The sequence below is a fragment of the Leifsonia aquatica H1aii genome (assembly GCF_000633535.1).
Taxonomy (GTDB): domain Bacteria; phylum Actinomycetota; class Actinomycetes; order Actinomycetales; family Microbacteriaceae; genus Leifsonia; species Leifsonia aquatica_A.
In genome coordinates, this window is sequence record NZ_AYMR01000013.1 from 55718 (window position 1) to 101368 (window position 45651).

Sequence of the window (45651 nt, forward strand, 5' to 3'; positions counted from 1 at the left end):
GGCGTGTCGCGACGGCGCGCAGCGTGATCCGTTCCAGGCCCTGTTCGAGGGCGATGGCGGCCGCCTCCGAGAGGATCTCCTCCCGTCGCTCCTCCGGCGCTTTCCGGGAACGGGGAGCTGGTCTGCTTGACTCCATGCCCTCCATGCTATTGAATGACTGACCAACAGACTATTGGGCAGGTGACCAACAGCGATGGAGCTGAGTCGGGAGAGAAACCAGATGTCCGCAGAACGCATCGGAACCGAGGAGTTCGTCGACGCCTCCACGGCGCCGGAGACACGGGGGATCGAGGTCATCGGCGACGCCGAGCGCCACGGCCGCGCCCGAGACCTCTTCTTCGTCTGGGCGGCGCCGGGGGTGAGCATCCTCAACTTCACCGTCGGCGCGACCCTCATCCTGCTCGGACTCGAGATCTGGCAGGCCATCGCGGTCATCCTCGCGTCGTCGCTGCTCTGGGTCTTCCCCGGGCTGATCGCCGCCAGCGGCCCGGCCGCCGGGACGTCGGGGTCGGTGGTCACCCGGGCGATGTACGGAGTGCTCGGCAACAAGCTCTTCGTCGCCTTCGTCGGCTGGTTCATCGGGGCGGTCTTCCTGTCGCTGACCTGGCTCGCGTCGTCCTTCATGGGCGCCGACCTGCTGCGGCGCATCGGTCTCGACGACCCGATCTGGGTTCCCATCGGGGTGACGCTCGTGGTGTCGGCGGTGACGATCCTGGTGGCGATCTTCGGGCACGGGCTGATCCTGCGCATCTACCCGATCATGGCCGTGGTGCTGTTCGCGATCTTCCTCCTGGTCACCGCGTTCATCCTGCCGACGGTGAACTGGGGCTACACCGCACCGCAGCAGCTCAGCGGCGGCCAGCTCTGGTCGGCGATCTCGATCGGCTTCACCATCCTCGCCTCCACCCCGCTGTCGTTCATCAACAGCCCTGATATCGCGCGCTACCTTCCGCGCTCGACCAAGCCGTCGCACATCGCCGCGGCCACCGCGTTCGGCGGCGCCCTGCCCTTCATCGTGTTCACCAGCGTCGGCGTGCTGCTGGCGACCGGGCTGAAGGCCGGGGCCTTCGACGCCGGGATCGACGTCGCGCTGTTCGACCTGCTGCCCGGCTGGGTCGGCCCGGTGCTCGTGATCGGGGTGATCGTGAACACGATCGCGCTGAACGCGATGACCACCTACACCTCGAGCATGGCGCTGCAGGCGATCGGCCTCCGGCTGCGCCGCATCCCCTCGGCCATCATCGTCGGCGCGGTCGGGACCGCCCTCACGATCTACCTCGCGCTGTCGTCCAGCCTGCTCGAGGCCGCCAACATCCTGCTGCAGCTGCTCGTGATCGTGTCGGGGCCGGCGATGGCGATCTTCGTGGTCGACGTGCTGCGCCGCCGCTACGTCTACGACGGCGCCGAGCTCTTCGACGACAGCCGGGGGAGCCGGTTCTGGTACACGGGCGGGTGGAGCATCCCGGGCATCGCGGCGCTGCTGCTCGGCGGCATCGTCACAGCCCTGTGCCTGTCGACCGGCGTCTGGACCGGGGCGATCGCCGCGGCGCTGGGGAACGTGGACCTCTCCGTGCCCACCGGGATGATCGTCGCCGCGCTCGTGTACCTTCTGCTCAGCCGCACTCGACTCGGAAAGGAGGGCCGGCCGTGACCGACCCCATCGAGACCACCGCAGCGGGCGCCGCTGCGTCCACCACCTTGTACCGCGACGGCCGCGTCTTCACGGCCGACGCCGATCCGGCCAGAGCCTGGGCCAACGCGTTCGCCGTCGTCGGCGACCGGATCTCGTGGGTCGGCGCCGAGGGCGACGAACCGCCGGCGGCCGACCGGGTGGTCGACCTCGGCGGACGCCTCGTGCTCCCCGGCTTCACCGACGCGCACACCCATCTGCTGATGATGGGCGCGGCGCTCGGCCAGGTGTACCTCACGGAGGCGCGCACCCTGGAGGACATCCTGCGCCTGCTGAAGGAGGCGCGGGCCGCCGACCCCGAGGCGACGGTGCTGCGCGGTCGCGGCTGGCTGTTCGACGCCGTGCCCGGAGGAGCGCCGACGGCCGCGATGATCGACGCCGCCGTCTCCGACATCCCCGTGTATCTGGACGCGAACGACTACCACTCCTGCTGGGTGAACGCGGCGGCGCTCGCCGAACTCGGCATCACCCGCGACACCCCCGACCCGATCGGCGGGGAGATCGTGCGCGACGCCGACGGGAACCCGACCGGGCTGCTGCTGGAGACGGCGGCGACCGAATACGCGTGGGGACAGCGCGACGCCGCCACCACCGACGCCGACCGCGACGCCCAGGTCGAGCGCGCGATCGACGCCTACCTGACGACCGGGGTCACCGGCGTCGTCGACATGGCGATGGACGAGTTCGCGCTCGCCGCACTGAAGCGGGCCCAGGAGCGGCGCGGGGGCGTGCTGCCCATCCGGGTCGCCGCGCACTGGCTCATCACCAACACCGGCGACGATGCGGCCAACCTCGCTCAGGTGGAGCGTGCCGCGCAGCTGGCCGAAGAACCCTCCACGGCCTGGCTGCGCGTGGTCGGGATCAAGCTCATCCTCGACGGCGTGATCGACGCCTGCACCGCGGCGATGCGCCAGCCCTACGCGGACGGGACGAACGCGGACCCGATCTGGCCGCTGGAGCGCCTGAAGCCGGTCGTCGCCGCAGCCGACGCGGCCGGCCTGCAGATCGCCCAGCACGCGATCGGCGACTACGCCAGCACGATCGCACTCGACGCGATCGAGCACGCCGTCGCCGAGAACGGCGACCGGCCGCGCCGCCACCGCATCGAGCACCTCGAGTACGCGGCGCCCGGCACGGCCGAGCGGATGGCGCGGCTCGGCGTCACGGCATCGATGCAGCCGGTGCACTCCGACCCGGCGATCTTCGACAACTGGGTCGAGATGCTCGGAGACGACCGGGTCGACCGGGCCTTCCCGTGGCCGGAGTACGAGGACGCGGGCACGCTGCTCGCCTTCTCGACGGACGCGCCCACCGCGCCGCACCAGGCGCTCGCCAACATGTACGTGGCCTCCACCCGCGCGTCCGCACTCGACCCGAGCGTGCCCGCGAAGCAGCCGCAGCACGCCGTGCCGCTGGACCGCGCCATCGGGCACGCCACGCGCGACGCCGCCGCCTCCGTGGGCGACGGCGCGTGGCGCGGACGGATCGCACCGGGCTTCGCCGCGGACGTCGCCGTGCTCGACGCGGACGTGTTCGCGGGAGGCGCGACCTCCCTGCTCCACGCCCAGGTCGTCGAGACGATCGTCGCCGGCCGGAGGGTGTACACGGCCTGACGCCGGGTGGTCGACGCCGGCGGCATCCGCTGTCGGGCGTCGACCACCGCGGGGGACGCGGGCGGACGCGTCCCTAGTGCGCCGTGTCGGCGGGGGCCTCCAGCAGCGGTGCCGGGTCGTCCTCGGAGAAGTCCATCACCGGGGGCTTGCGGCGGAAGCCCCCGGTGACGATCGCCAGGATGACGATTCCCACCGCCACCCAGATCGCGCCGGCGACGAAGGTCGTCCCGGACAGGCTCGTCCAGAGCCACACCGTCAGCGCGAACCCGATGAGCGGCGCGACCAGATGGGCGGTCATCGCCCGCGCTCCGCGCTCCTTGCCGTCGATGATGTAGTGCTTGATGACCGCCAGGTTCACGAAGCTGAACGCGACGAGGGCGCCGAACGAGATGACCGAGGCGGCGACGTCGAGCGGGAGCGCGAGCGCCCCGACCAGGCCGACGACGCCGACCACCAGCACGGCGAGCCACGGCGTCTTGAAGCGCGCGTGCACCGCTGCGAAGACCTGCCGCGGCAGCTGCCCGTCGCGTCCCATCGCGAAGAGGATGCGCGCGACGCTCGCCTGCGACGTCATCGCCGAGGCGAAGCTGCCGGCGATGTAGGCGGCGGTGAAGAAGGTGAACAGCGCCCCGCCGCCGATGCGGGTCATCACATCCAGCGGTGCCGAGTCGGTGTCGGTGAAGTACGCGTAGTCCGGGAAGACGAGCCCGGCGATGTAGGCCGTGACGATGAAGAGCAGGCCGCCCGCGAGGGTGCAGAGGATGATCGCGCGCGGGATGCTCTTGCGGGCGTCCTTGGCCTCCTCCGACAGCGTCGAGACCGCGTCGAAGCCGAGGAAGGCGAGGGCCAGGATCGCCGCGCCGGCCGCGATGCCGCTGAGCGGGGTGCCCGCCGAGAAGAACGGGTCGAGCAGGTTCGGCAGCGACGAGGTGCCCGAGAGGTACGACAGCCCGGTCACCACGAACACGACGATGAAGACGATCTGCACGCCGACCAGCGCCAGGTTCGCCGACGTGACGAGCGTGATGCCGATGACATTGAGCACGGTGACCAGCGCGACCGAGGCGACGACGAACACCCACGCCGGGACGGCGGGGAACGCCGCATTCAGGTAGATGCCGATGACGAGGTAGTTCAGCAGCGGGAGGGCGAGGTAGTCGAGCAGCAGCGTCCAGCCGGTGAGGAAGCCCAGGTGCCGGCCGAACGTGCGCTGGGTGTAGGTGTACGCGGAGCCCGCGACGGGATACGCGCGGACCATGCTCGCGTAGCTCCCCGCCGTGAAGAGCATGGCGATGGTGGTCACGAGGTAGGCGCCGGCCAGGTGGCCGCCGGTGGTCTCCGTCACCAGGCCGTAGGTGGTGAAGACGGCCAGCGGGAGCATGTACGCCAGGCCGAACAGCAGGAGGGAGGGGGTGCCGAGGCTGCGCTTGAGGCGCGGACCGGCCGGAGCGGCGGTGCTCGCGGTTCCAGGAGTGGTGGTCACGGGGTGCCTTTCGGATTGGAAAGCGTTTACCCGGGAATGTACAGCTTTGGTCCGCCATTGGTAAACAACTTTTTTCGCGCCCCTCCCGCGATTCGTGCCGAATGTCGCGAATGCCGCGCCCATTCCCTGCATTCGGCACGAATGTGCGGCGCGCCGCCTCCCGTCATCGCGGTGGTGCGGTTCTCGACATTCGTGCCGAATGCGGGGTTTGACGACGCTAAAAGCGACATTCGGCACGAATCCGTCAGGGCTCGATGACGGCCTTGACGAAGCCGGGGGCGCGGTCGGCCATGAGGGAGTAGGCGGTGTCCACGTCGTGGAGGCCGAAGCGGTGGGTGATCAGCGGGGCGGAGGTGAACCGGCGGCTGGCGACGTGGTCGAGGGCGGCGCTCATGGCGCGCATGACGCGCGGGTGGTCCGGGCAGAACCCGTTGACGACGGTGGCGCCCTTGTACCAGAGCTCCATGTCGAACGGTGCGGTGCCGGCGTGGTGGTAGCCCACGACGCAGAGCGTGCCGAAGGGGCGCACGAGCGGGGAGGCGGTGGCGAGGCCGGGTGTGACCCCGGTGGCCTCGAGGACGACGTCTGCGCGCGGGTCCGCGGCCCCCGCGTCACCGGAGGACCCGGAGTCGGAGGTCGGGCCGGCGATGAAGCCCTCGACCTCGTCGGGGTGCAGCGCGACGTGCGCCCCGAGCGCGAGCGCGCGCTCCCGGGCCTCGGCGTTGGGGTCGACGGCGATGATCATGCGCGGTGCCCGGGTGCGGGCGAGCTGGAGCAGCCCGAGCCCCATGAAGCCGAGCCCGACGACGGCGACGCGGGAGCCGGGGAGGATCGGGGTGCGCGAGATCGCCTCCTCCAGGGTGGCGATGGGCTCGCCGATCGCGTGCGCCGGCTCGACACCGGCGGGCACGGGGAGGAGCAGGTCGGCGTCGAGCACGGCGTGGGTGGCGAATCCCGGGCCGCCGAGCCCGGTGACGATCTCGCCCTCGCGCCAGCGGGAGGCGCCGGGTCCGGTGGCGACGACCCGGCCGGCGATCTCGTGGCCGAGCGCGATGGGATCCGCCCCGACGGCCGGCCCCTCCCGCCAGGGCGCGAGGTCGGACGTGCAGACGCCGCTGGCGAGGATCTCGACCAGCACCTGGCCGGCGCCGGGCGAGGGAGTGGGCACCTCTTCCACGCGGGAGGTGCGGGCGGAGACGACGCGACTGATCAGCATGCGGTCAGTGTAGCCCGCGTGGTCGTTCGTGGTTTTAAGTGGATTGCATGCGCACCCGCGCTGACGATCGGACTTCTGGCGGTGTTCGCTGTATTTGTGGGGATCCGGATGTTTCGATCGTGTGAATCCTGCGTTCAGCTCTTGTTACCGTTCACTTTTCGTCTTAGTCTGGCATCGGGTGGTATTGATCTGGGATACCGTTCGGTTCACCCGCCCGGGTGCTTCGAGGCTCCCGGACGGCGCATTTCAAAGGAGAGTGTGTGGTGCAGACGTATACCGCGGCCGTTGTCGCCGCCGGCGGGCAGGGCCGGGTCCACGCCGCCGCCTACCGCGCCGACGAGCGTGTGCGGCTGGCGGGCATCGCCGACCTCGACCGGGCCGCGGCCGACCGCCTCGCGGCCGACCTCGACATCCCCGCCGCGTTCTCCGACGCCGGGGCCATGCTCGCCGAGCTCCGCCCCGATCTGCTCAGCGTCTGCACCCCTCCGCAGCACCGTCGCGCCGTGGTCGAGGCCGCCATCGACGCGGGGGTGCGCGCCATCCACTGCGAGAAGCCGTTCGCGCTGAGCTACGGCGACGCCGTCGCGATGACGGAACGCGCCGCCGACGCGGGCGTGCAGCTCACGGTCAACCTGCAGCGCCGGTTCGAACCGGTGCACCGCTTCGCTCGCGGCCAGCTCGACGAGGGCCTCATCGGCGAGCTCGTCAGCATCGAGGGATACTGCCCCAACCTGTTCGACTGGGGCAGCCACATCGTCGACCTCGCGCTGTTCTACCGGCACGACGCCCCCGTGGAGTGGGTGCTCGGACAGGCGGACGTCAGCACCAACCGCTACGTCTACGGCGTCTTCGTCGAGACGTCGTCGATCACGCAGATCGCCTGGGCCGACGGCGTGCGCGCCACCATCGCCACCGGCCGGGAGCCGGCCACCCCGATCCTGAACCGCGAGAACAACCTGGGCCTCATCCTGCAGGGGACACGCGGGCGCATCATCGTCAACGGCCAGGAGGCCGTCGTGCAGCGCTTCGGGGCGGAAGGGATGCGCTTCCCGTCGCCCTACGCCGGCGATCCGTCGGGCTGGGACCACGGCATCGACCCCGCGATCTTCGCCTGCACCGAGCAGGCCGTCGCCGACCTCGTGGATGCGCTCGAGCACGGGACCGAACCGGTGCTCGCCGCCCGGCACGCGCTCGCCGGTGCGGAGATCGTGTTCGCGAGCTACGAGAGCGCGCGTTCCCGGCGCCGGGTCGTGCTCCCGCTCGACGTCTACGACAACGCCCTGATCTCCGGCGTCGCCGACGGGCTCTGGTCGCCCGTGGGTGAGCTGCGGTCGACCTGGTGAGCGGCGACGACACCGCGACCGCGACGGCGACCGCGACCGCGACGGCGACCGCGACGGCCACGGCGACCGCGACCGTCGTGCTCACCGGCGACGACGTCTACGAGGACCTCTTCGGCGCCGGCGTCGAGCTCCAAGGCCTGCTCGCAGCGGAGGGTCTCGCCACGCGCGTCCGCATCGGCTGCGGCGCCCTCGGCCTCGACGATCCGCGGGAGGACGCCGTCATCGCCCTCTACCGGGCCGCCGGCGACCTCGGGCCGCGGGAGCGCGCGGGACTGCAGGAGGCGGTCGCCGCCGGAGCGGGGCTCCTCGCCGTGCACTCCACCGCCTACTTCGACGACGGGCCCGCCGAGGACGCCGCGCTCGCCGAGCTGATCGGCGCGCACTACCTCGACCACGGTCCGCAGCCGCACGAGAGCCGGTACCGCGTCAACCTCGCCGCGCATCCCGTCACCGCCGGGATCGAGGCGTTCGAGCTCGAGCACGAGCACTACCGGCTCGACGTGCGCCCCGGCGCCGAGGTGCTCGCCTGGCGCGACGCACCCTATGGACGCGAGCCGCTCGTCACCGCGCACCGCTACGGGCGCGGCCGGGTCTGCTACCTGCAGTTCGGCCACGATCTGCGGGCGTGGGCCTCCACCGGCGTGCGCGCACTGGTCGCCGGCGCCGCCCGCTGGCTCGCCGAACCGGGGACGGCCGCCGCAACAGCGCCCGGGTCGGCCCCCGTGCCGGCCACCCGGGCCACCCCTTCCACCCGTCCGACCGAGACCGAGGACCGCATCCTGCCATGAGAGTGCTCCTGAGACGAGCCGTCTTCTATCTGATCACCGCCTGGGCGGCGATCAGCCTGAACTTCCTGCTTCCGCGCATCATGCCCGGCAGCCCCGCCGACGCCCTGATCGCCAAGTTCCACGGCAAGCTGTCGCCGCAGGCGATCGAAGCCCTGCGCGTGCTGTTCGGCCAGAGCGACGCCAGCCTCTGGCAGCAGTACCTCGACTACTGGAAGAACCTGTTCAGCGGCAACTTCGGCATCTCGTACGCCTATTACCCGACGCCGGTCTCCGAGGTGCTGGCCAGCAGCATCGGCTGGACGCTGGTGCTCATCACGGTCTGCACCGTGCTCGGGTTCGTGATCGGCACCGGGCTCGGGATGATCGTCGGCTGGAAGCGGGGGAGCTGGCTGGACGGCCTCATCCCCGTGACGACGCTGCTGTCGAGCATCCCCTACTTCTGGTTCGCCATCTGCGTCGTGCTGATCTTCTCGATCATCCTGCACTGGTTCCCGCTGTCGGGAGGCTATGCGGTCACCGAGACGATCGGCTGGAACCTCGGCTTCATCGGCAGCGCCACCTACTACGCGATCCTTCCCGCCCTCACGATCGTCGTCGCATCCATCGGCGGCTGGCTGATCGGGATGCGCAACATGATGGTCACCACGCTCAGTGAGGACTACGTGCGCCTGGCCGAGGCGAAGGGCCTCTCCAAGCGGAGGGTGATGGTCACCTATGCGGCGCGCAACGCCATCCTGCCGTCGTTCTCGAGCTTCGCGATGTCGCTCGGCTTCGTGGTCGGCGGCTCGATCGTGACCGAGGTGGTCTTCAACTACCCCGGCATCGGGACGGTGCTCTTCAAAGCGGCGCAGGCGCAGGACTACCCGCTGATGCAGGGCATCTTCCTGGTCATCACCATCACCGTGCTGATCGCGAACATGCTCGCCGACCTCATGTACGTCTTCCTCGACCCCCGCACCCGAGAGAGCTGAGAGCGCATCCCATGGCCATCACCACCGCCACCGTCGCCGAGGCCGAGTCCGGCGAGACCGACACCCCCACCTCGCGCTTCGCCTGGATGCTCGCCTTCCGCCGCCCGTGGACGCTCACCGGCGTCATCATCGTCGCCGTGTTCTGCGTGCTCGCGATCATCGGCCCCTGGATCGCCCCGTTCGACCCGTCCGCGGTCAGCAAGCAGACGCTCGCGCCGCCGAGCCCGGAGCACTGGCTGGGCACGACCCAGACCGGCCAGGACGTGTTCTCGCAGATGCTGTACGGCACGCAGATCTCCCTCCTCGTCGGAGTGGGCGCCGCCGTCGTCGCCACCGTGCTGTCGGTCATCGTCGGACTCGCGGCCGGCTACCTCGGCGGCCTCTCGGACGAGCTGCTCTCCCTGCTGGCCAACGTGTTCCTGGTGATCCCGGCCCTGCCGTTGACCGTGATCCTCGCGTCGTACCTGCCGAAGTCCGGCTCGCTCGGCATCATCCTGGTGATCTCGATCACGGGATGGGCGTGGGGCGCCCGCGTGCTGCGGGCCCAGACGCTCTCGCTCCGCAAACGCGACTTCGTGGAGGCGGCGCGGGCGACCGGCGAGCGCACCTCGAGCATCATCTTCCGCGACATCTTCCCGAACCAGATCGCGGTGATTGCGGCCAGCTTCCTCGGCACCGTGACCGGAGCCATCCTGACCCAGGCGAGCCTGGCATTCCTCGGGCTCACGAACGTCACCGAGTGGTCGTGGGGCACCATCCTCTACTGGGCGCAGGTGTCGAGCGCGATGCTGACCGGCGCCTGGTGGTGGTTCGTGCCGGCCGGCCTGGCGATCGCCCTGCTGGGCACTGGGCTCTCGCTGGTGAACTTCGGCATCGACGAGTTCATCAACCCGCGGCTGCGGCAGGCGGGGATCGGGACGAAGAAAGCGCAGAAGGCCCAGGCCCGGGCGCAGCGGGCCAAGGTGGTCCGGCGCCCCGGGGCGCGTGCCCGTGGCGAGCGCCCGCCGCACCGCCCGTTCGACCCGGCCACCAGCGACGTCATCCTGCGGGTCGAGAACCTCCACGTCGACTACATCGGGGAGTCGTCGGTCACCCCGGCCGTCAACGACGTGTCGCTCGCCCTGCGCCGCGGCGAGGTGCTCGGCATCGCGGGAGAGTCCGGCTCCGGCAAATCGACCCTCGCCTACGCGATCACCCGGCTGCACAAGCCGCCGGCGCAGATCACCAGCGGCCGGATGCTCTACACGAACCCCGACGGCTCCGTGATCGACATCCTCGACATGAGCGACGCCGACCTGCGCGACTTCCGCTGGGAGGAGCTGTCGATCGTCTTCCAGTCCGCGATGCACGCGCTGAACCCCGTGCTCACCGTCGGCGCGCAGATCGACGACGTGCTGCGGGCGCACCGGCCCGGGATGTCGCCGGCCGAGCGTGCGGCGCGGGTGGTCGAGCTGCTCGGGCTCGTCGGCATCCAGACCGACCGGGTGAACGCCTACCCGCACGAGCTCTCCGGCGGCATGCGCCAGCGCGCGATGATCGCCGTCGGGCTCGCCCTCGACCCCGAGATCATCGTGATGGACGAGCCGACCACCGCCCTCGACGTGGTGATCCAGCGGCAGATCATCGAGAAGATCATCGAGCTGAAGGACCGCCTCGGCTTCGCGGTCGTCTTCATCACCCACGACCTCTCGCTGCTGATCGAGCTGTCGGACACCATCGCCGTGATGTACGCCGGCCGGGTGGTCGAGCTGGCCGACGCCGACGAGTTCTACCGCAACCCCCGGCACCCCTACAGCCAGGGCCTGCTCGGCTCCTTCCCGACGCTCTCCGGCCCCAAGCGCGAGCTCGCGGGCATCCCGGGCTCCCCGCCCGACCTGCGCCGGCTGCCGTCCGGATGCGCCTTCGCGGACCGCTGCCCGCTCGCGTTCGACCGCTGCCACGAGGTCGTCCCCGAGCTGCTGAAGCTGTCGGGACCCGCCGAGTGGCGGCAGGCCGAGGCCGCCTGCCTGCTTTACGAGGGCGACGGCACCGCGCCGGACCGCCCCGCCGCCGACCGCCCGGATGAGGACGGCGCCGACGCCGTCGAGATGGAGGACGCCCGATGACTACGATCGAGACCGCGCCCGCCGCCGCACCCGGACGCTCCGACGTCCCCGTGCTGGAGGCGCTGCACGTCACCAAGCACTTCCCGGCCCGGGGCCGATTGTTCGCCCGCGGCCCCAAGCGCGTCGTGCACGCCGCCGACGACGTCTCGCTCGCGCTGCACGCCGGACGCATCATGGCGCTGGTGGGGGAGTCCGGCTCGGGAAAGTCCACCTTCGCCCGGCTGCTCGCCCAGCTGCACCCGGTCACCAGCGGCGAGATCCGCTACCGCGGGCAGACGGTGCGTGTGAAGGGCGGCCGGTCGCTGCGCGAGCATGTCAGCCGGGTGCAGCTGATCCTGCAGGACCCGTTCGGCTCCTTCAACCCGGTGGCGACGATCGCGCGCACGCTGACCCGCGCGGTGCGCATCCACCACCCGAAGGCGTCCGTGAAGGAGCAGACAGCCATCATCGACGACCTGCTCGGGCAGGTGAGCCTCCGCCCCGCTCGGCAGTTCACCGAGAAGTTCCCGCACGAGCTCTCCGGCGGCCAGCTGCAGCGCATCTCCATCGCCCGGGCCCTCGCGGCGAACCCCGACGTGTTCCTCGCAGACGAGCCGGTGTCGAGCCTCGACGTGTCCATCCGGCTCGGCGTGCTGAACCTGCTGCGCCGGCTCGTGGAGGAGCGCGGAGTCGCCCTGCTGTACGTGACGCACGACATCGCCTCCGCCCGCTACTTCGCCGAGGACACCAGCGTGATGTACGCCGGGCAGCTGGTGGAGGCCGGGCCCAGCGAGACCGTGACGCAGAAGGCCGCCCACCCGTACACGCAGTTGCTCATCGCCTCCGCCCCCGACCCCTCGCGGCCGGACGACGAACGCCCGCGCGACATCGGGCAGCCGCCGAGCCTCATCGACCCGCCGAGCGGCTGCCGGTTCCACCCGCGCTGCCCGTTCGCCATGGACCGCTGCCGCACCGATGCGCCCGCCGCCTTCGCCCTCGACGACGGCCAGTGGGCGAAGTGCTGGCTCTACGCGGACGACGCGGAGGCCGCAGGCAAGCGCGCCGAGAACGCCGCCGCGTACGGGCTCGGCCCCGTGCGCCCCGCCGGGCGCCGCCTCACCACCGGGCCGCACGCGGCCCCCACAGACGCTCCAGCACCAACCGAAACCAAGGGAGACCAGCAATGAATCGCAGAAGGTCCGTGCGCCGCGCCCTCATCGGCGCGACGCTCGCCGCCTCACTCGTCGTACCGCTCGCCGCCTGCTCGTCGAACGGTTCGAATTCGAGCGACGGACTGATCCTCAACGTGGCGAGTCAGTCCGACAGCCTCACCCAGTCCTTCAACCCGTACCTGCCGAACACCGCGCAGGGCGCGACCTACACGAACCAGGGCGCCGGCGGCTTCATCTACGAGCCGCTCGTGCAGATCAACAACGTCGACATCGGCAAGGACATCCCCTGGCTCGCCAAGTCGTGGGAGTGGTCGAACGAGAACAAGACGCTCACCCTGCACCTGCAGACCGGCGTCAAGTGGACCGACGGCCAGAAGTTCTCGGCCGACGACGTCGTCTTCACCTACGACATGCTGAAGAAGTACCCCGCGCTGAACGTCGGCGGGGTCGACTTCGACACCATCACCGCCCCCGACGCCGACACCGTGGTCATGACCTTCACCTCGCCGTCCGAGACGAAGTTCACCTCGCTCGTCGGTGCCGCGATCGTGTCGAAGCACATCTGGTCGAAAGTTGGCGACCCCACCACATACGTCGACAAGAACCCGGTCGGCACCGGCCCGTTCACCCTCGACACCTTCTCGCCGCAGAGCTTCGTGCTCAAGACGAACAAGGACTACTGGCAGGACCCGGCGAAGATCGGCGGCATCCGGTTCATCCCCTACAAGGACAACCAGGGGCAGACCAACGCGCTGGTGCAGGGGCAGGCCGACTGGTCGGGCACCTACATCGCCGACGCCGAGAAGACCTATCTCTCCAAGAGCAAGGACAACCACTACTGGGCGCCCGTCGTGGGCTCGGACGGTCTGATCCCGAACCTGGAGAAGTGGCCGCTCAGCGACATCGCGGTGCGCCGCGCGATCAGCCTCGGGGTGGACCGCGCCCAGGTCGGCGCCGCGACCGACTCCCCGCCGGCCACCAGCCAGACCGGCCTGCCGATGCCGGCCTTCGAGAGCGAGGTCGCCGCGAAGTACAAGGGCCTCGACTTCAAGCAGGACAAGCCGGCCGCCGAGAAGCAGCTGACCGACGCCGGCTACACCAAGGGCTCGGACGGCTACTACGAGAAGGACGGCAAGAAGGTCGAGTTCTCGGTCAGCTTCCCCGCGTCGTACACGGACATCGCGGCCCGCGCCCAGGTGCTCGTCTCGCAGCTGAAGGACATCGGGATCAAGCTCGACATCGACACCACGTCGGTGAACGACATCAACAAGATCACCGCCGACGGCACCTTCCAGTCCACGATCGGCTACCCGGTCGGCCCGGCGCCGCGCGCGTTCAACATCTACGACTCGATGATGAACCCGAACAAGTACTACCCCCTGGGGCAGGCGACGCCGACGTTCGAGAACATCGAGCGCTTCAACGACCCGGTCGCGAAGGAGCTGTTCGCGCAGTACCCGCTCGCGACCACCGACGAGGAGCGCGCGAGCATCCTCGAGAAGCTGCAGGGCATCTGGATCGACCAGCTGCCGATGATCGTGATGTTCTACTGGGGCAACTACGGCGACTGGAGCAGCGCGAAGGTCACCGGCTGGCCCAGTGAGAAGGACCCCTACTTCGCTCCCTACCCCAACCCGGTGGTGGCGCTGAAGCTGAAGCCGGTCTCCTGACCGTCGGGAGCACCAGCTGAGACCGCTCGCGGGCGGGCCGGGACGACCGGCCCGCCCGCGGCACGGACAACGAGAAGACGAGATGAGCCGCAACAGATCCGCACTCGTCGTCGTGAACGGCGACGACATCCACCACGACCTCCTCACCGCCTCGCAGGTGTACCAGCAACTGGGCATCGAGGCCGGCCTCGTGACCCGGCGCGGGATGGGGATGAACCGCTTCGTCGACGCCCGGCCCGAGACGGCCGGGGCCGACACCTACCTGCTCTACACCTCCGGCGGACAGTTCCCGACGGAGCAGCAGGAGGCGCTCGCCGCCGCGGTCGCCGGGGGCAAGGGCCTCGTCGGCGTGCACGGCGCCAACATCCTCGGCTGGTCGGGCGACGGGCTGGATCCGGCGGACCGGCCGATGTTCGACCTGCTCGGCAACCGGTACCTCTCCCACGGGCCGGGCCACCACGAGGGACGGCACACGGTCGAGATCGTCGGGGAGCACCCGATCACCGCGGGGATCGACGACTTCGAGCTCTTCGACGAGTACTACGAGTTCGAGCTCGCCGACGACGACGTGCAGGTGCTGGCCCAGCGCCACCGCGCCGACGGTGTCGTGATCCCCGTGATGTACGCGCGGGAGGTCGGCGCCGGCCGCGTCGTCTACCTGGCGCTCGGCCACGATCTGCGTGCGTGGGGCGAGCCGCCCGTGCGCGAACTGGTGCGGCGCGCGCTGCAGTGGACGGCGGGCGCCCGGTGAGCGCCGCGACGGTGCGCACCGCTGCGCCGATCGCGGTCATGGGCTACACGATCCTGGAGCAGGCACGTGCAGACCTGGAAGGAACGTTCGACCGCGTCGCCGGGATCGGCTACCTCGGGGTCGAGACCTACGGGCTGGTCGAGGAGTACGGCCCGGAGCGCGTGCGTGCCGCCGCCGACGCCGCCGGACTCGCGATCACCAGCGCCCACACGCCGTTCCCCGCCGGGCAGGGCGCGGATCGCCTGCTGGACGCCGCCGAGGCGCTCGGGGCGGACACGCTGGTCTGGTCGATGGAGCGGGAGGAGTTCGACTCTCCCGCCGCCATCGCGGCCGGGGTGCTGCGGGTGAACGAGGCCGCGGAGCGGGCCGCCGCGCGCGGCCTCGCGATCGGCTACCACAACCACTTCGCCGAGTTCGCGAACACGTTCGACGGGCGGCAGGCGTACGACCTCCTGCTCGAGCTGCTCGACCCGCGGGTCGTGATCGAGCTCGACGCCTACTGGGCGCGGATGGGCGGCGCGGATCCCGCCGAGGTGCTGACCCGGCTGGGCGAGCGCGCCCGGCTCGTGCACATCAAGGACGGACCCGCGGTGAGCTACGAGGACGACGTGATGGTGCCGATCGGCGCCGGAGCGATGGACTGGGAGCGCATCCTGACCGCGCCGTCCGGCCTCCGCTGGCACATCGTGGAGCTGGAACGCCTCGCCGTCGACACGTTCGACGCCCTGGAGGAGTCGTACCGTCACCTGGTCGGCTCCGGACTCTCCGAAGGGAGGACCTCATGAGCGGCCGCATCCTGTTGCTCGGCGGCAACGGCATGATCGGCTCGGCGGCCGCGCGCGAGGCCGTCGCCTCCGGCGCCGAACTCACGATCGTCACCCGCTCGGCACCGCGCCGCCCCGTCCCCGAGGGCGCGCGGGTGCTCAACGGCGACGTGCGCGACCCCGCGGCGCTCGCCGCGCTGCTCGGCGACGAGCGCTGGGACGCCGTCGTCAACTGGGTCGCCTTCACTCCGGCCGACCTGGCGGGCCACGTCGAGTACTTCGGGCGACGCACCGGCCAGTACGTGCTCATCTCGACCTGCTCGGTCTTCGGGCGGCCCGTCCCGCTCCTGCCGATCACCGAGTCGAGCCCACGCCGTCAGCCGGTCTTCGGCTACGCGCGCGACAAGATCGCCTGCGAGCTGCTGCTGGAGGAGGCGTACCGCGAGCAGGGCTTCCCGCTCACGATCGTGCGGCCCTTCCACACCTACGACGAGACCACCGTCCCGCTGCTGTCCGGCTGGACGGCCGTGGAGCGGATGCGCTCCGGTGCTCCCGTGCTCGTGCACGGCGACGGCAGCTCGCTGTGGACCCTCATGCATTCCAGCGACTTCGCCCGCGCGTTCGTCCCCCTGCTCGGGGAAGGCCACGCCATCGGCGAGAGCGTGAACGTGGTGAGCGGCGACGTGCTCACCTGGGACCAGATCCACCTGGAGCTGGCCCGCGCCGCCGGGGCACGCGACCCGCTGCTGGTGCACCGGTCGAGCCAGACGATCGCGGAGGAGATCCCGGGCTGGGACGAGGTGCTGGAGCACGACTTCCGGCACACGATGCTGTTCGACACCACGAAGCTGCAGCGACTCGTGCCGGGGTTCGCACCGCAGGTCTCCTTCGCCGAGGGAGCGCGCCGGATCGTACGCCACCACGACGGGCACCCGGAGACCCGCGGCGTCGACGACGAGCTCGCCGCGGCGTTCGACCGTCTCGCTACCCGCTCCGACCGGTCCCGAGTGGTATGAATGAGGCACGCGATCGGCAAGGGGAGGATAGCCACTGTGACGCAGCCGGAGACACTCGGGGGTAACGCGGTCGCCGCCATCCGCCCGGATTATCCCGAGCCCCTGTGGATCCAGGTGATCAACCTGATCACCAACGAGATCGCGACCGGGGTCCTCAAGCCCGGCATGCGGCTGCCGCCGGAGCGCGAGCTCTGCCAGCAGCTCTCGATCTCGCGGGTCACCCTGCGCAAGGCCCTCAGCCAGCTGGTCGAGGACGGCGTGCTCAGCGCCTCCCACGGCCGCGGCTGGTACGTCGCCCAGGCGCCGGCGGTGGGCAAGGACTTCCCGAACAGCCTGGAGTCGTTCACCGAGACGGCGACGCGGATGGGGCTGGAGGCGACCTCGCGCGTGCTGCGCGCCGAGACACGGCCGGCGACCCTCGACGAGGCCGAGGAGCTCGGCGTCGCTCCGGGGACCCCGTTGTTCCACCTGGAGCGGGTGCGGCTGCTCGACGACGTGCCGATCGCCGTCGACGTGACGCGGATCCCCGCGGCGCTGGCACCGTCGCTGGAGACGGTCGACTTCGCGACCGCGTCGTTCTACCAGGCGCTCGCCGACGCCGGGGTCGAGCCGCTGCGCGCGGACGCCACGATCGAGGCGCGCGAGACGACGGCCGTCGTGGCCGAGCACCTCGGGCTGGAGATCGGCAAGCCGGTGCTGGTGATGCGCCAGGTCGCGGTCGACGATCGCGAGCATCCGCTCTTCGTCTCCACCATCACGTACGCCGGCGAGCGCTACCGCCTGCGCACGAACTTCGCCCGCACGCGCTGATTCCCGTCGCGATTTGGACCGAATGACGGCTTTGCGCCGCGCAAACGCGACATTTGGTCCAAATCGTGGGTGAGCCGCTCAGACGGCGCGCGCGAACTCGCGGATGAAGAGGGTCTGCGCGTCGATCATGCGCCGGATCTCCGCGGGGTCGACCGACTCGTCGGAGGCGTGGATGCGCGACTGAGCCGTGTCCTCCGCGCCCCAGAGCACGATCGCGGCACCGGGGGAGACCTTCTTGAGCGATGCCACGAGCGGGATGGACCCTCCGGCGCCGATCGACTCGGCCGGGACGCCGAACGCCTGGCCGAGCGCATCCATCGCCGACGTGATCGCGGGGTGCGACTCGTCGACCCGGAAGGCGTGCCCCACCTTGACCTTCTCGACCTCGACCTCGCAGTTCCAGGGGCGCTGCGAGCGCAGGTGCGCCATCAGGGCCTCCAGCTGCGCGTCGCCGTCGGAGCCGGGCACGATGCGCATCGACAGCTTCGCGGTCACCGAGGGCAACAGGACGTTGGAGGCCTCCGCCGTGTTCGGGAGGTCCATCCCGAGCACCGTGACCGACGGCTTTGCCCAGATGCGGTCGGAGAGCGAGCCGGTGCCGAGGTAGTCGACGCCGGGAAGGATCGCCGATCCGGCGCGATAGGCGGCCTCGTCCATGTCGGCGCCGGGCCAGGAGCCCGCATCCACACCCGGGATCACCGTGTCGCCGTGCTCGTCGTGCAGGGTGTCGAGGATGCGGATCATGGCGGTCATCGCGTCCGGGGCCGCCCCGCCGAATTCGCCCGAGTGGACGGGGTTCGCGAGGGTGCGGACCGTGACGGTGCAGGCGACGTCGCCGCGCAGCGCCGTCGTCAGGGCCGGGCGCCCGGCCTCCTGCGGGCCGAGGTCGGCGATCACGAACGCGTCGGCCGTGAACAGCTCCGGGTTCGCCTCGACGAACTCCTCCAGGTGCGAGATCGTCTCCTCCTCGCCCTCGACGAGGATCTTCACACGGCACGGGCGATCGGGCCCCAGCAGGCGCAGGGTGCCGTAGTGGATCACGAGGCCCGATTTGTCGTCGGCGGCCCCGCGGCCGTAGATCCGGCCGTCGTCCTTGCGGGTCGGCTCGAACGGCTCGGAGCTCCAGCCCTGACTCGCGGGGGCGGGCTGCACGTCGTAGTGCGCGTAGAGAAGCACGGTCGGCGACCCCTCCGGCCCGGGCAGATCGGCGTAGACGCAGGGATAGCCGCCCGGGACGTCGAGCAGACGCACCCCCTCCGCGCCGGCCGACGCGAACAGGTCGACGACGGCCTCACCCATTCGGTGCACCGGCTCGGCGTCGAACCCGGGGAAGGCGATCGAGGGGATGCGCACGAGCGCGTCCAGGCGCTCGAGGACGTCGGGCATGAGGGCGTCGGCTGCGGACTCGGTTTCGGTTTCGGACACGGTGACTCCTTGCGGCTTCGTAGTGCGGGTGGTGCGGGTGACGCGGGTGCTCAGAACGGGACGACGAGCTGGATCAGGAGCCCCGTCACGACGACGGAGACCCACGACACCAGCATGGGGATGGTGAACGAATGCCAGATCGGCACCGGGGTGAGGTGGGTGGTGCCGGTGCGGTCGGTCTCCACCGCCGCGATCTGCGACCCATTGGCCGGGAACAGCCAGACACCGATCAGCGAGGGCCACATCGCGGTCACGACTCCCGGGGCGAGGCCGGCGGCGAGCGCGATCGGGATGAGGGTGTTGGTGGTGGCCGATTGGCTGGTGGTCAGCCCCGCGACGAGGAACAGGGCGACGGCGAGCAGCAGCGGCTGCGCGGTGATGAGCTGGCCGAGCGGCTCGATGATCGTCTTCTGGTTCGCGGAGATGAAGGTGTCCGCCATCCAGGCGATGCCGAACAGGGCGACGGCGGCGACGTATCCGGAGCGCAGCAGCGGCTGCTCGACGACCAGCGACGGCTTCACCTTGCGCACCAGGATGATGACCAGGGCGACCGTGAACATCACCATCTCGATCACCGGGGACATGCCGATCGGCTGGAGGTCGCCGTTCGCGTCCGGGAAGGCGGGGCGCAGCGCCGGGAACAGGCCGAGGGCGACGACCAGGAGGGTGCCCACGATGAAGATCCAGGCGGCCGTCTTGCCGCCTGCGGGCACGGTGTGGTCGACCGGGTCGGTGTCCGCCGCCGCGGCTCGTGCCGCCTTCCCCTTCCCGGTGGCGACGGCGGAGGCGGCGTCGCTCGACGCGGTTCCCGACGACGCCGTCGCCTGCGCATAGCTCGACTCCAGTGCGGCCGGCACCTGGACGGTCCCCGCGTCGACCCGTTTGCGGAACTCGGGGTCGGCGACCAGCTCACGGCCGATCCGCTGCTGCACGAACGACGTCACCACGCAGGCGACGATCGCCGACGGGACCGTGATCAGCAGCACCTGCGGCAGCCCGAACCCCTTGGCCTCGACGAGCACGAGGTAGGCGGCCATCGCCGCGGACACGGGGCTCGCGGTGATCCCGAGCCCGGAGGTCACCGTCGAGGCGGCGAGCGCGCGCTCCGGCCGTTGGCCGTTGCGGTAGGCCGTCTCGTAGATGACCGGTATGAGCGCGAAGAAGATGTTCGAGGTCCCCGACAACACCGTGAACACGAACGCGACCAACGGCGCCACGTACGTCAGCCTCCGCGGGTTGCGCTGGATGATCCGCGACGCGATCGACACCAGGAAGTCGATGCCGCCGGCCGCCTGCATCGCGCTCGACGCCGTGATGACGGCGATGATGATGAAGAACGCGTCCACCGGCGGCGACCCGGGCGGCAGCCGGAACACGAACACCAGGATCGCGGTGCCGACCACGCCCCACAGGCCCAGTCCGATCCCGCCGACGCGCACGCCGAGCACGATCGCGCCGATGACGACGCACGCCTGCAGGATCACGAGAACGACTTCCATGGCGACCTCCCCGGTCTCAGCATGCCGGACGGGGAGGGGCGGGGGAAGGGGTGGCGCGAGCGTTGCCTGCCCCGATGAGCGAGTCGAGCGCACGGCTCTGGGGTGCGATGACAACGGGGAGCGTAGGGAAAGCCTCCGGCAGCGGTGGTAGGTACGTGTACTCCTCACCGCGTGCCGGAGGCCGGTCACTGCGTGTTGACGCTACTTGCCGCGGGTGTCCGACCACCAGAGAGCCACTTTGCCCGGGCTGTTCCCGTAGATCACAGCGTTTCCGTCGGTTTGCATCTCGAACGTGCGGTTGTAGTACGTGCTGCTTCGGGTGTTGGCGTTCCAGAGGGCGGTGTCGCCTCGATAGATCGCGAAGTTGCCGTCACCTTGGAGTACCAGCCGAGTTGCGCCGAGCCCATAGGTGCGCGACTGCCAGAGAGCGGTGCTGCCCCGATAGACGACGAAGTTCCCGTCGCTCTGGAAGATCGCCTGATACTTGTAGTCGGTCGAGTAGACGCACCACGACCCCGGTGCGTAGGAGAAGTTGCCCCCGCCGAGACCCCACGGGGCGACTCCGACGTTGCAGAGTGGAGACGGCGCTGCTTCGGCGCTGGTGGATGTGGCTACTCCGCTCAGGCCGATACCGCCGATTGCGACTGCGACAGCCACCGCTCCGCGCAGGAACTTGTTCCTCATTGTGATTCTCACTTCATCTCCAGGTTTCTGATAACAAGTGACGAAAATGACACTATCCCATGCATGGAATCTATGCCTCTGATATTCCAATCCCGTCAATCGGAGTACCGGCCCGGCGGACGCCGACTACGCCTTTCACGAGATGTCGTCGGCCAGCACCTCGTGGGCGCCTGAGGCGATTATGGCCAGAGCGGACCGGGCACGAGGGTCGAGCTTCGAGTTCGGTAAGGCGCCCATCACCTCCGTGTCGATGATTGCGGCGTGCATCGCGGTCACCTCGGTGTCGCGGGCGGCTGCGTACACCTTCTTCGCCCCGAGCTCCACGAGGGCGTCCACGAACGCCGCACCCAACCCTCGGTTCGCACCCGTGACGAGCACGGTCATGTCGTCGTAGACGTCTCTCATCTCAGCCTCCTCAGCTCTGCGTCGATGACGACGTCGGCCGCTGTCAGGGCGCTTGCGTGGCGCTTACACGGCGCTGTCGCACGAGGAGGCGGCCCCTTCACACCGTCGCCAGCAGTTCCTGCACCGCCGCGTCGTCGGCCCACGCGCGCGCCCAGTGCCGTCCGTCCGCGGGCCCCGGGTCCGCCTCGGTGATCAGGACGTCCGGTGCCTGGCGGTATCGCTCCGGGTCGATCACGAACGGCTCCGAGTGCGGGTCAGGTGCGGCGCGCACCAGCAGCTGGGTGTACGGGTGGATGGGGTCGAGGATGACCGCGCTCGACGGGCCGCGCTCGACCACGCGGCCGTGGCGCATCACGACGATCTGGGTGGAGAAGTGGCGGGCGGTGGCGAGGTCGTGGGTGATGTAGAGCACGGCCAGATTGCGTTCGCGCTTGAGGTCGTCGAGCAGCTGCAGGATCTCCAGGCGGATGGAGACGTCGAGCATCGAGACCGGCTCGTCGGCGATGAGGACCTCAGGTCGCGGGGCGAGGGCGCGCGCGATGGCGATGCGCTGGCGCTGGCCGCCGGAGAGCTCGTGCGGGTACTTGGCGAGGATCTCCTCCGCCGGTCCCAGGTTCACCGAGTCGAGCAGGCGGTGCAGCTCGCGCTCCTCCTCGGCCTTGGTGCGGACGATGCCGTGGATGCGCAGAGGGCGCGCGAGCTGGTGGCGGATCGGCAGCGACGGGTTGAGCGACGAGAACGGGTCCTGGAAGACCATCTGCACGCGTTTGCGGTACGCCTTCGTGGCCCGGCGGCCCTGGGCGATGCGCTCGCCGTCGAGGGTGATGTCGCCGGCGGTCGGCTCGACCAGGCGGATGAGCATCTTGGCGATGGTGGACTTGCCGCTGCCGGACTCGCCGACCAGGGCGACCGACTCGCCGGGCCGCACGAGCAGCGAGACGTCGTCGACGGCGCGGAGGGTCGCGCCGCGCAGGCCGGTGCCGCGGATCTGGTAGTTCTTGCTCAGGTGCAGGGCTTCGAGCGTGGTCACGCGCGCGCCTCCTCTCGTGCGGCGCCGGCGGCGGGCGCGGGAGCGCCCGGACCGCGGTCGACGTAGCGGGTGCCGGTGATCGGGGTGTCGCCTCGGAGGCTGGGAAACGAGCTCAGCAGGTGCCGGGTGTAGTCGTGGCCCGCGCCGGCCAGCAGCGCCTCGGGGGCGTTCTCCTCCACCAGGCGGCCGGAGAGCATGACGCCCACCCGGTCGCTGATCTCCAGCAGCAGTCCGAGGTCGTGGGTGATGAAGAGCACGGCGAAGCCGAACTCGCTGCGCAGCCGGTCGATCTCCTCCAGGATGTTGCGCTGCACCACCACGTCGAGGGCGGTGGTGGGCTCGTCCATGATGATCAGGCGGGGCCGAAGGGCGAGGGCCATGGCGATCATGACCCGCTGCCGCATCCCGCCGCTCAGCTCGTGCGGGTAGCTGCGCAGCCGGTCGACGGGGATCCCGACGGTGCGCAGGAGCTCGGCCGCCCGCTCCCTCCGCTGCGCGCGGTTCAGGCCGGCCCGGTGGTCGACGAAGACGTCCTCGATCTGCGGTCCGATCCGGTGCACCGGGTTGAGCGCGTTCATCGCGCCCTGGAACACCATCGAGATCTCCTGCCAGCGGAAGGCGCGCAGCTCGCGGCCGTCGAGGCCGAGGACGTCGGTCGTCCCGCCGTCCTCGCGGCGCCACTCGATGGAACCGCCGCTGATCTCGGCGGGGGACTGCAGCAGCCGGGTGATCGCGTAGGCGAGGGTGGACTTGCCGCAGCCGGACTCGCCGGCCAGTCCGACGATCTCGCCGGGATGGATGTCGAGGGAGACGCCGTCGACGGCGCGCACCGGTCGATCGGTGGCGTAGTCGACGGTCAGGTCGCGGATGCGCAGCAGCGGCTCGCTCATGCGGCGGCTCCCTTCGGCTGGGACGGGCGGGTCGGCTGGGACGGGCGGGACGACCGCGAGCGCTTCGCGATGGCGGCGGTGCGCAGGCGCGGGTTGATGCGCTCGTCGATGGAGAAGTTGATCAGGCCGAGCGCGGCGCCGAGGATGGCGATGCAGAGGCCCGGCGGGACGAACCACCACCACGCGCCGAGTGTGATCGCCTGCGCGTTCTGGGCGAAGAAGAGGATGCTGCCCCAGCTCTTGCCTCCCGGGGCGCCGAGCCCGAGGAAGGAGAGCCCGGCCTCGGCGAGGATGGCGCCGAGCGCGCCGAACACGAACTGCGACGCGATGATCGGCATGAGGTTCGGCAGGATCTCCCGCAGCATGATGCGCCAATTGGACTCACTGGCGACGCGCGCCGCGTCCACGTAGTCCCGCGAGCGGACCGACAGCGTCTGCGCCCGTAGCACGCGGGCGGCGCCGGCCCAGGAGACGAGGGCGATGACGACCGCGATGACGACGATGTCCCGCGACTCGACGTAGTCCGTGATGATGATCAGCAGCGGCAGGCCCGGGATCACGAGGAAGACGTTGCTGACCAGGGAGGACGCGTTGTCCCAGAAGCCGCCGAGGAAGGCCCCGCCGACGCCGAAGATCATCGAGAGGATGACGGTGATCGCGCCGGCGACGACGCCGATCACGACCGATCCGGTGGTGCCGGCGATGACCTGGCCGAAGACGTCCTGGCCGATGTTGGTCGTCCCGAACCAGTGGTCGGCGCTCGGCGGCTGCAGGCCGACCGGGCTGGACTGGTTCGGGTTCGGGACCAGGAAGGGCGCCACGATCGCGACGATCGCGAAGAAGGCGCACACCGTGATCCCGACCCAGAACTTCCAGCCGCGGTAGGTGCGCCGGCGGTTCGTCGCGCGACCGGTGGCGCGGAAGAAGCCGGTGCGCGGGGGCCCGGCGTCGGGCTCGGAGCCCGAGAGGTCGGGGTCGGCGAGTTCTTGCTGCGTGAAGCTCATGATGCTCTCCTAGTTCGCCAGCCGGGTGCGCGGATCGATGAAGCCGTAGACGAGGTCGACGACGAGGTTCGCGCCCAGCACGGCGAGGGTGATGATGAGGAACAGGGCCTGCATCAGCGGGTAGTCGTTGTTCTGCACCGCGGTCAGCAGGGTGAAGCCGACGCCGGGGTAGCCGAAGACGCTCTCGGTGACCACCGAGCCGTTGACGATGAAGCCGAGCGACATCGCGAACCCGGCCACCGACGGCAGCAGGGCGTTGCGCATCGCGTACGAGCCGAAGACGCGGGTCGGCCGCAGGCCCTTGGCGCGGGCGGTGACCACGTAGTCCTCGGCCATCGTCGACACCATCATGTTGCGGGTGCCGAGCAGCTGGCCGGAGACGGACGCGAGGATGATCGTGATCGCCGGCAGAAGGCCGTAGAGCACCACCGAGCCGATGAACTCGGGCGTGAACCCGGGCATGATGTTCAGGTCGTAGCCGCCGCTCACGGGGAACCAGTGCAGGATCGACCCGAAGACGTAGACGAGCACGAGGGCGAGCCAGAAGTAGGGGATCGCCGAGAAGAAGGTGGAGGCCGGCAGCAGCCCGTCGGTCCAGGTGCCGCGGCGCCAGCCGAGCCAGGAGCCGAAGACGATGCCGATCAGGTAGCTGATGACGGTGGCCAGTCCCACCAGGCCGACGGTCCAGGGCAGCGCCTGCATGACGACGTCGATCGCGGGAGTGGGGTAGTAGCTCACCGAGAGGCCGAAGTTGCCGGTGAAGATGTTGTGCAGGTACTGGCCGTACTGCACGATCAGGGGGTCGTGCGAGACGCCGAACTGCAGCTCGAGCGCATGCCTCGCCTCGGGTGGCATGGGGGCGACGCCCTGGGTCTTGGCCAGGATGACATCCACCGGGCTGCCCTTGACGAGCCGGGGCAGCAGGAAGTTGAGGGTGATCGCGATCCAGCCCGCGATCAGGTAGAAGCCGATCTTGTTGAGGTAGTAGCGCATTGTTCGCGTCCCGGCGGGTCGGGGCGCGCGGCGGCCGGTGGGGCCGCCGCGCGCCGGTGGTTCACTTGACGGGCTTCAGCGACTTGGCGACGTAGCCGATGTTGCCGGACAGCCAGTTGGAGGGCGTGGCCCAGAGGTTGTCCGTGGTCGGCATCCCGGTGAAGTACTGGTCGCGGTACGTGGTGACCGCGCCGTTCTGGCTCAGGATGATGTACGGCTGGTTCTCGGCGAAGTAGGTGCCGAGGGCCTGGTACGCGCTGGTCAGCTTCGCCGGGTCGTTCGTCCCGCCCGCCTCGGCGATCAGGCCGTCGACCGTCGGGTCGTCGAACCGCACGAAGTTGGCGTTCGCGGGCTTGCCGATCGGGGCGCTCTTGGCGGAGTCCAGGCTGTCGCTGAACTGCTGGAACGGGTTGGGGCCGGTCGGGATGCGGTCGTCGAGCAGGTCGAAGGTGCCGTTCTGCCGGGCGGTGGAGTACGCGCCGAGCGAGAGCTCCTCCGGTGTCGCCGTCACGCCGATCTTCGCGAAGTCCTGCACCAGCAGCTGGTTGGCGGTGATCGTGTCGGTGTAGCCCGTGACCGTGCTGATCTTGAAGGCGACCGGCTGGCCGTCCTTCCCGAGCAGCTTGCCGGAGCCGTCGTAGCTGTAGCCGGCGCCGGTCAGGATCTTCTTCGCCTTGTCGACGTCCTGGCCGAGCGTCTTGCCCTTGTAGTCGGCGGGGATGTAGGCCTCGTCGCGGGGCTGGAGGAGGCTGGTCGGGTTGGCCGGGGTGTCCGTGCCGCCGAAGGCCTGCTTGATGATCGCGTCGCGGTCGATGGAGAGGCTGAGCGCCTGACGGAACGCCAGGTCGTTGAACGGCGCCTTGCTGAGGTTGGGCATCAGCACCTTGATGTCCGCCGGGATCGACGTGTACTTGTTGTACTTCGGGTCCTTGTCGACGAACGACTTCTGCACGTCCTGCAGCGCGATGCCGGCCCAGTCGATCTGCCCGGCGTTGAGCGAGTTGAGGGCGGCGGCGTTGCCGGTCGATGTGACCAGGCGGATGCCGGGGATGGCCGGCTGGCCCTCCTGGTAGTAGTCCTTGTTGGCCGTCAGCGTCACCGACTGCGGGGTGAACTGGCCGAAGTCGAACGCACCGGTGCCGATGGGCTTCTGGTTGGTGGTCTTGGTCGGGTCCGGGATGCTCTTCCAGATGTGCTCGGGCACGATGAACGTCAGCCCGAGCAGGCGGTACTCGTTCGGGTAGTCCGGCTGGGTGAGGGTGATGTCGACGTGGGTGTCGTCCACGGCCTTCGCGTCGGCGATCTTGAGGCCGTAGAGGTTGAGCTCCGGCTTCTCCTTCAGCAGCGTGTAGGTGTAGGCGACGTCGGCGGCGGTGAAGGGCTTGCCGTCCTGCCATTTCACTCCGCTGCGCAGGGTGACGGAGTAGGTGAGGCCGTCGGGGGAGACGGTGTACTCGGTGCCGAGCCAGGGCTGCGGCTTCTCGTTCTTGGCGGAGTTGAAGTAGAAGAGGGGCTCGTAGATCGCCCCGAGCACGGCGCCGTTGGCGCCGTAGGCGACATCGGAGACGAACGGGTTGAAGTTGTCGGTCAGGTTGCCGGGGTTGCCGGAGTAGACGTTGAGGTAGCGAGCGCTCGAGCTGCTGCTTCCGCTGCCGGAGCAGCCCGTCACGGCGAGCGTCGTCGCCGCCAGGATCGCGAGAGCCGCAGCCACTCGCATCTTCATCGACTTGCGTGGTCGCACTGCATTTCTCCTCGGTGTTCGGGGAATGGATTGAGCGAGAGCATACATAGCGGTCCATAGAGGTAGCAAGAGGTATTTTGTTACGGAAAGATTTCCGGGATTGATATAGACCAAATGCGTACCACATGGCTACTATGACAAACACCCACCGCCCACAGGAGGAAATGTGATTCGAGTCGGTCTTCTCGGTTCCGGTTTCATCGCCGACACCTACGCGGACGCCATGCAGGACGTCCGCGGCGCCGAGATCGTCGCCACCTACTCCCGCGATCTCGGCCGCGCCGAGGCATTCGCGGAGAAGTGGGGCCCCATCGCCCGCCAGTACGACGACATGGCGGCGCTCTGCGCCGACCCCGAGATCGACCTCGTCGTCATCGCCCTCCCCAACGAGGCGCACGTGGAGGCCGTGCGGATCGCCGCCGCGGCCGGCAAGGGCATCGTCTGCACCAAACCGCTCGCCCGCACGGGCGCCGAAGCGGCCGAGATCGTGCGCATCGTGCGCGAGGCGGGCGTCTGGCACGGCTACGCCGAGAGCTCGGTGTTCTCGCCCAACATCGCCAAGGCCCACCAGATGGTCACCGCCGGCGCGATCGGCGAACCGCTGACCATGCGCGCCCGCGAGGCGCACTCCGGCCCGCACGCGCCGCACTTCTGGGACGCGGAGACCGCCGGAGGCGGCGCCCTGCTCGACATGGGCTGCCACACGGTGGAGTCGGCCCGGCACTTCTTCGGCAAGGACAACCCCGTCACCGAGGTCTTCGCCTGGGGCGCGACGATGGTCCACTCCGACAAGACCACCGGCGAGGACACCGCGATCGCCCTGCTGAAGTTCGCGGGCGGTCAGCTCGCCCAGATCGAGTCGTCGTGGATCGAGAAGGGCGGCATGCAGCTGCGCCACGAGCTCGTCGGCACCGCGGGCCGCCTGGTCACCGACACCTCCCACACCCCGGTCTGGGGTTTCATCGAGAACCCCGCCGGCTACCTGGTCGAGAAGGCGGACGCCGAGACGGGCTGGGTCTACCCGGTGCCCGAAGAGGCCAGGGCCTACGGTTTCAGTCAGGAGATGCGCCACTTCGTCGAGCGGTTCGCCGCCGGCGAGGCCCCGGACGAGACCTTCGACGACGGCTTCGTCGTCAACTGCATCCTCGACGCCTGCTACACCTCGATGCGCACCGGGGTCTGGGAGACCGTGAGCCTCGACCGATGACGCAGACGCCCGAAGCGGCACCGCTCGGCATCGGCCAGGCGAGCGTGCGCACCGACTACCCCGACCCGCTCTGGGTGCAGGCGGCCGACTCGCTCCGCGCGCGGATCGACGGCGGCGAGCTGCGCGCCGGCAGCAGGCTCCCTCCCGAGCGCGAGCTCTGCCGGCTGCTCGGCATCAGCCGGGTCACGCTGCGCAAGGCGCTGCAGTCGCTGGTCGAGGACGGCGCGCTCGCCCCGTCGCACGGACGCGGCTGGTACGTCTCCGGTGCAGGCGACACCCGGAACGAGTGGCCCAACAGCCTCGAGTCCTTCAGCGAGACCGCCGAGCGGATGGGGCTCGACGCCACCTCGCGGGTGCTGCAGGCGAGCATCGCCCCCTCGACGATCGACGACGCCGAACTGCTCGGCATCGCGCCCGGGCTGCCGCTCTTCCGGCTGGGCCGGGTGCGGATGCTCGGCGGCGTGCCGATCGCCCTGGACTGGGCCCTCATCCCCGCGGCCTTGCTCCCCGACGCCGACCGGCACGACTTCGAGATCGACTCCCTCTACGAGGCCCTCACCGCGGCGGGCAACGAGCTCGCCAACGCCGAGACCACGATCGAGGCGCGGGAGGCCGGAACCGACATCGCCGACCAGCTCGGCGTGGAGGCCGGAACGCCCACCCTCGTCATGCACCAGGTGGTGCGCAATCGCGCCGAGCGCGCCGTGCTCGCCTCCACCGTGCAGTACGCGGGCGACCGCTACCGGCTGCGCACCTACTTCGCCCGTCACAACCGATCGGAGACTCCGTGACCGACACCGCCACGACCGCGACCGCCACCGTCGCCGCCGCGCTCGCCTCTCTCCGCCCGGAGGAGGTCGCCGCCTCCCGCGCCGTCCTCAAGCGCGCGGGCCTGCTCGGACCCGACACGCATGTCGCGTACTTCGGCCTGCTCGAGCAGGACAAGCGCACGCTGCTCGCCGCGGGCGCCGTGCCCGAGGCCCGCCGGTTCCGCGCGATGCTGGTCGACCTCGCGTCCGGCGCCTCCCACGACGTCGTGGTCTGCCCGGCCGAGGACCGCGTCGTGTCCGCCGTCGAGCTCGACCCCGCCGACGGTCAGGTGCCCGTCGTGCTCGCCGAGTTCGGCCTGGTCGAGGAGGTCGTGCACCAGGACGAGCGCTGGCTCGCCGCGATGGCCAAGCGCGGCCTCACCGACCTCTCGACGCTGCGCGTGAACCCGCTCTCCGCCGGGGTGCTCGCGCCGGAGGAGGCCGGTCGCCGCATCCAGCGCTGCTTCACCTTCGTGCAGAAGACGCCGGACGACCTCGGCTGGGCGCACCCCGTGGACGGCATCACCGTGATGGTCGACGTCGTCACCCGCGAGGTGCTCGACGTGATCGACTACGTCGAGTTCCCGGTGCCGCAGGAGGACGGCAACTTCCACCTCCCGGAGTGGGTGGGCAAGCCGCCGCGCGCGGGGCTGAAGCCGATCGAGATCACCCAGCCGGAGGGGCCGAGCTTCACCATCGACGACGACGGTGTGCTCTCGTGGGCGGGCTGGCAGCTCCAGGTGTCGTTCGACCAGCGTGAAGGCCTCGTCTTCCACAACGTCTCGATCGACGACGACGGGGTGCAGCGCCCGGTGCTCTACCGCGCCTCCATCGCCGAGATGATGGTGCCGTACGGCGACCCGAGCCCGCAGCGCTGGTTCCAGAACTTCTTCGACTGCGGCGAGTACCTGCTCGGCGGCTTCGCGAACTCGCTGGAGCTGGGCTGCGACTGCGTCGGCGACATCACCTACCTGGATGCGACGCTGGCCGACAACGCCGGCAACGTGCGGGTCATCCCGCAGGCCATCTGCATCCACGAGGAGGACACCGGGATCCTCTGGAAGCACTTCGACAACTGGAACGGCTCCAGCGACTCGCGGCGCAACCGCCGTCTGGTCGTGAGCTTCTTCGTCACGGTGGGCAACTACGACTACGGCTTCTACTGGTACTTCTCGCTCGACGGAGCGATCGAGCTGGAGGTGAAGGCGACCGGTGTCGTGTTCACGTCGGCCTATCCGGGGCCGGGCTACGCCTATGCCTCCGAACTCGCGCCGGGCCTGGGCGCCCCGTACCACCAGCACCTCTTCTCGGCCCGCCTCGACATGATGGTCGACGGCGCGCAAAACAACGTGGACGAGCTGGAGGCGACCCTCGTGCCCCGAGGCCCGGCCAATCCGACCGGCACGGGGATCACCCAGACCGTCACCCGGCTGCGCACCGAGAAGGAGGCGCAACGGATGGCCGACAACGCCCGCGGGCGGGTCTGGCTGGTCTCGAACCCGCACAAGCAGAACCGGCTCGGCCGCGACGTGGGCTACGTGCTCTTCCCCGAAGGGCAGCCCGCGCTGCTGGCGGACGAGGAGTCCGACATCCACGCTCGCGCCACCTACTCGGCCAAGCACCTCTGGGTGACGCCGTACGAGCCCGCCGAGCTGTACCCCGCCGGCGACTTCGTGAACATGCACCCGGGAGGCGCGGGTCTGCCCGCCTGGACCGCCGCCGATCGCTCGGTCGAGGACGCGGACGTGGTGCTCTGGCACACCTTCGGCCTGACCCACTTCCCGCGCATCGAGGACTGGCCGATCATGCCCGTCGACTCGGCCGGCTTCGTGCTGAAGCCGCACGGGTTCTTCGGGGCGAACCCGACGATGGACATCCCGGAGTCGGTGAGCGACCACTGCGCACCGGGCGGCCACGCGGGACACGCGGGCCACCACGACGACCATGCGGGACACCACGACGGGCACGACGGCCACCACGCCGCCGTCGGCCACGAGGACGAAGGGCACGGAGCATGAGCCTCGGCATCCAGCTGTACAGCGTCCGCGACGACATCGGCCCCGAGGCGCTTCCGGCCACCCTGACGCGGCTGGCGGGCCTCGGCTTCACCCATGCCGAGCCGTACGACATCCTGAGCGACACCGAAGGGCTGAACGCCGCCCTCGACACCGCCGGGCTGCGCGCCGACACCGCCCACGCCAAGATCACCGAGCTCGACCACGTGCAGGTGCTCGATGCGGCGGAGCGGCTGGGGATCGGCACCGTGATCGTGCCGTTCGTGCCGCCCGCCAGCATCGCCGAGCGGTCGGGCGTGCTCGCCCTGGCCGACGCGATCAACGCGCTGGTGCCGGTGGCCGCCGACCGGGGCGTCCGCCTCGGCTACCACAACCACGACTTCGAGTTCGCGCAGCGCATCGGCGAGAGCACGGCCTACGACGTGCTGGTCGACGCCCTCGACCCGGCCGTGGTGCTGGAGCTCGACACCTACTGGGCCGCCGTCGGCGGCGAGGACGTGCGCACCCTCATCCCGAGGCTCGGCGACCGGGTGCGATTCCTGCACGTGAAGGAGGACGACACGAATCCGTTCGACGTCGCCGAAGCGGTCGCCCTCGCGGCCTCCCTCGAGCTGCCGGTCGTCGAGGTCGTCGTGCACGAGGGGGACGTGTTCCCGCTGATCGAGCACAATGCCGCCTACTTCACCGGACTGGTGCGCGCATGACCGCCGTGTCGGCCCCGACCGGCGTCGGCATCATCGGTGCGGGCAACATCTCGGACGAGTACCTGCGGTCGCTCGCCCAGTACCCCGACGTGCATGTGGTGGCCATCGCCGACCTCGACCTCGAACGGGCGCGCGCCCAAGCGGAGCGCTTCGGAGTCCCCGCCGCCGTCACGGTGGACGAGCTGCTCGGCCGGGACGACGTGGAGATCGTGGTCAACCTGACCATTCCCGCGGCGCACGCCGAGGTCGCGCTCGCGGCCATCGCCGCAGGCAAGCACGTCTGGGGCGAGAAGCCGCTGACGCTGGACCTGGCGAGCGCACGCGCCGTGCTCGACGCGGCCGCCGCAGCCGGGGTCGTGGTCGCCAACGCGCCGGACACGATCCTCGGCGAGGGCATCCAGAACTCCCACCGCCTTCTGGCGGACGGTGCGATCGGCGTGCCCCGCACGCTGCTCACGCTGATGCAGGGTCCCGGCCCGGACTCGTGGCACCCGCGCCCGCAGTTCCTCTTCGCCCGCGGCGCGGGCCCGCTGTTCGACATCGGCCCCTACTACGTCAGCACGATGATCCAGCTGCTCGGCCCGATCGCCTCGGTGGAGGCGGTGGGCCAGCGGCCCCGAGCCGAGCGCGTCGTCGGCTCCGGTCCCGATGCGGGCACCCGCTTCCCGGTCGAGGTCGACACCCATCTCAGCGTGCTGACCCGGTTCGCCTCCGGGGTCGTCGGCACCTCGGTCTACAGCTTCGATTCGCCGCGGCGCCGTCAGACGTTCGAGATCACGGGCGCCGACGGCGTGCTGGAGGTGCCGGTCAGCGGTTTCGACGGCGCCACGCGCGTGCTCGCGGGCGACGACCGCGACACCGAGTGGGTCGACGTTCCTCCGCCCGGCGTGCACCGCGAACGTGGTGTCGGCGTGCTCGAACTCGCCCGTGCCCTGCGCGCGGGCCGGCCACCGCGCGCCTCGGGGGAGCTCGCGCTGCATGCGCTGGAGGTCATGCTCGCGATCGAGCACTCGGCCGGCACCGGCGCCGCCGTCGCGATCGACAGCACCGCCCCCGTGGTGGAACCGCTGCCGGCCGACTGGGATCCGACGGCGGCGACGCCCGGCGGGTCCGCACCATCCACGCCGGCGGAAGGCCGCACGGCACCAGCTAGGGGAGTCCGATGAACGGGTACATCACTTTCGCGTCCGCCCGGGCGACGCAGGCCGAGGAGCTCGGTCGCGCGATCCCGCTGATCGCCGACCAGATCGCGGCTCGTGCCGCGCTCGGCCAGCTCAGCGGGCCGGGGCCGATCTTCGTCGGCATCGGCGCGAGCCTGGCGGCCGCCTGCGCGCCGGTCTGGGCGCTCCGGTCGCGCGGCATCCACTCGTGGCGGCTGGGCGCCGGCGACTACCCGCTCCCCTTCCCGCGGAGCGTCCACCCGATCGTGGGCATCTCGCAGAGTGGCCGCAGTGCGGAGACGCTCGCGGTGCTGGAGTCGGTTCCGGAGGAACTGCGGTTCGCCGTCGTCAACAGCGAGCCGTCGCCGATCGGACGGATCGCGTCCACGCTGTCGCTGGGCAACCTCGCCGACAGCTACGCGTCGACGCTGGGTTACACCGCCACGATCGCCGCGCTCGGCATGTTCGCCGACAGCTGGGAGGGCGGTGCGCCGGACGCCGGCTGGCACCGTCTCGCGGAGACGTTCGCCGACGCCGAGGAGCGGCTCGCGGCGCCGGTCGCCGCGCTCGCGGAGCTCTTCGCGTCCGTCTCGTCGAGCGACTTCGTCGGCGCCGGCCCTGCGGTCGGCTCGGCCGAGGCGGGCGCGTTGCTCTTCCGCGAGGTCGCGCGCATCCCCGCCACCGGCATGAGCACGCGCCAGTACCTGCACGGCTCGATGGAGTCGGCCGGGGACGGCGTGCATGTGGTCTTCGGGGACAGCCGCGAACTCGACCTCGCGACCACGCTGGCCGACGCCGGCCACCACGTCATCCTCATCACCGGCGAGCAGATCACCGGCTCCCGCACGCTGCACCCGGTGCGGCTGCCCAAGCTGCCCGCGCCTCAGCGGGCGATCCTGGAGGCGCTGGTGGTGCAGCTGCTCGTGGGCGCGGTCGCCGATGTGCGCGGCGTGGACATCGAGGAGTTCGTCTTCCACAACGCCGACACCAAGGTCCCGGCGGACGCGGGAGGGGTCGCGTGACGGCTGGAGATGCGGCCGCGGCTGCGGCTGAAGTGATCGTGGGCTTGGATGCGCCTGCTGGTCGCTGTCACCATGCGGGAGGGGTCGCGTGAGGGCTGGAGGAATGGCTGCGGCCGAACTGATCGTGGGCTTGGATGCCGGTGGCACCAAGCTCGGCGTGCGCGCGGAGGCCCTCGATGGCTCGCGCGTCGTCGACGTCGCCCTGCCGGCGGAGGAATGGAGCGCTTCGCCGGCGGGCGATGCCGCTCGGTGGTTGCACGAGCGCATCCTGCGCGTGCTCCCCGAGGGGACGACCGTCGCCGCTCTCGGGGTGGGGGCCCAAGGCCTCGACACCGTCGAGCACGCCCGAGAGCTGCGGGAGGCGCTGGGCGGTCTCGGCTACCGTGCAGCGGTGGCCAACGACGCCGAACTGCTCGTGCCGGCGGCCGGTCTGCCGTCGGGCATCGGTGTGATCGCCGGGACCGGTTCGATCGCCGTCGGGTCGGATGCCGAGGGCCGGACGCTGTTCGCCGGCGGGTGGGGCTGGGTCATCGGCGACGAGGGCGGCGCTCCCGCCGTCGTGCGCGAGGCGACCATCGCCGCCCTGCGTGCCGAGGACGAGGGCGCGGGCGACGACGGCCTGCTCTCCGCGCTCCTGGAGGCGTTCGCCGTCTCCTCCGCCCCGGCGCTCGCACGCGCCGTGAACGACGAGCCGACGCCGGAGAACTGGGGGCCGCGCGCGGTCGCCGTGTTCGCGGCGGCGGACGCGGGCTCGGCGCTCGCCACCGGCGTCGTCGAACGCGCTGCGGGAAGCCTCGCAGAGCTGGTCGGGCGGCTCCTCGCTCGCGGCGCGACCGGGCGCGACGTGGTCGTCGCCGGCAGCGTCTTCGCCCACCAGCCGCGGCTGCTCGCGGCGTTCCGGGACGCGTTGGAGGGTGCGCATCCCGGACTCTCCGTCGTGCCGCTCCGGGATGCGCCGGTCGCCGGCGCCGTCGCACTCGCCCGTCGCCTGGTGGTCTGAGCCACCGGGCCTCCCGCGCGGTCCGCAGCCCACCGCGGGACCACCGAACCACCCGCTCCACCGAACCACCCGTACCACCGCCTCACGCAGAACAAAGGAGTCAGCACATGGCCATCGCCACCGTCAATCCCGCCACCGGCGAGACCCTCAAGACGTTCGAGCCGCACACGCCGGAGCAGCTGGAGGGCATCCTCGCGGCCGCCGAGGCCGCGTACCGCGGGCTGGGCGCGACCACCTTCGAGCAGCGCGCGGCGTGGATGCACGCCGCCGCCGACCTGCTCGACGCCGAGCTCGACGAGGTCTCCGCCCTGGTCACGACCGAGATGGGCAAGACCATCGGCACCGCGAAGTACGAGGTGGCCAAGTCGGCCAGGGGGATGCGTTGGTACGCCGACCACGCCGCCGAGTACCTCGCCGACGAGCACCCGGTCGCGGCGGGCGACGTCGGCGCCTCCGCGGTCGCCGTGCGCTACCAGCCGATCGGCACCGTGCTCGCGGTGATGCCGTGGAACTACCCGTTCTGGCAGGTCATCCGGTTCGCCGCGCCCGCGCTGATGGCGGGCAACACCGGCATCCTGAAGCACGCTTCCAGCGTCCCGCAGAGCGCCCTCTACCTCGGGTCCCTGTTCGAGCGCGCCGGCTTCCCGGCGGGCGCGTTCCAGACGGTGCTGGTCGAGGGCGGAGCGGTCGCACCGCTGATCGACGACCGCCGGATCCGCGCCGTCACCCTGACCGGGTCGGTTGGGGCCGGGTCGGCCGTGGCCGAGGCCGCGGGACGCAACATCAAGAAGTCCGTGCTGGAGCTGGGCGGAACGGATGTCTTCGTCGTCATGCCGAGCGCCGACGTCGCGGCTGCGGCGACGGCGGGGGTGAACGCACGGGTGCAGAACTCCGGCCAGAGCTGCATCGCCGCCAAGCGCTACTACGTGCACACCGACGTCTACGCCGCCTTCGAGGAGGCGTTCGTCGCCGGGATGCGCGCCCAGGTGACCGGCGACCCGTTCGACGAGGCCACCTCGTTCGGCCCGCTCGCCACCGAGCAGGTGCGTCGTGACACGCAGGAGCTGGTCGCCGATGCGATCGCCAAGGGGGCGACCGTGCTGGCCGGCGGAGTGCTGCCGGACGGCCCCGGCTGGTTCTACCCGGCCACCGTGCTCCGCGACGTCACGCCCGAGATGCGGATCTACCGCGAGGAGTGCTTCGGGCCTGTGGCCTGCCTCTACGAGGTGGCCTCGGCCCAGGAGGCGGTGGAGCGGTCGAACGACTCGGACTTCGGGCTGAGCTCGAGCGTGTGGACGAGGGACGACGCGGAGGCGGACTTCTTCCAGCAGGGCATCGAGGCCGGAGGCGTGTTCGTCAACGGGCTCACCGCCTCCTTCCCGCAGCTGCCGTTCGGCGGGGTGAAGGACTCCGGCTACGGCCGCGAGCTCTCCGCCCTCGGCATCCGCGAGTTCACCAACATCAAGACCGTCTGGCGCGCGTGAGCGCCGCCGGGGCCGTGCCGGGCGTCCGTCCTTTCGGGGAGCGGACGTCGCGGCACGGCCTCGCCGTCGCGCTCGCGCACGAGGTCCCTCCCGCCGCTCTGATGGTGTTGGCGTGCCTGGCCGGCAGCCCGGCGGCACTCTGCGCTGCGGCGGTTGGGCTCGCGCTGCTCTCGATCGCGTACGCGCGCGCGGCGCGGACGTCCGCGTTCGCGCGCGAGCACCTCGCGGACCTCTGGGCGATGCTTCTGGTGATGGTGGGAGCCGCGTTCACCGGGGCCGGGGCCGTCGCCGGGGCCGGCGGGGGCGCTGTGCGTGGGGCCACCGCCCGCGACGCCGATCCCGTCTCCCACCACCATCTCGCCGTCGCCGCTGCTCCGCTCGCGATCGCGCTCGTCGTCGCGGCGGTGACCGGATGGGTGGTCGTCCGCGTCCTGCTCGCCCGCCGCGCGGTGCGCGCGCACACGATCGTCTCGGCCGTGGTCTGCGGCGGGATGCTCGCCGCCATGGCGGTGATGTAGGCCCGGCCGGACGGTTCGGCGACGCCCGCCGGGGCGGGCGACGCGATCGTGTCGCGGCCATCCCGCCGACCCGCGGGGATGCGCATTCCCACGACTCCGGCGACCCGGTAAGGTGACTCTGTGGTCGAGGCTCAGAGCGATGCGGCGCCGCGCCGTCCGGTGACGTTGACCGACGTCGCGCGGCATGCCGGGGTGTCCCAGCCGACCGCTTCGCGGGTGCTCAACGGGAGCACGCGCACCGTCGCGGAGGACTATCGCACCCGCGTGCTGCAAGCGGCGCGCGAGCTCGGCTACACGCCCAATCTGGCCGCCCAGGCGATCGCCCGGGGCACCTCCGGCACCATCGCGCTCGTCATCGGCGGCATCTCCGACCCCTACTTCTCGGCGATGGCCGCCGCGCTGATGAAGCAGGCGGAGACCTACGGGCTGCGGGTCTCGATCGCCGTCACCGACCGCAGGGTGGACCGCGAGCTCGAACTGGTGCGCGAACTGCGCGGGCAGCAGCCACGGGCGATCGTGCTCGCCGGCACCGGCTACGTCGACCCGCCAAACGGCGACGAGCTGGTCGCCGAGCTGCGCCGCTTCGAGGAGACCGGCGGCAAGGTCGTGCTGATCAGCCGGACCGATCTGCCGTTCGAGACCGTCACGTTCGACACCCACGAGGGTGCGCGCGAGTTGGCGGCGGAGCTGGCGACCCTGGGCTACCGGCGCGCGCTCGTGCTCGGCAGCGGCACACCGCTGCTGTCGATGCAGCAGCGCGTCGACGGCTTCGTGGAGGGGTTCGGCGGCGAGACGACCGTGGCCTACCCGGAGTTCTCGTGGGAGGGCACGCGCGAGTACATCCGCCACCTCCCGGACGACGAGCTCGCCGCACTCGAGCTGGTCTTCGCCATCACCGACGACATGGCCCTCGGCGCGATCGCGGGGCTGCGCGACCGGGGCCGGCGCATCCCGCAGGACGTGGCCGTCGCGGGCTTCGACGACATCACGACGCTGCGCGACGTGGTCCCTCCGTTGACCACGGTGCATGTGCCGCTCGATCAGGTCGCGGAGGAGACCGTTCGCCGGGCGCTCGACGCCGACGGGGGAGGCCGCACCGTGCCGGCGCACCCGGTCATCCGTGCCTCCACGCCTCCGGTGCGCCGGTAGGTTGGGGCTGTGAGCGAGAACGCCCCCACCCTGTCCGACGTGGCCGCGCACGCCGGCGTCTCGCTGGCCACCGCCTCCCGCGCCCTCAACGGGAGCGCCCGCAAGGTGAACCCCGAGCTGCAGGACCGCGTGCTCGCCTCCGCCCGCGTGCTCGGCTACAGCGCGAACGTGCAGGCGCAGGCCGTCGCCCGCGGCACGAGCAACGTGGTGGCGCTCGTCGTGGGCGACATCGCCGACCCGTACTTCGCCTCCCTCTCGTCCGGGGTCGTGCGCGTCGCCGACGAGCGCGGGCTGATCGTGACGATCACCGCCACCGGTGCGTATGCGGGCCCGGAGTCGACGGCCCGTGAGGAGGCGGCGCTCGATGCCCTGCGCGGCCAGCGCCCGCGCGCCGTCGTGCTCGCCGGCAGCCGTGTGGCCGGAGCCGAGACCCGTGTCGGGGCCCGCGACCGGGTGGCCGTGATCGGCACCGGCGCGCCCGGGCTGCGCACCGTCGACGTGGACAACCGCGGCGGGGCGGCCGCGCTCGCGACCGAGCTGCTCGCGCTCGGCTACCGGGACGTCGCCGTGCTCGCCGGCCCCGCGGAGCTGGTCACCGTGCGCGACCGTGTCGACGGCTTCCGGTCCGTCATCCCCTCGGCCCGTGTCGTCCACACGGACTTCACCCGCGCCGGCGGGCACCTCGCGATGAGCGACCTCCTGGCGGCGGGCGACCGCCCCGAATGCGTCTTCGCGGTCAGCGACGTGATGGCCATCGGAGCGATGGCGGCGCTGCGGGAGGCCGGCATCGCGCCGGGCACGGAGGTCGCGGTCGCCGGGTTCGACGACATCCCCCTCGTCGCGGATGTGACGCCGGCCCTCACCTCGGTCGCGCTGCCGCTGGCCGATCTCGGCGCGCGCGCCCTCGAGCTGGCGCTGGCGGACGACCCGGTGCCCGCGGCGCCGATCCCGGCCGTGGTGCGCCTGCGCGCCTCCACCCCGCGCCGCTGACGCTCCCGCGCCCGCCGCGCGCGGCGGGGACGCACATCGTCGTTCCGGCCCCGCCGGAGCGACAGAATGGGTCCCCGCACCGCGGCATGTCGTGACAGGAGCTGCACCGCAGGGGACGCAGAAAGTCGCTCCGGCGAGGCCGGAGCGACGTTCCGCGGCCCCTGGGCGATCGGTGCGCTCCGTGCGATGCTGTGCACCCCTGCACCAGTCCGTACGTTCGAGCACCGGTCCCGCAGGACCTCCTTCCCGACCCCCCGACGCCGGAATCCGGTGGTCACGACACGCCGTCGGCGCGCCCTCCAGCGCGGCATGTCGTGACCATTGGATCGGCCGGGCTACAGCTTCACGCCTCCCGAGATCAGGTCGATCTTCCAGTAGCGCTGCAGCGACAGGAAGAGGATGGCGAGCGGCACGATCGAGACCAGCACGCCGGCGATGACGATCGAGTACTGCGCCGCCTGGCCGCCGGTGATGATCATCAATCCGTAGAGACCGAGGGTCAGCGGGTACAGCTGGTCGTTGTTGAGCATGACGAACGGCAACAGGAAGTTGTTCCAGATGCCGATGAACTGGAGCAGGAACACCGTGACCAGGGCGGGCATCATCAGCCGCGAACCGACCGACCAGAAGATCCGCCACTCGCTGCCGCCGTCGATGCGGGCCGCCTCCATGATCTCGTCGGGCACGGAGGCCTCCGCATAGATCTTGCAGAGGTAGATCGCGAACGGCGACACCAGCTGAGGGAGGATGACCGACGCGTAGTTGTTCGTCATCCCGAACTTCGCCATCAGCAGGAACTGCGGGATCGCGAGCATGATCTGCGGCAGGAGGACGGCCGCCACGATGAGCCGGAAGATCCACTTCGACCCGGTGAACCGGTACTTGCCGAGCGCGTAGCCTGCGGCGCCCGCGACGACGGTGGAGAGCACGCCTCCGCCGATCGCGTAGACGACGGAGTTGAGCGCCCAGCGGCCGAAGATGCCGTTGTTGTAGGTGAACAGCGCCTCCATGTTGGTCCAGAACCCGCCGGTGAAGGAGGGCACGAACGGGGGAGTGGAGAACAGTTGGTCGTTGGTCTTGGTCGACGCGATGACGATCCAGAGCACGGGCAGCACGCAGTACAGCGCGCCGACGATGAGGATGAGCGTCGGTACGATCCGTACGCCCGAGCGGGTGCGGAGCGGGGCCCTCGCGGCGCGGGGCGTCGCGGCCCGTTCGCTGGTCAGGGTGGTCATCGGGTCTCCCTCCGGGCGATGCGCCGGCCGATCACGTTGACGAGCACCGTGGCGGCGACCGTCATGACGATGAGGATGAACGAGGTCGCGGCGCCCTCGTAGATGCTGTTGTTGACGAAGGCGTCGGTGTAGACGCGCATCAGGGGCACCCAGGTCGACGAGATCGCGTTGGCCAGCGGCTTGAGCGTCGTCGGCTCGTTGAACAGCTGCAGCGCGCCGATCACCGAGAAGAGGGCGACCATCGTGATGGCCGGGGCGATCAGGGGCAGCTTGATGCGCAGGGCGATCTGCAGCTCGGAGGCGCCGTCGAGCTCCGCCGCCTCGAAGAGGTCTTTCGGGAGGCTGCGGACCGCCGTGTAGAGGATGACCATGTTGAACCCGACGACACCCCACACGGCGACGTTGGCGACCGAGAAGAAGATCCCCGTGCTGCCGAAGTAGTCGATGACACGGCCGCCGATCGGGCTGGTGGCCGGCAGGTACATGAAGCCCCAGAGCAGGGAGGCGACCACACCCGGGACGGCGTAGGGCAGGAAGATCGCGAGCCGGGTGATGCCGACGAGCCGGGCGCGCTTGGCGTCGAGGCAGAGGGCGAAGACGGTCGCGAGCACGATGGTGAGCGGCACCCCGATGAGGGCGACGATGAGCATCCGGCCGAGGCTCGCCCAGAACTCCGGATCGACGAGGGTGCTGATGTAGTTGGCGAACCCGGCGAACACCTCGGTGGGTTCGCCGCCGCCGAGCAGTCCGCCGCCCACCTTGAGCTGCAGGAAGCTGAGGACGACCGCGTAGATTCCGGGCGCCACCGTGAACAGCAGCAGCAGGACGACCGCCGGGGTGACCAGCAGCACGGGCAGAAGGGTGGGTCCGCGGCGGCGACGACGCGTGCTCGCCGGGGCGGGGGAGGCGCGGCGGCCGGTGCGTGCCGGCGCCGGCGGTGCGGTGCTGTCTCCGATGACGGCCATGTGCTGATTCTCCTCGGACGGGGCTGGAGGGGGTGGTGCGGATGAAGCGGGGTGGTGCGGGTCGAGCGGATGGCGGGGTGGTGCCGGGCGGAGGCGACGGGATGGTCGCGTCACCCCCGCCCGGGGCGGATCCGGGAGGTCAGCCGGCGACCTTGAACCCGATCTTCTTCATGTCGGTCACCGTGGCCGACTGCATCGTGTCCAGCGCGGCCGACAGCGCGGTCTTGTTCTGCAGGGCCGCGGCGAACGCGTTCGAGTACGAGTCGAAGGTGACGTTGGCGTTCGGTCCCCAGATGTCGAAGGTCCGCACGCCCTTGGCGACGGTCGCCATCAGCGTGTTGTAGTCGGGCTGGTTCGACATGAACGGCGGCGGGGTCTGCAGCTCGGGAGCCGATTGGTTCGAGAGGCTCGCCGGGAAGACCTGGACGTTCTTGATCAGCGACGCGACGCCCTCCTTGGAGGAGTTCATCCACTTCACGAACTTCGCGGCCTCGGCGGGGTGCTTCGAGTTGGCCGTGACCGCCTCGGTCTCGCCGCCCCAGATGCCGACGGTGGTGTCACCGGCGGTCCAGGCGGGGAGCGCGACGGCCTCCCACTTGCCCGCGGTGTCCTTCGCGATCGACGGGAGCTGGTTGGGCGCCCACTGCGCGCCGACCCAGCCGACCAGGGTGCCGTTGTTCATGTCGGTGTTCCACTGCGCGGACCAGTTCGGCTCGGGGCTGACGACGCCCTGGTCCACGAGGCCGCTCCAGTAGTCGGCGACCTTCTTGCTGGCCGCGTCGTTGATGTTCACGCTCCAGGTGTCGCCGGAGGCGCTCCACCAATTGGCGCCCGCCTGCTGCGCGAGACCGGCGAACCAGCCCGGGTCGGCGGCGGTGAAGTTGCCGATGTACTTGGAGGGGTCGGCCGCGTGGATCTTGGCCGCGTCCGCCGCGTACTCATCCCAGGTCTTCGGCGGGGTCAGGCCCAGCGAGTCCCAGATGTCCTTGCGGTAGAAGAACACCATCGGGCAGACGTTCTGCGGCACGCCGTAGGTCTTGCCCTCGAACTGCACCTGCGCGAGCGTCGACTTCGAGAAGTCGCTGGAGAGGTCTCCGACGTACTCGTCGATCGGGATGACCACCTTGTTGGCGATGAGCGCCGGGAGGGCCTGGTACTCGACCTCGGTGACGTCCGGGTTGGTCCCGGCCTTGTTGTTGGTGATGAGCTTGTTGTAGAGCGTGTAGCCGGTGCCGGACGGTTTGGTCAGCTTGACCTGGATGTCCGGGTTGGCCTTGTTCCACTCGTCGACGACGGCCTGCATGCCGCCGTCCCAGTTGACATAGGACAGGGTGACCTTGCCGCCCGACGTCGAGCTTCCGCTCGGCGAGCTGGAGCAGCCGGTCAGGACCGTGGCGGTCGCGGCGGCGACGCCGACGATCGCGCCGATGGTCCTCAGCGTTGACTTCCTCACTGTGTGCATCTCCTTCGATGGTTTCGTGGTGCGGTGGGGTCTGTACGGTTCGTGGGGTCTGTACAATTCGTGCGGTCTGTGCGGTCTGTGCGGTCTGTGCGGTTCGTGCGGTCTGCGGGGCGTGCGGCTCAGCCCTCGGCCCAGGCGGGGTAGCGCACGGGGGAGGTCTGGAGGCCGATCCACTGCCGGCGGGTGAAGCCGGCGAGCTGCCCCTCGCCGCCGTGGCGGGCGTACCCGTCGTTCACGTGCACCTCGTTGCTCTGCACCCGCTCCGCGAAAGCGAGCCCGCGCATCGGGTCGCCGGTGAAGACGGAGTTCATGAGCGTGCGGTGCCGATTGACGAGGGCGAGCGCCTCCGCCTCGGAATCGACGACGGTGATGGGCATCACCGGGCCGAAGATCTCCTCGGTGAACACGGGCATCTCCGGGGTGACCCCGGTGAGCACGGTCGGGCGGTGGAAGAGGCCGTCGTGGGTGCCGCCCGTCGCGACCGTCGCACCGGCGGCGATCGAGGGGGCGACGAGACCATCGGCGAAGCGGCGCAGCTGGGTCTCGCTGATGATCGGGCCGAGGTCGACCTCCTCGCGGAGCGGGTCTCCGACGCGGAGGGCGCGCACGCGCTCGACGACGGCCTCGGTGAACGCGTCCGCGACCTCCCGCTGCACGATGTGCCGGCCGGCGCTGATGCAGGTCTGCCCCTGGTACCAGAGCGCCGACCACACCGCGCAGCTGGCCGCCTGGTCGATGTCGGCGTCGTCGAGCACGACGAACGCGTTGTCGCCGCCGAGCTCGGTGGCGACCGGGGTGAAGGTGCGGGCGGCGAAGTTGGCGATCTGGTGGCCGACCTCGAACGAGCCGGTGAAGTGGATGAGGTTCAGGCCCGGGTGCTCGCTGAGCGTCCGTCCGGTGGTCGGCCCGTCTCCCGGGACGACCGCGAAGACACCGGCGGGGACGCCCGCCGCGAGTGCGGCTTCGGCCAGGATCTGGCCTCCCGCGACCGGCGTGAGCTCCGCCGGCTTGAGCACGACGGCGTTGCCGTAGGCGAGTCCCGGTGCGAGGGCGCGCATCGCGAGGCTCATCGGGTAGTTCCAGGGGACGATCAGCCCGATGACGCCGAGCGGCACGGCACGCGAGAGCGACAGCTTGCCCTGCTTGTACGGCGGGAGGATGCTGCCCGCGTTCTCGGTCAGCTGGGTCGCGGAGTTGTTCAGCTGGGTGATCGACTGGCCGAGCTCCTCCTCCGCTTTCTCGAGCGTGCCACCGGTCTCACGGATGAGCAGCGTGAGCAGCTCGTCCCGCCGGTTCTCCAGCTCCTCGGCGAAGCGGCGGATGATGGCAGAACGGGTGTTGGCGTCGACGTCCGCCCACCCAGGCTGGGCGCGGCGCGCCGCCTCGACGGCGCGGTCGACCTGGGCCGGGGACGCGTTGCCGTAGCTGGCGAACGGGACGCCGGCCGCTTTGTCGAGCACGGGGAGGCCGTCGCCGGCCTCGGGTCGCTCGAACCGGCCGTCGATGAACACCTGGACGTCGTAGTCGCGCAGTTCGCGCATGGTGGGTGCCTCCTGGGCGGGCGAAGGGGACGGGCTGGGTACGGTGACAGTCTCAGGCAACGGCGATCAGAGCTTCCTTCGTGACGGGATGTTCGGCCGGCTCGCCCGCAGCGAAGCGTTCGACCTCGTGCAGGGCGCACTCGCCGAGGCGCCGCAGCTCGGTGCCGAGCGCGCCGGCGACGTGCGGGGTGAGGACGACGCCGGGCAGGGTCCGCAGCGGGTGGTCGGCGGGGAGCGGTTCGGGGTCGGTGACATCGAGCACGGCGCGCAGGCCGCGGTCGCGCACGGCGGCGGTGAGGGCCTCCTGCTCGACGATCGGCGCGCGGGCGGTGTTGATGAGCGTGGCGCCGTCGGGGAGGAGTGCGAGCTGCGCCGCGCCGATCATCCCGACCGTCTCGGGCAGCAGCGGAGCGTGCACGCTGACGATCGAGGAGCGCTCGAACAGCTCGTCGAGACCGACGCGGCTGGCGCGGCGGAGCACGGGGTCGCCCGCGGCGAGGTAGGGGTCGTAGAGCAGCACGTCGATGTCGAACGGCTCCAGCAGCTCGATCACCCGGCGGCCCACGCGGGAGGCGCCGACGATGCCGACGGTGCGGCCGAAGTTGCCGATCGCCGGGTCGGGCTCGTGGGCGTAGACCTGCGGATCGGCCGCGTAGCCGCGGATGTAGTCCGGGACCCGCTTGCCGGCCAGCAGGATCATCGCGAGCGTGTACTCCGCGACCGGGTAAGCGTTGGCGCTCGCCGCACTGGTGACCAGCACGCCGCGCTCCCAGACCACGTCGTCGATGTGGCCCTTGACCGTGCCGGCGGCGTGGACGATCGCGCGCAGCCGGGGCATCCGGTCGAGCTCGGCGGCGCCGATGCGAGGAGCGCCCCAGCCGGTGATGAGGACCTCCACGGTGTCGAGGAGGCCGGCCGGGGCGGCGGCGAAATCGGTGATGGTGAGGCCCGGGTCGAGCTCGGCGGAGCGGACGAGCGCCGCCAGGTGGTCGGCGCCGAACAGCAGCTCGGGCAGGTCCGGCCGCATGGCGAACGCGGCGACGGGCGTGCGTCGTGCTGTCATCGTCGACTCCTCGGGTGGGGCGGATTGCGCATTCCCAGAATGCGCATTCCCGAGTATGCGTCCGCCGATCCCCGTTCGTCAAGAAGAACTTCGGGAGGCGCTCTCGGGCCTCCGCCTCGTGGTCGCGACTCGCCGCGCGGGAGCGCGCACACGGCGCGTCATGACCACTCGACGTGGAGCTGGAGCTGCCAGGCGAGCGATTGGTCGCGACATGCCGTCCGGGTGTGGCTGCCGGCGGCGTGTCGTGACAACTCGATGAGCGGGGGTGGAGTGGGCGGAGTGGGG

The 45651-nt window shown here is 70.6% G+C and carries 40 protein-coding genes (1 of these 40 running past the window's edge); 23 read left to right on the forward strand and 17 right to left on the reverse strand.

The window, feature by feature from the left end; translation table 11 throughout:
- A protein-coding gene (locus U870_RS0114510; protein ID WP_025158104.1) for a TetR/AcrR family transcriptional regulator crosses the window boundary here: on the reverse strand, positions 1-136 show its 5' end (the start). 494 nt of this gene lie to the left of the window's left edge; 136 of the gene's 630 nt are visible here — the first part of the coding sequence; the start codon lies at positions 134-136; the stop codon falls past the left edge of the window.
- 84 nt (positions 137-220) lie between these two features.
- Here U870_RS0114510 and U870_RS0114515 point away from each other — a divergent pair, with 84 nt between their 5' ends.
- A complete protein-coding gene (locus U870_RS0114515; RefSeq protein WP_025158105.1) occupies positions 221-1651 on the forward strand; it encodes a purine-cytosine permease family protein in 1431 nt (476 codons plus the stop codon).
- Positions 1648-3303 carry an amidohydrolase gene (locus U870_RS0114520; protein WP_025158106.1) on the forward strand — a complete coding sequence of 552 codons (1656 nt, stop codon included), beginning with the start codon at positions 1648-1650 and terminating at the stop codon, positions 3301-3303. Before U870_RS0114515 ends, U870_RS0114520 begins: the two co-directional genes overlap by 4 nt.
- A gap of 73 nt (positions 3304-3376) precedes the next feature.
- Here the strand turns inward: U870_RS0114520 and U870_RS0114525 are convergent, their stop codons facing one another.
- Positions 3377-4786 (reverse strand): APC family permease, encoded by a 1410-nt coding sequence (locus U870_RS0114525; protein ID WP_025158107.1) that lies wholly within the window; start codon positions 4784-4786, stop codon positions 3377-3379.
- 244 nt (positions 4787-5030) lie between these two features.
- Complete coding sequence (locus U870_RS0114530; RefSeq protein WP_025158108.1) at positions 5031-6002, reverse strand: zinc-dependent alcohol dehydrogenase; 972 nt, start codon at positions 6000-6002, stop codon at positions 5031-5033.
- A gap of 260 nt (positions 6003-6262) precedes the next feature.
- Here U870_RS0114530 and U870_RS0114535 point away from each other — a divergent pair, with 260 nt between their 5' ends.
- From U870_RS0114535 to U870_RS0114580, 10 genes are all read left to right on the forward strand, one after another.
- Positions 6263-7345 (forward strand): Gfo/Idh/MocA family protein, encoded by a 1083-nt coding sequence (locus U870_RS0114535; protein WP_025158109.1) that lies wholly within the window; start codon positions 6263-6265, stop codon positions 7343-7345.
- Positions 7342-8133 (forward strand): ThuA domain-containing protein, encoded by a 792-nt coding sequence (locus U870_RS0114540; RefSeq protein ID WP_025158110.1) that lies wholly within the window; start codon positions 7342-7344, stop codon positions 8131-8133. The genes U870_RS0114535 and U870_RS0114540 overlap by 4 nt, the downstream gene beginning before the upstream one ends.
- Positions 8130-9104 (forward strand): ABC transporter permease, encoded by a 975-nt coding sequence (locus tag U870_RS0114545; protein WP_025158111.1) that lies wholly within the window; start codon positions 8130-8132, stop codon positions 9102-9104. The genes U870_RS0114540 and U870_RS0114545 overlap by 4 nt, the downstream gene beginning before the upstream one ends.
- A gap of 11 nt (positions 9105-9115) precedes the next feature.
- A complete protein-coding gene (locus U870_RS0114550; RefSeq protein ID WP_025158112.1) occupies positions 9116-11209 on the forward strand; it encodes a dipeptide/oligopeptide/nickel ABC transporter permease/ATP-binding protein in 2094 nt (697 codons plus the stop codon).
- Positions 11206-12375 carry an ABC transporter ATP-binding protein gene (locus tag U870_RS0114555; protein WP_025158113.1) on the forward strand — a complete coding sequence of 390 codons (1170 nt, stop codon included), beginning with the start codon at positions 11206-11208 and terminating at the stop codon, positions 12373-12375. Before U870_RS0114550 ends, U870_RS0114555 begins: the two co-directional genes overlap by 4 nt.
- Entirely contained in the window at positions 12372-14030 is a 1659-nt protein-coding gene (locus U870_RS0114560) for an ABC transporter substrate-binding protein (protein ID WP_052357750.1), read from the forward strand. Before U870_RS0114555 ends, U870_RS0114560 begins: the two co-directional genes overlap by 4 nt.
- 82 nt (positions 14031-14112) lie before the next feature.
- Positions 14113-14781, forward strand: a complete 669-nt coding sequence (locus U870_RS0114565) for a ThuA domain-containing protein (protein WP_025158115.1) — start codon at positions 14113-14115, stop codon at positions 14779-14781.
- Entirely contained in the window at positions 14778-15566 is a 789-nt protein-coding gene (locus U870_RS0114570; protein WP_240183713.1) for a sugar phosphate isomerase/epimerase family protein, read from the forward strand. The genes U870_RS0114565 and U870_RS0114570 overlap by 4 nt, the downstream gene beginning before the upstream one ends.
- Positions 15563-16561 carry an NAD-dependent epimerase/dehydratase family protein gene (locus tag U870_RS0114575; protein ID WP_025158117.1) on the forward strand — a complete coding sequence of 333 codons (999 nt, stop codon included), beginning with the start codon at positions 15563-15565 and terminating at the stop codon, positions 16559-16561. Before U870_RS0114570 ends, U870_RS0114575 begins: the two co-directional genes overlap by 4 nt.
- 36 nt (positions 16562-16597) lie before the next feature.
- Positions 16598-17371 carry a GntR family transcriptional regulator gene (locus U870_RS0114580; RefSeq protein ID WP_025158118.1) on the forward strand — a complete coding sequence of 258 codons (774 nt, stop codon included), beginning with the start codon at positions 16598-16600 and terminating at the stop codon, positions 17369-17371.
- Positions 17372-17449: 78 nt separating this feature from the next.
- Here the strand turns inward: U870_RS0114580 and U870_RS0114585 are convergent, their stop codons facing one another.
- The 9 genes from U870_RS0114585 to U870_RS0114625 all read right to left on the reverse strand — a co-directional run bounded on the left by U870_RS0114585 (position 17450) and on the right by U870_RS0114625 (position 27042).
- Positions 17450-18796 carry a M20/M25/M40 family metallo-hydrolase gene (locus tag U870_RS0114585; protein WP_025158119.1) on the reverse strand — a complete coding sequence of 449 codons (1347 nt, stop codon included), beginning with the start codon at positions 18794-18796 and terminating at the stop codon, positions 17450-17452.
- A gap of 50 nt (positions 18797-18846) precedes the next feature.
- A complete protein-coding gene (locus U870_RS0114590) occupies positions 18847-20295 on the reverse strand; it encodes an anaerobic C4-dicarboxylate transporter (RefSeq protein ID WP_025158120.1) in 1449 nt (482 codons plus the stop codon).
- A 201-nt stretch (positions 20296-20496) separates the two neighbouring features.
- Entirely contained in the window at positions 20497-20979 is a 483-nt protein-coding gene (locus U870_RS23220; RefSeq protein WP_025158121.1) for a hypothetical protein, read from the reverse strand.
- 135 nt (positions 20980-21114) lie between these two features.
- Positions 21115-21384, reverse strand: a complete 270-nt coding sequence (locus U870_RS25175) for an SDR family NAD(P)-dependent oxidoreductase (protein ID WP_025158122.1) — start codon at positions 21382-21384, stop codon at positions 21115-21117.
- 97 nt (positions 21385-21481) lie between these two features.
- Positions 21482-22414, reverse strand: a complete 933-nt coding sequence (locus U870_RS0114605) for an ABC transporter ATP-binding protein (RefSeq protein WP_025158123.1) — start codon at positions 22412-22414, stop codon at positions 21482-21484.
- The gene (locus U870_RS0114610) at positions 22411-23304 is read right to left on the reverse strand and encodes an ABC transporter ATP-binding protein (RefSeq protein WP_025158124.1); all 894 of its coding nucleotides are present in this window, start codon (positions 23302-23304) and stop codon (positions 22411-22413) included. The genes U870_RS0114605 and U870_RS0114610 overlap by 4 nt, the downstream gene beginning before the upstream one ends.
- Positions 23301-24308 carry an ABC transporter permease gene (locus U870_RS0114615; protein ID WP_025158125.1) on the reverse strand — a complete coding sequence of 336 codons (1008 nt, stop codon included), beginning with the start codon at positions 24306-24308 and terminating at the stop codon, positions 23301-23303. Before U870_RS0114615 ends, U870_RS0114610 begins: the two co-directional genes overlap by 4 nt.
- Positions 24309-24317: 9 nt before the next feature.
- A complete protein-coding gene (locus U870_RS0114620) occupies positions 24318-25301 on the reverse strand; it encodes an ABC transporter permease (protein ID WP_025158126.1) in 984 nt (327 codons plus the stop codon).
- A 61-nt stretch (positions 25302-25362) separates the two neighbouring features.
- On the reverse strand, positions 25363-27042 hold the full coding sequence (locus U870_RS0114625; protein WP_240183714.1) for an ABC transporter substrate-binding protein: 1680 nt from the start codon (positions 27040-27042) through the stop codon (positions 25363-25365).
- A gap of 166 nt (positions 27043-27208) precedes the next feature.
- Between U870_RS0114625 and U870_RS0114630 the strand changes: the two genes are divergently transcribed.
- From U870_RS0114630 to U870_RS0114680, 11 genes are all read left to right on the forward strand, one after another.
- A complete protein-coding gene (locus U870_RS0114630) occupies positions 27209-28249 on the forward strand; it encodes a Gfo/Idh/MocA family protein (protein ID WP_025158128.1) in 1041 nt (346 codons plus the stop codon).
- Complete coding sequence (locus tag U870_RS0114635) at positions 28246-29040, forward strand: GntR family transcriptional regulator (RefSeq protein ID WP_025158129.1); 795 nt, start codon at positions 28246-28248, stop codon at positions 29038-29040. Before U870_RS0114630 ends, U870_RS0114635 begins: the two co-directional genes overlap by 4 nt.
- Positions 29037-31076 carry a primary-amine oxidase gene (locus tag U870_RS0114640; RefSeq protein WP_025158130.1) on the forward strand — a complete coding sequence of 680 codons (2040 nt, stop codon included), beginning with the start codon at positions 29037-29039 and terminating at the stop codon, positions 31074-31076. Before U870_RS0114635 ends, U870_RS0114640 begins: the two co-directional genes overlap by 4 nt.
- Positions 31073-31777 (forward strand): sugar phosphate isomerase/epimerase family protein, encoded by a 705-nt coding sequence (locus tag U870_RS0114645; protein WP_025158131.1) that lies wholly within the window; start codon positions 31073-31075, stop codon positions 31775-31777. The genes U870_RS0114640 and U870_RS0114645 overlap by 4 nt, the downstream gene beginning before the upstream one ends.
- Entirely contained in the window at positions 31774-32943 is a 1170-nt protein-coding gene (locus U870_RS0114650) for a Gfo/Idh/MocA family protein (RefSeq protein ID WP_025158132.1), read from the forward strand. The genes U870_RS0114645 and U870_RS0114650 overlap by 4 nt, the downstream gene beginning before the upstream one ends.
- Entirely contained in the window at positions 32940-33959 is a 1020-nt protein-coding gene (locus U870_RS0114655; RefSeq protein WP_025158133.1) for an SIS domain-containing protein, read from the forward strand. The genes U870_RS0114650 and U870_RS0114655 overlap by 4 nt, the downstream gene beginning before the upstream one ends.
- Positions 33960-34062: 103 nt before the next feature.
- The gene (locus U870_RS0114660) at positions 34063-34959 is read left to right on the forward strand and encodes a BadF/BadG/BcrA/BcrD ATPase family protein (protein ID WP_025158134.1); all 897 of its coding nucleotides are present in this window, start codon (positions 34063-34065) and stop codon (positions 34957-34959) included.
- A 107-nt stretch (positions 34960-35066) separates the two neighbouring features.
- A complete protein-coding gene (gene aldh / locus U870_RS0114665) occupies positions 35067-36443 on the forward strand; it encodes an aldehyde dehydrogenase AldH (protein ID WP_025158135.1) in 1377 nt (458 codons plus the stop codon).
- Positions 36440-36961, forward strand: coding sequence for a hypothetical protein (locus U870_RS22660; protein ID WP_205288770.1), 522 nt, complete (start codon positions 36440-36442; stop codon positions 36959-36961). Before aldh ends, U870_RS22660 begins: the two co-directional genes overlap by 4 nt.
- A 120-nt stretch (positions 36962-37081) precedes the next feature.
- Positions 37082-38110, forward strand: coding sequence for a LacI family DNA-binding transcriptional regulator (locus U870_RS0114675; protein WP_025158136.1), 1029 nt, complete (start codon positions 37082-37084; stop codon positions 38108-38110).
- Between the two features lie 9 nt (positions 38111-38119).
- Positions 38120-39100, forward strand: a complete 981-nt coding sequence (locus U870_RS0114680) for a LacI family DNA-binding transcriptional regulator (protein ID WP_025158137.1) — start codon at positions 38120-38122, stop codon at positions 39098-39100.
- 335 nt (positions 39101-39435) lie between these two features.
- On the opposite strand, the gene U870_RS0114685 is transcribed toward U870_RS0114680, so the two are convergent.
- The 5 genes from U870_RS0114685 to U870_RS0114705 form a co-directional block, all read right to left on the reverse strand.
- Entirely contained in the window at positions 39436-40335 is a 900-nt protein-coding gene (locus tag U870_RS0114685) for a carbohydrate ABC transporter permease (RefSeq protein WP_025158138.1), read from the reverse strand.
- Entirely contained in the window at positions 40332-41300 is a 969-nt protein-coding gene (locus U870_RS0114690; protein WP_025158139.1) for a carbohydrate ABC transporter permease, read from the reverse strand. The genes U870_RS0114685 and U870_RS0114690 overlap by 4 nt, the downstream gene beginning before the upstream one ends.
- A 139-nt stretch (positions 41301-41439) precedes the next feature.
- Entirely contained in the window at positions 41440-42753 is a 1314-nt protein-coding gene (locus U870_RS0114695; protein ID WP_025158140.1) for an ABC transporter substrate-binding protein, read from the reverse strand.
- A 128-nt stretch (positions 42754-42881) separates the two neighbouring features.
- Positions 42882-44303 carry an aldehyde dehydrogenase family protein gene (locus U870_RS0114700; protein WP_025158141.1) on the reverse strand — a complete coding sequence of 474 codons (1422 nt, stop codon included), beginning with the start codon at positions 44301-44303 and terminating at the stop codon, positions 42882-42884.
- A 52-nt stretch (positions 44304-44355) separates the two neighbouring features.
- Positions 44356-45366: a hydroxyacid dehydrogenase gene (locus U870_RS0114705; protein WP_025158142.1), complete on the reverse strand. Its 1011-nt coding sequence runs from the start codon at positions 45364-45366 to the stop codon at positions 44356-44358.
- Positions 45367-45651: the final 285 nt, after the last annotated feature.

Bases quoted from the DNA above. Each gene is read 5' to 3' on its own strand.
- U870_RS0114515 (WP_025158105.1), top strand. From the start codon at position 221: ATGTCCGCAGAACGCATCGGAACCGAGGAGTTCGTCGACGCCTCCACG.
- U870_RS0114530 (WP_025158108.1), bottom strand. From the start codon at position 6,002: ATGCTGATCAGTCGCGTCGTCTCCGCCCGCACCTCCCGCGTGGAAGAG.
- U870_RS0114545 (WP_025158111.1), top strand. From the start codon at position 8,130: ATGAGAGTGCTCCTGAGACGAGCCGTCTTCTATCTGATCACCGCCTGG.
- U870_RS0114550 (WP_025158112.1), top strand. From the start codon at position 9,116: ATGGCCATCACCACCGCCACCGTCGCCGAGGCCGAGTCCGGCGAGACC.
- U870_RS0114555 (WP_025158113.1), top strand. From the start codon at position 11,206: ATGACTACGATCGAGACCGCGCCCGCCGCCGCACCCGGACGCTCCGAC.
- U870_RS0114560 (WP_052357750.1), top strand. From the start codon at position 12,372: ATGAATCGCAGAAGGTCCGTGCGCCGCGCCCTCATCGGCGCGACGCTC.
- U870_RS0114565 (WP_025158115.1), top strand. From the start codon at position 14,113: ATGAGCCGCAACAGATCCGCACTCGTCGTCGTGAACGGCGACGACATC.
- U870_RS0114575 (WP_025158117.1), top strand. From the start codon at position 15,563: ATGAGCGGCCGCATCCTGTTGCTCGGCGGCAACGGCATGATCGGCTCG.
- U870_RS0114590 (WP_025158120.1), bottom strand. From the start codon at position 20,295: ATGGAAGTCGTTCTCGTGATCCTGCAGGCGTGCGTCGTCATCGGCGCG.
- U870_RS23220 (WP_025158121.1), bottom strand. From the start codon at position 20,979: ATGAGGAACAAGTTCCTGCGCGGAGCGGTGGCTGTCGCAGTCGCAATC.
- U870_RS25175 (WP_025158122.1), bottom strand. From the start codon at position 21,384: ATGAGAGACGTCTACGACGACATGACCGTGCTCGTCACGGGTGCGAAC.
- U870_RS0114610 (WP_025158124.1), bottom strand. From the start codon at position 23,304: ATGAGCGAGCCGCTGCTGCGCATCCGCGACCTGACCGTCGACTACGCC.
- U870_RS0114615 (WP_025158125.1), bottom strand. From the start codon at position 24,308: ATGAGCTTCACGCAGCAAGAACTCGCCGACCCCGACCTCTCGGGCTCC.
- U870_RS0114620 (WP_025158126.1), bottom strand. From the start codon at position 25,301: ATGCGCTACTACCTCAACAAGATCGGCTTCTACCTGATCGCGGGCTGG.
- U870_RS0114635 (WP_025158129.1), top strand. From the start codon at position 28,246: ATGACGCAGACGCCCGAAGCGGCACCGCTCGGCATCGGCCAGGCGAGC.
- U870_RS0114645 (WP_025158131.1), top strand. From the start codon at position 31,073: ATGAGCCTCGGCATCCAGCTGTACAGCGTCCGCGACGACATCGGCCCC.
- U870_RS0114650 (WP_025158132.1), top strand. From the start codon at position 31,774: ATGACCGCCGTGTCGGCCCCGACCGGCGTCGGCATCATCGGTGCGGGC.
- U870_RS0114655 (WP_025158133.1), top strand. From the start codon at position 32,940: ATGAACGGGTACATCACTTTCGCGTCCGCCCGGGCGACGCAGGCCGAG.
- U870_RS0114660 (WP_025158134.1), top strand. From the start codon at position 34,063: ATGGCTGCGGCCGAACTGATCGTGGGCTTGGATGCCGGTGGCACCAAG.
- aldh (WP_025158135.1), top strand. From the start codon at position 35,067: ATGGCCATCGCCACCGTCAATCCCGCCACCGGCGAGACCCTCAAGACG.
- U870_RS0114685 (WP_025158138.1), bottom strand. From the start codon at position 40,335: ATGACCACCCTGACCAGCGAACGGGCCGCGACGCCCCGCGCCGCGAGG.
- U870_RS0114690 (WP_025158139.1), bottom strand. From the start codon at position 41,300: ATGGCCGTCATCGGAGACAGCACCGCACCGCCGGCGCCGGCACGCACC.
- U870_RS0114700 (WP_025158141.1), bottom strand. From the start codon at position 44,303: ATGCGCGAACTGCGCGACTACGACGTCCAGGTGTTCATCGACGGCCGG.
- U870_RS0114705 (WP_025158142.1), bottom strand. From the start codon at position 45,366: ATGACAGCACGACGCACGCCCGTCGCCGCGTTCGCCATGCGGCCGGAC.